Origin of the sequence: Sedimentitalea sp. XS_ASV28 (assembly GCF_041224545.1) — a bacterium.
Lineage (GTDB): Bacteria > Pseudomonadota > Alphaproteobacteria > Rhodobacterales > Rhodobacteraceae > Sedimentitalea.
Genome location: NZ_JBGFGP010000092.1, coordinates 1 through 55825, shown reverse-complemented (window position 1 = coordinate 55825; position 55825 = coordinate 1). Strand labels below are relative to the sequence as shown.

General features: G+C 60.3%; 54 protein-coding genes and 1 pseudogene (1 of these 55 cut by a window edge). 27 read left to right on the top strand and 28 right to left on the bottom strand.

Features of this window, described 5'->3' with window-relative positions:
• The 3 genes in view from AB9K34_RS05490 to AB9K34_RS05480 are tightly spaced (at most 9 nt apart) and all read right to left on the bottom strand, a layout consistent with a single transcriptional unit that may run on beyond the window.
• Window positions 1-103: the 5' portion of a hypothetical protein gene (locus AB9K34_RS05490; protein WP_369953430.1), read on the bottom strand. It extends 74 nt beyond the left edge of the window; 103 of the gene's 177 nt are visible here — the first part of the coding sequence; the start codon lies at window positions 101-103; its stop codon lies beyond the left edge, outside the window.
• A gap of 9 nt (window positions 104-112) precedes the next feature.
• Window positions 113-706: a helix-turn-helix domain-containing protein gene (locus AB9K34_RS05485; protein ID WP_369953429.1), complete on the bottom strand. Its 594-nt coding sequence runs from the start codon at window positions 704-706 to the stop codon at window positions 113-115.
• Window positions 707-711: 5 nt separating this feature from the next.
• On the bottom strand, window positions 712-1290 hold the full coding sequence (locus AB9K34_RS05480; protein WP_369953428.1) for a carboxymuconolactone decarboxylase family protein: 579 nt from the start codon (window positions 1288-1290) through the stop codon (window positions 712-714).
• A 235-nt stretch (window positions 1291-1525) separates the two neighbouring features.
• Here AB9K34_RS05480 and AB9K34_RS05475 point away from each other — a divergent pair, with 235 nt between their 5' ends.
• The 4 genes from AB9K34_RS05475 to AB9K34_RS05460 all read left to right on the top strand — a co-directional run bounded on the left by AB9K34_RS05475 (window position 1526) and on the right by AB9K34_RS05460 (window position 4948).
• Window positions 1526-2272 (top strand): amino acid ABC transporter ATP-binding protein, encoded by a 747-nt coding sequence (locus AB9K34_RS05475; protein ID WP_369953427.1) that lies wholly within the window; start codon window positions 1526-1528, stop codon window positions 2270-2272.
• Between the two features lie 2 nt (window positions 2273-2274).
• Window positions 2275-3117 (top strand): amino acid ABC transporter permease, encoded by an 843-nt coding sequence (locus tag AB9K34_RS05470; RefSeq protein WP_369953426.1) that lies wholly within the window; start codon window positions 2275-2277, stop codon window positions 3115-3117.
• Window positions 3118-3158: 41 nt separating this feature from the next.
• Window positions 3159-3995 (top strand): transporter substrate-binding domain-containing protein, encoded by an 837-nt coding sequence (locus tag AB9K34_RS05465; protein ID WP_369953425.1) that lies wholly within the window; start codon window positions 3159-3161, stop codon window positions 3993-3995.
• 65 nt (window positions 3996-4060) lie between these two features.
• Window positions 4061-4948 (top strand): amino acid ABC transporter permease, encoded by an 888-nt coding sequence (locus tag AB9K34_RS05460; RefSeq protein ID WP_369953424.1) that lies wholly within the window; start codon window positions 4061-4063, stop codon window positions 4946-4948.
• Window positions 4949-4963: 15 nt separating this feature from the next.
• On the opposite strand, the gene AB9K34_RS05455 is transcribed toward AB9K34_RS05460, so the two are convergent.
• From AB9K34_RS05455 to AB9K34_RS05445, 3 genes are all read right to left on the bottom strand, one after another.
• A complete protein-coding gene (locus AB9K34_RS05455; RefSeq protein WP_369953423.1) occupies window positions 4964-5278 on the bottom strand; it encodes a non-heme iron oxygenase ferredoxin subunit in 315 nt (104 codons plus the stop codon).
• Window positions 5275-6213, bottom strand: a complete 939-nt coding sequence (locus AB9K34_RS05450) for a fatty acid desaturase family protein (protein WP_369953422.1) — start codon at window positions 6211-6213, stop codon at window positions 5275-5277. The genes AB9K34_RS05455 and AB9K34_RS05450 overlap by 4 nt, the downstream gene beginning before the upstream one ends.
• 180 nt (window positions 6214-6393) lie before the next feature.
• Window positions 6394-7479, bottom strand: coding sequence for a hypothetical protein (locus AB9K34_RS05445; protein WP_369953421.1), 1086 nt, complete (start codon window positions 7477-7479; stop codon window positions 6394-6396).
• Between the two features lie 109 nt (window positions 7480-7588).
• Here AB9K34_RS05445 and AB9K34_RS05440 point away from each other — a divergent pair, with 109 nt between their 5' ends.
• From AB9K34_RS05440 to AB9K34_RS05425, 4 genes are all read left to right on the top strand, one after another.
• Window positions 7589-8530 carry a LysR substrate-binding domain-containing protein gene (locus AB9K34_RS05440; protein ID WP_369953420.1) on the top strand — a complete coding sequence of 314 codons (942 nt, stop codon included), beginning with the start codon at window positions 7589-7591 and terminating at the stop codon, window positions 8528-8530.
• An 88-nt stretch (window positions 8531-8618) separates the two neighbouring features.
• Window positions 8619-9647, top strand: coding sequence for a Rieske 2Fe-2S domain-containing protein (locus tag AB9K34_RS05435; RefSeq protein WP_369953419.1), 1029 nt, complete (start codon window positions 8619-8621; stop codon window positions 9645-9647).
• Window positions 9648-9989: 342 nt separating this feature from the next.
• Window positions 9990-11219 (top strand): putative DNA modification/repair radical SAM protein, encoded by a 1230-nt coding sequence (locus AB9K34_RS05430; RefSeq protein ID WP_369953418.1) that lies wholly within the window; start codon window positions 9990-9992, stop codon window positions 11217-11219.
• Complete coding sequence (locus AB9K34_RS05425) at window positions 11219-12679, top strand: UdgX family uracil-DNA binding protein (RefSeq protein ID WP_369953417.1); 1461 nt, start codon at window positions 11219-11221, stop codon at window positions 12677-12679. Before AB9K34_RS05430 ends, AB9K34_RS05425 begins: the two co-directional genes overlap by 1 nt.
• 137 nt (window positions 12680-12816) lie before the next feature.
• Here AB9K34_RS05425 and AB9K34_RS05420 read toward each other — a convergent pair.
• Window positions 12817-13413: pseudogene (locus tag AB9K34_RS05420) on the bottom strand (integrase core domain-containing protein).
• Between the two features lie 179 nt (window positions 13414-13592).
• Here AB9K34_RS05420 and AB9K34_RS05415 point away from each other — a divergent pair.
• A complete protein-coding gene (locus AB9K34_RS05415; protein WP_369953432.1) occupies window positions 13593-13814 on the top strand; it encodes a M48 family metallopeptidase in 222 nt (73 codons plus the stop codon).
• Between the two features lie 96 nt (window positions 13815-13910).
• On the opposite strand, the gene gyrB is transcribed toward AB9K34_RS05415, so the two are convergent.
• The 7 genes from gyrB to mutM all read right to left on the bottom strand — a co-directional run bounded on the left by gyrB (window position 13911) and on the right by mutM (window position 22981).
• Window positions 13911-16328, bottom strand: a complete 2418-nt coding sequence (gyrB, locus tag AB9K34_RS05410; protein WP_369953416.1) for a DNA topoisomerase (ATP-hydrolyzing) subunit B — start codon at window positions 16326-16328, stop codon at window positions 13911-13913.
• A gap of 113 nt (window positions 16329-16441) precedes the next feature.
• Window positions 16442-17542, bottom strand: coding sequence for a DNA replication/repair protein RecF (recF, locus tag AB9K34_RS05405; RefSeq protein WP_369953415.1), 1101 nt, complete (start codon window positions 17540-17542; stop codon window positions 16442-16444).
• A gap of 54 nt (window positions 17543-17596) precedes the next feature.
• Window positions 17597-18715 (bottom strand): DNA polymerase III subunit beta, encoded by a 1119-nt coding sequence (gene dnaN / locus AB9K34_RS05400; RefSeq protein ID WP_369953414.1) that lies wholly within the window; start codon window positions 18713-18715, stop codon window positions 17597-17599.
• A gap of 196 nt (window positions 18716-18911) precedes the next feature.
• A complete protein-coding gene (gene dnaA, locus AB9K34_RS05395; protein WP_369953413.1) occupies window positions 18912-20282 on the bottom strand; it encodes a chromosomal replication initiator protein DnaA in 1371 nt (456 codons plus the stop codon).
• Between the two features lie 561 nt (window positions 20283-20843).
• Window positions 20844-21107: a 30S ribosomal protein S20 gene (gene rpsT, locus AB9K34_RS05390; protein WP_369953412.1), complete on the bottom strand. Its 264-nt coding sequence runs from the start codon at window positions 21105-21107 to the stop codon at window positions 20844-20846.
• A gap of 181 nt (window positions 21108-21288) precedes the next feature.
• Window positions 21289-22065, bottom strand: coding sequence for an enoyl-CoA hydratase (locus AB9K34_RS05385; protein ID WP_369953411.1), 777 nt, complete (start codon window positions 22063-22065; stop codon window positions 21289-21291).
• A gap of 64 nt (window positions 22066-22129) precedes the next feature.
• Window positions 22130-22981, bottom strand: coding sequence for a bifunctional DNA-formamidopyrimidine glycosylase/DNA-(apurinic or apyrimidinic site) lyase (mutM, locus tag AB9K34_RS05380; RefSeq protein WP_369953410.1), 852 nt, complete (start codon window positions 22979-22981; stop codon window positions 22130-22132).
• Between the two features lie 86 nt (window positions 22982-23067).
• On the opposite strand from mutM, the gene ubiE reads away from it, so the two are divergent.
• The 5 genes from ubiE (at window position 23068) to AB9K34_RS05355 (ending at window position 28317) form a co-directional block, all read left to right on the top strand.
• Window positions 23068-23820, top strand: coding sequence for a bifunctional demethylmenaquinone methyltransferase/2-methoxy-6-polyprenyl-1,4-benzoquinol methylase UbiE (gene ubiE / locus AB9K34_RS05375; protein ID WP_369953409.1), 753 nt, complete (start codon window positions 23068-23070; stop codon window positions 23818-23820).
• A 1-nt stretch (window position 23821) separates the two neighbouring features.
• The gene (gene ubiB / locus AB9K34_RS05370; RefSeq protein WP_369953408.1) at window positions 23822-25354 is read left to right on the top strand and encodes a 2-polyprenylphenol 6-hydroxylase; all 1533 of its coding nucleotides are present in this window, start codon (window positions 23822-23824) and stop codon (window positions 25352-25354) included.
• 268 nt (window positions 25355-25622) lie between these two features.
• Complete coding sequence (locus AB9K34_RS05365) at window positions 25623-26813, top strand: low temperature requirement protein A (protein ID WP_369953407.1); 1191 nt, start codon at window positions 25623-25625, stop codon at window positions 26811-26813.
• A complete protein-coding gene (locus tag AB9K34_RS05360; RefSeq protein ID WP_369953406.1) occupies window positions 26810-27781 on the top strand; it encodes an ion transporter in 972 nt (323 codons plus the stop codon). Before AB9K34_RS05365 ends, AB9K34_RS05360 begins: the two co-directional genes overlap by 4 nt.
• Complete coding sequence (locus AB9K34_RS05355; protein WP_369953405.1) at window positions 27778-28317, top strand: NADPH-dependent FMN reductase; 540 nt, start codon at window positions 27778-27780, stop codon at window positions 28315-28317. Before AB9K34_RS05360 ends, AB9K34_RS05355 begins: the two co-directional genes overlap by 4 nt.
• On the opposite strand, the gene AB9K34_RS05350 is transcribed toward AB9K34_RS05355, so the two are convergent.
• The 5 genes from AB9K34_RS05350 to AB9K34_RS05330 all read right to left on the bottom strand — a co-directional run bounded on the left by AB9K34_RS05350 (window position 28312) and on the right by AB9K34_RS05330 (window position 31929).
• Complete coding sequence (locus tag AB9K34_RS05350; protein ID WP_369953404.1) at window positions 28312-28596, bottom strand: putative quinol monooxygenase; 285 nt, start codon at window positions 28594-28596, stop codon at window positions 28312-28314. The genes AB9K34_RS05355 and AB9K34_RS05350 overlap by 6 nt on opposite strands.
• Window positions 28578-29351, bottom strand: coding sequence for an SDR family oxidoreductase (locus tag AB9K34_RS05345; RefSeq protein ID WP_369953403.1), 774 nt, complete (start codon window positions 29349-29351; stop codon window positions 28578-28580). The genes AB9K34_RS05350 and AB9K34_RS05345 overlap by 19 nt, the downstream gene beginning before the upstream one ends.
• A gap of 65 nt (window positions 29352-29416) precedes the next feature.
• On the bottom strand, window positions 29417-30064 hold the full coding sequence (locus AB9K34_RS05340; protein WP_369953402.1) for a hydrolase: 648 nt from the start codon (window positions 30062-30064) through the stop codon (window positions 29417-29419).
• Window positions 30065-30076: 12 nt separating this feature from the next.
• Window positions 30077-30391 carry a GNAT family N-acetyltransferase gene (locus tag AB9K34_RS05335; protein ID WP_369953401.1) on the bottom strand — a complete coding sequence of 105 codons (315 nt, stop codon included), beginning with the start codon at window positions 30389-30391 and terminating at the stop codon, window positions 30077-30079.
• Window positions 30388-31929, bottom strand: a complete 1542-nt coding sequence (locus AB9K34_RS05330; RefSeq protein ID WP_369953400.1) for a VOC family protein — start codon at window positions 31927-31929, stop codon at window positions 30388-30390. The genes AB9K34_RS05335 and AB9K34_RS05330 overlap by 4 nt, the downstream gene beginning before the upstream one ends.
• A gap of 167 nt (window positions 31930-32096) precedes the next feature.
• Here AB9K34_RS05330 and AB9K34_RS05325 point away from each other — a divergent pair, with 167 nt between their 5' ends.
• A complete protein-coding gene (locus AB9K34_RS05325) occupies window positions 32097-33035 on the top strand; it encodes a pirin family protein (RefSeq protein WP_369953399.1) in 939 nt (312 codons plus the stop codon).
• Between the two features lie 392 nt (window positions 33036-33427).
• Here AB9K34_RS05325 and AB9K34_RS05320 read toward each other — a convergent pair whose 3' ends face one another.
• The 6 genes from AB9K34_RS05320 to AB9K34_RS05295 form a co-directional block, all read right to left on the bottom strand.
• Window positions 33428-34381: a LysR family transcriptional regulator gene (locus AB9K34_RS05320; RefSeq protein WP_369953398.1), complete on the bottom strand. Its 954-nt coding sequence runs from the start codon at window positions 34379-34381 to the stop codon at window positions 33428-33430.
• Window positions 34378-35337, bottom strand: a complete 960-nt coding sequence (locus tag AB9K34_RS05315) for an ABC transporter ATP-binding protein (RefSeq protein WP_369953397.1) — start codon at window positions 35335-35337, stop codon at window positions 34378-34380. The genes AB9K34_RS05320 and AB9K34_RS05315 overlap by 4 nt, the downstream gene beginning before the upstream one ends.
• Complete coding sequence (locus tag AB9K34_RS05310) at window positions 35330-36346, bottom strand: ABC transporter ATP-binding protein (RefSeq protein ID WP_369953396.1); 1017 nt, start codon at window positions 36344-36346, stop codon at window positions 35330-35332. Before AB9K34_RS05310 ends, AB9K34_RS05315 begins: the two co-directional genes overlap by 8 nt.
• A gap of 4 nt (window positions 36347-36350) precedes the next feature.
• Complete coding sequence (locus tag AB9K34_RS05305; RefSeq protein ID WP_369953395.1) at window positions 36351-37262, bottom strand: ABC transporter permease; 912 nt, start codon at window positions 37260-37262, stop codon at window positions 36351-36353.
• A 10-nt stretch (window positions 37263-37272) separates the two neighbouring features.
• Entirely contained in the window at window positions 37273-38283 is a 1011-nt protein-coding gene (locus AB9K34_RS05300; protein WP_369953394.1) for an ABC transporter permease, read from the bottom strand.
• An 81-nt stretch (window positions 38284-38364) separates the two neighbouring features.
• Window positions 38365-39948 carry an ABC transporter substrate-binding protein gene (locus AB9K34_RS05295; protein ID WP_369953393.1) on the bottom strand — a complete coding sequence of 528 codons (1584 nt, stop codon included), beginning with the start codon at window positions 39946-39948 and terminating at the stop codon, window positions 38365-38367.
• A gap of 398 nt (window positions 39949-40346) precedes the next feature.
• Between AB9K34_RS05295 and AB9K34_RS05290 the strand changes: the two genes are divergently transcribed.
• Genes AB9K34_RS05290 through AB9K34_RS05280 form a run of 3 tightly spaced genes read left to right on the top strand, consistent with a single transcriptional unit; the run spans window position 40347 to window position 43701 of the window.
• Window positions 40347-41468, top strand: coding sequence for a DUF917 domain-containing protein (locus AB9K34_RS05290; protein ID WP_369953431.1), 1122 nt, complete (start codon window positions 40347-40349; stop codon window positions 41466-41468).
• Entirely contained in the window at window positions 41465-43027 is a 1563-nt protein-coding gene (locus tag AB9K34_RS05285; RefSeq protein WP_369953392.1) for a hydantoinase/oxoprolinase N-terminal domain-containing protein, read from the top strand. The genes AB9K34_RS05290 and AB9K34_RS05285 overlap by 4 nt, the downstream gene beginning before the upstream one ends.
• Window positions 43024-43701, top strand: coding sequence for an AroM family protein (locus AB9K34_RS05280; protein WP_369953391.1), 678 nt, complete (start codon window positions 43024-43026; stop codon window positions 43699-43701). The genes AB9K34_RS05285 and AB9K34_RS05280 overlap by 4 nt, the downstream gene beginning before the upstream one ends.
• A gap of 48 nt (window positions 43702-43749) precedes the next feature.
• Here the strand turns inward: AB9K34_RS05280 and AB9K34_RS05275 are convergent, their stop codons facing one another.
• Both AB9K34_RS05275 and uxuA read right to left on the bottom strand, forming a co-directional pair.
• On the bottom strand, window positions 43750-45216 hold the full coding sequence (locus AB9K34_RS05275; RefSeq protein WP_369953390.1) for a mannitol dehydrogenase family protein: 1467 nt from the start codon (window positions 45214-45216) through the stop codon (window positions 43750-43752).
• Window positions 45213-46424 carry a mannonate dehydratase gene (gene uxuA / locus AB9K34_RS05270; protein ID WP_369953389.1) on the bottom strand — a complete coding sequence of 404 codons (1212 nt, stop codon included), beginning with the start codon at window positions 46422-46424 and terminating at the stop codon, window positions 45213-45215. The genes AB9K34_RS05275 and uxuA overlap by 4 nt, the downstream gene beginning before the upstream one ends.
• Before the next feature lie 98 nt (window positions 46425-46522).
• On the opposite strand from uxuA, the gene AB9K34_RS05265 reads away from it, so the two are divergent.
• The 5 genes from AB9K34_RS05265 (at window position 46523) to AB9K34_RS05245 (ending at window position 51155) form a co-directional block, all read left to right on the top strand.
• Entirely contained in the window at window positions 46523-47269 is a 747-nt protein-coding gene (locus AB9K34_RS05265) for a GntR family transcriptional regulator (protein WP_369953388.1), read from the top strand.
• On the top strand, window positions 47266-48237 hold the full coding sequence (locus AB9K34_RS05260; protein ID WP_369953387.1) for a TRAP transporter substrate-binding protein: 972 nt from the start codon (window positions 47266-47268) through the stop codon (window positions 48235-48237). The genes AB9K34_RS05265 and AB9K34_RS05260 overlap by 4 nt, the downstream gene beginning before the upstream one ends.
• Before the next feature lie 95 nt (window positions 48238-48332).
• Complete coding sequence (locus AB9K34_RS05255) at window positions 48333-48818, top strand: TRAP transporter small permease (RefSeq protein ID WP_369953386.1); 486 nt, start codon at window positions 48333-48335, stop codon at window positions 48816-48818.
• 4 nt (window positions 48819-48822) lie between these two features.
• Entirely contained in the window at window positions 48823-50100 is a 1278-nt protein-coding gene (locus tag AB9K34_RS05250) for a TRAP transporter large permease (protein ID WP_369953385.1), read from the top strand.
• Window positions 50101-50108: 8 nt separating this feature from the next.
• Window positions 50109-51155, top strand: a complete 1047-nt coding sequence (locus AB9K34_RS05245; protein ID WP_369953384.1) for an L-idonate 5-dehydrogenase — start codon at window positions 50109-50111, stop codon at window positions 51153-51155.
• A 216-nt stretch (window positions 51156-51371) separates the two neighbouring features.
• Here AB9K34_RS05245 and AB9K34_RS05240 read toward each other — a convergent pair whose 3' ends face one another.
• Complete coding sequence (locus AB9K34_RS05240; RefSeq protein ID WP_369953383.1) at window positions 51372-51983, bottom strand: helix-turn-helix domain-containing protein; 612 nt, start codon at window positions 51981-51983, stop codon at window positions 51372-51374.
• 242 nt (window positions 51984-52225) lie between these two features.
• On the opposite strand from AB9K34_RS05240, the gene AB9K34_RS05235 reads away from it, so the two are divergent.
• From AB9K34_RS05235 to AB9K34_RS05220, 4 genes are all read left to right on the top strand, one after another.
• Window positions 52226-52963, top strand: a complete 738-nt coding sequence (locus AB9K34_RS05235; RefSeq protein WP_369953382.1) for an ABC transporter substrate-binding protein — start codon at window positions 52226-52228, stop codon at window positions 52961-52963.
• Between the two features lie 67 nt (window positions 52964-53030).
• Complete coding sequence (locus AB9K34_RS05230) at window positions 53031-53687, top strand: amino acid ABC transporter permease (protein ID WP_369953381.1); 657 nt, start codon at window positions 53031-53033, stop codon at window positions 53685-53687.
• Window positions 53684-54415 (top strand): amino acid ABC transporter ATP-binding protein, encoded by a 732-nt coding sequence (locus AB9K34_RS05225; protein WP_369953380.1) that lies wholly within the window; start codon window positions 53684-53686, stop codon window positions 54413-54415. Before AB9K34_RS05230 ends, AB9K34_RS05225 begins: the two co-directional genes overlap by 4 nt.
• Window positions 54416-54427: 12 nt before the next feature.
• Window positions 54428-55684: an NAD(P)/FAD-dependent oxidoreductase gene (locus AB9K34_RS05220; protein ID WP_369953379.1), complete on the top strand. Its 1257-nt coding sequence runs from the start codon at window positions 54428-54430 to the stop codon at window positions 55682-55684.
• Window positions 55685-55825: the final 141 nt, after the last annotated feature.

The window sequence follows — 55825 nt, the reverse complement described above, 5'->3', positions numbered from 1 at the left end:
AGAGCGTATTGAACAGCATCTCCAGCGCCCAGGGAATGGCCAGCATGCGGAAATGGCCGGCCATCGATCCTTTCGTCAGGTCCGCGTCAATCGGGCGTGCCACGCTGCCCCCTCATGGGTGCTCTGCCTGTACGGTGAGGAACACGAATTCCGGAGTCAGAATCTCGATGAAACCGTGATTCAGCTCGGCATCGACACTGATGCTGTCACCTGCGCCCAGGGTCATTTCCTGCTGGCCATAGCGATAGATGGCCTCCCCCTCCATCACTCGTATGAAAACCACCCCATGGCCCACATAGGTCGGTGGTTTCCCGCTATCCCGCAGCAATGTCACCTGCCTTGCCTGAAATCGCAAATCCTTGCGCGCATGCATGGCGAGGTTGATATATTCGTGCCGGTGCTGGTCGGTGATCCGTGTCGATTTCAATCCCTCGCCATGGCGCACGAGCGTAAAATCGGTGTGATCCGTTCGCGCTTCGCGAAATAGCGATATGATCGGCACTTCAAGCGCGTCGGCCAGCGCGGCGAGCGTTCCGATGGAGGGCGAGACCAACCCGTTCTCGATTCGGCTGACCATCGCGGCGGAAACCCCGGATTGTGCCGCAAGCGAGCGGGCGGAATGGCCCCGCTGAACCCTCAGGTCCTTGAGCGAGGCACCGATGGCCTTGTCAATGCGTTTGCCGGGCTGTTCGACGGGGCGTGTCACCGGGGTCAGTCTTTCGCGTAATAACCCACCACGTCGCCGTCGGTGGTCACGCCAAGACCGTTGAGCAACCGGTTGGCATAGTTGAAATAGCCAACGATCTGGTTGATTTCGAGTATCTCGCCATCGTCCCAGCCCGCGATGCGCAGCGCCTCGACATCGGCGGCGGTGATCTTGCCCGGATGCAGCGTCAGCTTCTCGGCATAGTGCAGGGCCGCCAATTCGGCACCGTCAAACGCCTCCTCGGGCTGCCGCGCCTGTATCGCGGCCTCGACCGCATCGGCGCGTGCCGTTTCGCCGATCAGATGGCGGGCGTTGGCCCAGTGATTGGCATAGGAATAGGAACAGGTGTTCAGCGTCGAGACATAGGAGCTGATCACCTCCTGAAACCACATCGGAACCGTGTTCGCGCTGTCGTGCAGACAGGCACGATACAGGGTGACGTGGCCATCCATGGTACTGGGCCGCAGAGAATGTACGCGCATGACATTGTCAACCGTGCCATGAGGGGTGCGGGCACGGTCCAGTGCCGCCTTCAGCACCTCATTCGCCTCGTCATCTGACAGCATGCGGATCCATGCAGACATGATCGCTCCTTCGGGTTTTCTCGGCGGGGCCGGTTCCAGTGCGGGAATACGCGACCGTCACATCTTTTTCATTGACGAATAATTGCATCTTACGCAACCATATTCAACAATACGCAACACTTCTTGAGGGAGCAAACATGGCATATCGGCCTCGCGTCGCGCGACCGCTCTTGACAAGCCCCAGGCAAATCGGCTCCCCTCCACACCTTGCCTGCGCCAGTTCCGGACCCGTGCGATGAGCCAGCCTGCCACCATTATCGAGGTCACGAATCTCGACAAGTTCTATGGCGACTTTCACGCGCTCAAGGATATCAACCTGACCGTCCATCAAGGCGAGAAAATGGTGATCTGTGGTCCCTCGGGATCGGGGAAATCGACGCTGATCCGCTGTTTCAATGGTCTCGAATGGCACAATTCCGGCACTCTGGTCGTCGACGGGACCGAGGTGCATGAAGGTGCCAAAGAGATGGGTCGTCTGCGGCAGGAAGTCGGGATGGTGTTCCAGCAGTTCAACCTGTTTCCGCATCTCACAGTGCTTGAGAACCTGACAATCGGGCCGATGAAAGTGCGCAAGCAATCGGCCAAACAGGCGGAAGAGACGGCGCGTAATTATCTTGAGCGGGTCCATATTCCCGATCAGGCAGACAAATACCCGTCACAGCTTTCGGGCGGTCAGCAACAAAGGGTCGCCATCGCGCGCTCGCTTTGCATGGAAAGCCGAGTCCTGCTGTTTGACGAACCGACCTCGGCGCTTGATCCCGAAATGATAAACGAGGTTCTCGATGTGATGGTCGAACTCGCACGCTCGGGGATGACCATGGTCGTTGTCACCCACGAGATGGGGTTTGCCCGCAAGGTAGCCGATACGATGGTATTCATGGAAGCCGGCGAGATCGTCGAGATCTCTCCGCCTGAACAGTTCTTCACCAATCCCTCCAGTGAACGCTGCCGCATGTTCCTGGACCAGATCCTGGAGCATTGATCATGGCTGGACCCGATCTTTCGGGCCTGCAAGGCAAGCCTCTGCCGCAAAGGCCGGCGCTGCGCCGGATTCTGGGTTCGGTCCCGGCCTCGGTGATAATGTATCTGATCATCATGGGCCTGATCATCTACGGCGCCTATATCGGGGCGCAGAACATGGGGTATAACTGGCAGTGGCATCGGGTTCCGCAATATTTGTACAGCCTGACCGATGACGGGTTTCAGCCTGGAGAATTGCTTCAGGGACTCGCCGCCACGGTTCAACTGTCGGTGACTGCCTTTGCACTGGCACTGGTCCTTGGGTTGCTGATCGCGCTGCTTCGCCTGTCGGGCCTGGCCATCGGCACACCCGTTGCCATCGGATTTCTGGAACTGGTCCGCAATATCCCGCTGCTGGTGCTGCTGTATCTCTTCTATTACGTGCTCGGCCCGATTTTTCACATGAACCGTTACTGGGCCTCGATCCTGACGCTTGCAGTGTTTCACTCGGCCCTGATCTCAGAAATTTTCCGGGCCGGCATCAACGCAGTGCCCAAGGGCCAGTGGGAGGCCGCGAAATCCGTTGGCATGTCCACCGCGCAGACCTACCGCTATATCGTCTTGCCCCAATCCATCCGTTTCATGCTGCCACCGATGACAGGCGAAGCCGTGCATCTCATCAAGAGTTCAGCCATCGTCAGCGTGATCGCCGTGGTCGAACTGACCACCATCGGGCGCAATATCATTTCGGAAACATTCATGAGCTTCGAGATCTGGTTCACCGTGGCCGCAATCTACATGGCCGTCACGCTGATCCTGTCCGTGGGCGTTTCGTATCTGGAACGCAGATACACCGTCGACCAATAAAAACAACATCGAGGCCTTTCGACCCAACAAGGAGACAAGACATGACCAGTATCACTCGCAGAATGCTCGGTGCCGCGCTTGGCGCGACATTGGCGGCGGGCCTCGCCCTGCCCGCTGCGGCTCAGACTGCGGCCCAGACGCTGACATCGGAAAGCGTGATCACCCAAATCCAGGAAGAGGGTGTCATCCGCATCGGGCTGTCGCTGTTCGTGCCCTGGTCGATGCGCGATGTGAACGGCGATCTGATCGGGTTCGAGCTGGATGTGGGCCGCAAGCTGGCCGAGGATATGGGCGTCGAGGTCGAGTTCGTACCCACCGCCTGGGACGGCATCATTCCGGCGCTGTTGGGTGGCAATTTCGACGTGATCATCTCGGGTATGTCCTGGACCGCGCAGCGCAACCTGACGGTCAATTTTACCGATCCCTATGCCTTTACCGGCCTGGGCATTCTGACCAACACAAATATGACCGAAGGCATGTCTCTTGAGGATCTGAACTCGCCCGAGATCATTTTCGCCGCCCGCCGTGGCGCCACACCAGCCGTGGTCATCGCCGAGCGCTTTCCCGAAGCGCAGCTTCTGCTGTTTGACGAGGACGGTGCCGCGACCCAGGAGGTGCTGAACGGAAACGCACATGCCACCATGTCGTCGCAGCCTACCCCGAACCGCGAGGCGGGGCGCAATCCGGATGTCCTCTCCGTGCCATTCGACACCCTGTTCAACCCGACCGGCGAAGGCTTTGCCGTGCGCCGTGGCGACCCGGATGCGTTGAACTATTTCAACAACTGGATCGCGCAGCAATGGCGGTCCGGCTGGCTGAAAGAGCGTCACGATTACTGGTTCGCGACCGAGGATTGGGCCGACCAGGTGGCGCAATAACCCTCACTTGAAACACGGGGGCAGCGCGACCGCCCTCGTCAGACACCTGCAGGAGCGAGGTCAAGGTGAGCCGGTTCTTTCGGAAACTCAAATGGCCCGATTATGTCATCGCGCTCGTTCTGTTCGGGTTCTTTGCCTATGTCTGGCTCACGATAGAAGGCACGCTGAACTATAAATGGCGCTGGAACCTGATCCCTGGCTATATCGTGGGCTGGCATTCCGGGCGCGAGGAATATTTCGCAAATCTCCTGTTGCAAGGCGTTATCGCCACGATCCGCATCTCGATCTATGCCTCGATCCTGGCGCTAATCCTCGGGACGGTGCTGGGTGTCGCGCGCTGTTCGGCCAACCTGACCATCCGAATGCTGGCGCGCACCTATCTGGAATTGCTGCGCAATATCCCACCCGTGGTGGTGGTCTTCATCTTCTATTTCTTCCTGTCGCAACAATTTATCGACGCGCTCAACCTCGAACGCTGGGCACGCGGGATCGCGCGGCAGGACGACAACGGTGTTTGGGAATTTTTCTTTGGCGAGATGCGCCGCTTCCCGTCGATGATCTCCGGAGTGATCGTGCTGGCGCTCTTTGAAAGCGCCTTCGTCGGCGAAATCGTCCGCGCCGGCATCCAGTCGATCCCCAAGGGTCAATGGGAGGCCGCCCGCTCGATTGGCATGAGCCGGTTCCAGCAAATGCGCTATGTGGTCATGCCGCAGGCGCTGAAGAAAGTGACGCCGCCGTTGGCCAACCAGTTCATTTCGCTGATCAAGGACAGTTCGATCATCTCGCTGATCTCGGTACAGGAACTGACCTATAAGACCGTCGAGCTTGTGGCCTCGACGCGGATGATCTTCGAGGCGTGGATCACCACCGCCTGCTTCTATTTCGTGATCTGCTTTTCGCTATCACGGCTGTTTAGCCGACTGGAAAAGCGCGCCGGTAAAAACGAGCGCTGATGCGCGACGGGTGTATCAGAACCGCACCTGAACCATATCGTCCCTGACACGCAACTCCAGCACCCGCATCGGCTTGGTTGCAGGTGCTGCCACCGGCTTGCCGTCGCGTACGTCGAACGCTCCCTGATGCAGAGGACATTCGATGACATGGCCATCGAAATAGCCGTCGCACAGGTCGGCGCCGCCGTGGTTGCACAATGCCAGCGACGCATAAAGCCCGCTTGGCGTGTCATAAACCGCAACCGGGCGCCGGCCTACCGTCACCCGCGTCACCCAGCCCGATTCCAGATCGGCAACAGGGATCGCATCCTGCCAGGGCTTATCGCTCATGCCCGGGCCTCGCGGATCTGCTTCAGGATATCCAGATGCGCCCCCAGATAGCCGCGCGGCTCCACATGGATGTGATCGCGCAGCTTTTCATGCAGGCGCGGCAGCGCGTGATAGGGCACCGAGGCGACATAGTGATGCTCGGCATGATAGTTCATGTTCCAGCACAGGAACCGCCATGGCGCCGAGACCAGATTGGTCCGGGTGTTGTCACTCATCTGCGCCACGGCGGGACGGCCCACATGCTCGGTCATGCGCACGAAGCGCATCACCGGCTCGCCCAGAAGCAGCGGAATGATCCAGTACCAGACCAGCCCCCACCAGCCGGTGACCGCCATGCCGGTAAAGACCAGCGCATAGGCGCCCAGCATCATGCGCGCGTCGCGATAAACGGCAGCATGTTCTTCCTTCGGGATAAAGCGCTTTTCCGTTTCGGACAGCCGCCCCGAGGCGTGGCGCGCGACCTCGGTGAACTTGGTTTTCCAATAGGGCAGCGCCGATAGGTACAGCAGATATTCTCCATAGGTTTTCGGCATCGGGATCTGCTCGGGGTCCTTGCCGGTCAATTGAGTATAGGTGTGGTGGTCGCAGTGCTCATAGCGGAAAAACCGATGCGGCAGCATGATGATGGCACCGCAAATCTGCCCAACGACATCGTTCAGCTTTCGGGTTCGGAACACCGTGTAATGCACACATTCATGCTGCAACGAGAAATGATGCACCAGCAGAATTCCCTGCAACAACATCGCCGGCCAGATCAGCCAGCTGTCCCAAGCCAGAGTAACCAGCGTGGTTGTTACGACCAGCGCCAGGACCCAAAGACAGAGCTTGCGCAGCGCCGGCCCGTCGGATCGCCTCATAAAGGATTTCAACTCGTCACGGGTCAGCTTGCCTTCTGCAAGCGCCTGAGTCAGAGGCGTGACAATACCTTGTGTCATCGGAATTTCCATAGATCTGCCGGGCACGGAGGCGGGTTTCGTCCACCATCTTCGTCATCGCCGGCGCCGGAGACGGAAGTGCTCCGCACCATAGGGCCGCGTCCTTTCGACCCTATTGCCACAAGAATTAAAAGCGATGCGCGATTCGATCAAGTGTCGCCGCGCGGCCGCAGAGGTCATTCAACCGGCCTCGCGCAGCCCGATATCGGTGTCAGGTTGCTGGAAAAGAGCCTCTGCACAGGGGTATTGTGCCAGAATTTCCGGACCGCCGGGCAGCCGTCGGGCCATGAACGCGCCCCTGTCCCACAGGATCAGACCATCAACCTCGATAGTCGGGTCGATTACATTCCAGCTGATCTCGCCGGGGGCATAGGCGCCGCAGGTATGAAAATGCAGGATCCGGGGATTACCAAAAGCGGCGCCTCCCCAGCGTTCCCAATTCCGACGCATGTCCCAGGGAAAACCGCATCCCGGATGAATACCCGCGTGCCAGGAATGAACGAAATCGCGATCGATCCCGAACCGGGCGGCGACCCGGTCATATTGCGCATTGGCGCGCGCCACGTCCCGCGCCTGCCCTTCGAATCCGGTCAGCCGTCCTTGATCAAGCCGTGCAAATACCGGCGCATCGAACTCGGTCGAGTAGCCATCGTAATAGCGCGATCCCGTCCCGGTCAGGAAACCAAGCGCCACGCGCCCCGAAAAGCTGTGCGCGGGCACGGGTGTGAAAACCGACATCGGAAACCGCCGCACGCTGGTATCGCCCGCGGACGTCATGTTCATCTGCGGCCGGCCAGTGATCTCGGTGCCCCGCGGGCAGGTGATACGCACCCGTCCGGCCCCATGGAAAACCCGGTTGACCGCATCTTTCAGCGCCAGGAACGCGGCGTGGTGACCATTGGCAAAGCCCGAGCCGAACTGATGTTCGGACAGCGCGAAACTGACCACGACACGTTTGCCCGCCGGCATTTCGCTGAAGCGCAGCTGATCCCCGAGCCGTGCCAGGAAAACCACGATATCAGCGGTGTTGAACCGTTCCCGCAAGGCGGGCGACAGTTGTGGCGTGTCCGGGTCGAACCCGACATCGAGCGTATCCACCTTCAGTCCGATTGACTGCGCCGCCCGAGTTACCACGCCGACCGAAGCCGCGTCGAAATACCCATATTCGGGCGCCTCATAAGCGATTAGCAACCGCTCGCCGGGCCGCGCATCCGCACAGTTGCGAAGCAGGTTGATCGCTCCGTTTTCCGGCGACATGTTCTGCATCCGCACTGTCCTTTTCACTCATTCGGAACCAGCGCGATCTTAGCCTTCGCATCAGCCCGCCATCTATTTGATTTCAATAATGTATGGCATTAGGTTGGCTAATATGATCATGAACCTGCCCTTTTCTTCGTTGCGCGCTTTCGAAGCGGTGGTCCGCCATTCGGGCTTTTCCGCAGCGGCCCAGGAACTGGGCGTCAGTCAGAGCGCGATCAGCCAGCATGTGAAGGCTCTGGAGGAGTGGCTTGGCCATGAATTGCTGATCCGGGGCGCCCGCAGATCGCGCCCCACGCGCGAGGGCGAACAACTGGCGCGGGCGATCTCGGACGGGCTCGGTCGGATATCGGATGTCTGTGCCCAGTTGCGCGACCGTACCCGGTCGGAAAATACCATCGTAATCAGTTGCCTGCCCGGTTTTGCCTTTACCTGGCTGTTTCCCCGGCTTTACAATTTCGATGTGACCCACCCGCATCTCGCGGTTTCGATTGCGACCGATACCGGACAACACCCGTTTTCGGCCGCCGATGCCGATATCGGGATCCGATATGGATTGGGCGATTACCCCGGTTTTCAGGTCGAGCTTCTAATGCAGGAAAGCCTGACCCCGGTTTGCGCGCCATCGCTGCTGGACGGTGGGAAGGGTTTGAAAACAATCGACGATCTGGCCCATCACACGATGCTGCATGACGACAATGAGAGCTTTGGCAATGCCGCCCCGACTTGGGAGTTCTGGGCGCGCAATTGCGGCCTGACCCTGCCCAAGCCGCTGAAATCCCGACGTTTCGGGCAATCGAACATGGTGGTACAAGCGGCGATTCAGGGGCTTGGCGTCGCCCTTGGTCGCACACCGCTGGTGGTGGACGCGCTGTGCGACGGGCGGCTGGTTCGTCCCTTCACGGCAGCGACACAATCGCCCCTGTCCTACTGGCTTGTCTACCGGCACGATCCCGGTCAGAGCGCCAAGGTGCGCGACTTTACCTCGTGGATCCGGAACGAGGTGGCCGCCAACCCCGGACTGCCTGATGCTATCCCGCAGAACGATAAGCCAGCCTAATCTCCATATTAATCCTGCGTGATAGCGCCGCGCACCCGATTGATGCAAGATGCCGCTGCCAATCGGCCAAGCGGGAAAGGGTTCGGGGATGTATCTTAGAAATTGCTGGTATGTGGCGGGCTGGAGCGAGGAAATAGGACGCAACCTCAGGCCCGAGACCTTTCTGGACGAGAATATTGTGCTCTACCGCAAGGAAGACGGCACCCCTGTGGCGCTGGAGGATGCCTGCCCGCACCGGAAACTGCCGCTCTCGCACGGGAACCTGAAGGGCGATCATGTGGAATGCGGCTATCACGGGCTGACATTCGACTGCGCCGGAACATGCGTCGCCGCACCCACCCAGACCAACGCCATTCCCCGGCGCGCTGTGGTCAAATCCTATCCAGTCGCCGATCGCTATCGTCTGTTGTGGATCTGGATGGGCGATCCGGACCTCGCCGATCCGGATTTGATCTTTCCTATCGAGAATTTCGACAATTCCGCCTGGGGCATGACCGATGGCGGCGCGATGGATATCGACTGCAACTATCTGTGGATATGCGACAATCTTCTCGATCCCAGCCATGTGGCCTGGGTGCATGTCTCGTCTTTTGCCGGGGCCGGCACTGATGGCGAGCCGCTGAACCTGGAACGCCACGACACCGGTGTCGTGGTTTCACGCTGGATCAGCGATCAGCCGCCCTCGCCCTATTACGAAAGGCTGCTGCGGTTCGGCGGGAATTGCGACCGCCTGCAGCATTACGAGATGTGTCTGCCCGGCATCGGCCTGAACAAGTCGGTCTATACACCTGTCGGCACCGGCGGCTATGATTCCAATCCCGTGCAGGATACGTTCATCAACATTTCCTACAATTTCATGACCCCGCTGGACGCTGACCGCACCCGATATTTCTGGTTCCAGCACCGCAACGACCATGCCGATGACCGCGAGGTGTCCGAATATATGAACAAGGGCGCCCGCATGGCCTTTGAAGAGGATCGCGCGATCCTAGAAGAAGTGCATCGCGGCATGAAACACGCCAGAACCCCGCATATCGACCTTGGCCTCGATGCGGGCGCGAAGAGCTTCCGCGCCATGCTGTCCCGTGCGATTTCAGCCGAAACCGGGGCGGACTGAATTGGTCCCGTGGGTCCTGATGATGTGACGGCATCCCTGTGCAAAGGTGGGTCTGCAACGGTCCACAAATGAGAGCGGTCATTTGGGAGATCATCACAGTCGGGCTCGATCTGGCGACGAATGTGTTTCCACCGTTTTCCTGAACATTGCGGTGGGCAACATCGGTGGGGAAGACCAGCGATCTGAATGGCACCAGTCGGGCCGTCAACTCAATAACATATGCTTTTCGAAGATCGGAAGCATCGGATCATGTGGGCGCCGGCGAGGATGGAGCCAGGTGGATTCAATTCACGCCGGTCATCACACACTTGCAGATCATGCGTTTTGTTCTATCTTTGTTCTATGCGAAGAACGCTCCAAGAAAAACTGGCCATTCTCGCCGATGCCGCGAAATATGATGCATCTTGCGCTTCGTCCGGCACGACGCGTCGCGACTCTCGCGACGGCGGGTTGGGAAGCGCCGGGGGCAGCGGGATCTGTCATGCCTATACGCCAGACGGGCGGTGTATCAGCCTGCTCAAGATCCTGATGACCAACTTCTGCATCTATGATTGCGCCTATTGCATCAACCGCGTGAGCAGCGGAGTTGAGCGCGCCCGCTTTTCACCCGAAGAGGTGGTGACGCTTACGCTTGAATTCTATCGGCGCAATTACATCGAGGGGCTGTTCCTGAGTTCGGGGATCATTCGCAGCCCGGACGACACGATGGAGGATATGGTCCGCATTGCGCGCACGCTTCGACGCGACCACGGGTTCAAAGGGTATATCCACCTCAAGGCCATCCCCGAAGCGAGCCAAGACATGATTGACGCGGCGGGCCTGTATGCCGACCGTCTTTCGGTCAACATCGAACTGCCGCGCGATTCCAGCACCCGCGCGCTTGCCCCCCAGAAAAAGCCCGAAACGATCCGCGCGGCGATGGCCGCTGTCCGCTTGAAACGTCAGGAAAGCCGAGAAAAAAGTCATACAGGCAAGCGCGCCGCGCGGTTCGCGCCCGCCGGGCAATCGACCCAGATGATTGTCGGTGCCGACTCCGCGAACGATCGGGATATTCTGACCACCGCAACCCGGCTCTATACCGGATACAAGCTGAAGCGTGTATATTATTCTGCTTTCTCACCCATCCCCGACGCTTCCGTCGCTCTTCCGCTCGTCAAACCGCCATTGATGCGGGAACACAGACTATATCAGGCGGACTGGCTTTTGCGCTTCTACGGTTTCGACGTGGAAGAGATCACGAGTACCGCGCCTTCGGGCGATCTCGATCTGGACGTTGACCCCAAGCTGGCATGGGCGATTGCGAACCGGGGCTTATTTCCGGTCGACATCAATCGCGCCGGCCGCAACACGCTGTTGCGGGTGCCGGGCTTTGGAACACGGACGGTGAGCCGTATTCTGACCGCCCGGCGGTCAGGTGCCCTGCGCTATGGCGATCTGATCCGCATCGGCGCACGGATGGGCGTCGCCAAATCTTTTGTGACGATGCCGGACTGGTCACCGGGGGCTCTGACCGACCGTGACGACCTGCGCGCGCGGTTCGCCACACCGCCAAAGCAACTGAGCCTGTTTTGATGTACCATGTGTCGCTGCCCCAGCGGGGGTTCTTTGACGTCTGGCGCGACAACGCCCGCCGCTTCCTCGTGAACCATGTGCCACCGGACAAAATCGTTTGGGACCGCAGTGGGGATGAAGGGCTTTTCACAGGCACTGCGGCTCCCGGCATGGACGGACCGACAGATGTGACAGTGACCAGGAGCTTCCTGAAAGCGGCAGCATCGGTGCTTTGCCACACGCAGGCGAACGCCCCTGCCCTGCTTTATGAGGCGCTTTATCGTCATCAGACCGACCGGCGCGCCCTGACGAACCCCGCTGATCCATTGTCACGCAAGCTGGCGCGTTTGCAGAAAGCGGTCGGACGTGATGTTCACAAGATGCATGCGTTTGTCCGATTTCGCGAATTGCCGTCCGACGGGCCCCGCCGTCGCTTTGGTGCATGGTTCGAACCGGATCACCTGATCCTCGAAATCGCAACGCCGTTCTTCGCCCGCCGGTTTGCCGATATGGACTGGGCAATCGCGACTCCAACTGGCGTGGCTCGCTTCGAGGAGGGTATTCTGAGCTTCCATCCGCCTGCGGAGCGGCCCGACCTGCCGGAAGATACGTCAGAGGCTCTCTGGGGCACTTATTTCAGCAATATTTTCAATCCGGCGCGCCTGCATCTTCAGGCCATGCGCTCGGAGATGCCGCTGAAGTACTGGAAAAACCTTCCTGAAACCAGGCTCATACCGGACATGCTGGCGGACGCCGAGAGCCGCGTCGCCGCGATGCACGCCGCCATGCCGACCCGGGCACCTGCACGCGCCGAGCGTATTCTGAACCGATTGTCTGTTCCCGAAATCTCCGCGCTGCCCCAGACGATGGACGACGCCCGGGATGCCGCATCCCGGTGCCGTCGCTGCGACCTTTGCGAAGCCGCGACGCAAACCGTCTGGGGTGAGGGCGATCCTTCCGCACCGCTGATGATCGTGGGCGAACAACCCGGCGACAACGAGGACATCGCAGGTCGCCCCTTCATCGGTCCGGCGGGACAATTGCTCACCCAGCTCATCAGGGATGCTGGCATTGGCCCGGTCTGGAAAACCAACGCGGTGAAACACTTCAAGTTCCGGCCGCGCGGCAAACGACGCATCCACCAGTCACCCGACCGCAATGAAATCGAACACTGTCGCTGGTGGCTCGATCTGGAACGGCGGCTGGTCAAGCCGAAACTGGCGTTGGCGCTTGGCGCAACTGCCGCTTATGCTTTGACCGGCACCGACTTGCCGCTGCGCGCCCGGCGTGGCGAAATAGAAACGGCACTTGACGGTGGCGCGGTCATGGTGAGTTGGCACCCGAGCCATATCCTGCGATTGAGTGGCAACGCAGCCTCGCGGGCCCGATCCGAGTTGCTGACCGATCTGCACGCGGCAGGCGCGATAGCGGGAAAGGCAGAGCCTTCGAGCGCGCTAACCCAACGCATAAACAGCGACTGAATATTTGAGAAACCCACTGTTACTATCGTACATGAGTGACCTGCCTCTGCCGGTCGCTTGTTCACAACAAAAGTCTGCAGGTTGGTGATGTGCTACCCGACGCGATCTCGGCCGTTGTCAGAGTTTACGCCCTCCAATCAGGTGCACTGGCTGGTGTCGTGTGGAGAGTTCATCAGGTCCGCCGGAACCTTGTGCCCGATTGCACTGTGCGACCGTTCTTCATTGTAGTCTCTAAATCAAGCCTCCAACTTTTCGGCCGCGTCTTCAAGGCTCATGAATCAGTGGCTGTTCAGGCATTCCGCCCGGAACCTGCCGTTGAAGGCATCGATGAAGACGTTGTCCATCGGTTTGCCCGGTCGCGAGAAGTCGAGCGTGACACTGCGTTGATAGGTCCATGTCGCGCGAGATGGCTCGCCGCCCTGGCCGACCCGGATCGTGACAGGATAGCCGATCCGCCGGCACAGCCGGTCGAGCGTCGCGACGACATCTTCACCTCGATAACCGAACCGCGCATCGGGCACTGGCACATAGCGAGAGAAGGTGTCCACCACCGTCAAAACCCTGATCTTTTGCCCCGTTGCCAGTTGACCGTGCGCGAAGTCCATGAACCGTCCTCCGCCTGCCTGATGATGAACGCCTTCTGCGCGTCCGTGAATTTCGGTACTTTCATGCGTTTCCGTTCCTCTCTCAGCCAGAGATTCGATGCGAAAAACTCTAACCAAAATCGGGGGCATTTCCGGAGATCACATCACAGCGCCAAGAAGGAACGAAAGCTCCGCCGTAGTTTGGAACCAGCCTTCGACGACATTGCGAAAAGGGAGCTGATCTTCAAGATCTTGAAAATCGTCTTCTTGATTGGGCACCTCCAGGGTTCGACACCTGGATTGCAGGTCTGGGACGTGCATCCGGATTGGTGGGGCAGCTACAATGTCGAAAAACGGATCATCTGGTAGAACTCTTCGCTCGTGAAAAGCCAGAGGCCATGATCGTCTATGTGATTTTGCACGAGCTAACCCACCTTATTTCACCTCGGCACGATCAGAGGTTCACTGCTGTTCTCGATCGGGAAGTGCCACGATGGCGCAATATGCGCAAATGGCTTAACACTCTCCCCTTGGAGGCATGGATCGACTGAAATGTGTGACGCTCCGCGCAGTCGCCGCGCAAACCTTTGGGCAAATCGCGCAAACTTATGGGGATCGCGCATGACTACACGCGATCTTACAACACATCAGAAATCGAGGTTCTCGACACTCAGCGCGTTTTTTTGGATGAACTCCCTTCGTGGTTCGACCACGTCGCCCATCAGTTTGGTAAAGAGATCATCGGCTTCGGCCATATCTTCTATCTTGACCTGCAGTAATGTCCGGGCGTCGGGGTCGAGCGTCGTTTCCCAGAGCTGATCCGGATTCATTTCGCCAAGGCCCTTGTAGCGTTGCAGCGTCAGTCCTTTTGCGCCCTCATCGAGGATCGCATCCAAGAGGCCGATCGGACCATAGATGGTTTGCGTCCGGTCGCGCCGTACAAGCGTGATGGGCGTCGCATAGATCTCTTGCAGGCTTTGCGTGAAACTGCCGGTCTTGCGCGCTTCTCCGGAGCGCAGCATCGGTCCATCGAGAGTGCGGACTTCTTCGACTCCGCGCAGGATTCGCGCGAGCCGAATGCCGTGATCCTGCGTGATGCGGCCTTGCCAGCCGCGTTCGTATTCCAGTGCGATCAGGTCGAGCCGGGTTGCCACCTTGTCGGCGACGCCCTGCAGGTCGGCATCCACAGCGCCCGGGACAAACGCGCCTGCGACGGCGGCCTGTTCCAGAATGTGGCGCGGATAATGCGTTGGGAAAGCATCAAGCACACGGCGCAGTTGCCGCGCTTCGTCGACAACCCTCGCGAGATCCTGACCCAAGAGTTCTTCGCCGGAGGCCAGGCGCAGGATCGCGCCATCGACACCCTGCTGGATCAGGTATTCGTCAAAGGCGGCCTGGTCCTTGAGGTAAACCTCGGACTTGCCGCGTGAAACCTTGTAGAGCGGCGGCTGAGCGATATAGAGATAACCGCCCTCGATCAGCTCGGGCATCTGTCGATAGAAGAACGTCAACAGCAGCGTGCGGATATGCGCGCCGTCGACGTCGGCGTCGGTCATGATGACGATCTTGTGGTAACGCAGTTTGTCGATGTTGAATTCGTCCCGGCCGATCCCGGTGCCGAGCGCCATGACAAGATTGCCGATCTCCTGGCTCGACAGCATCCGGTCGAACCGTGCGCGTTCCACATTGAGGATCTTGCCGCGCAGAGGCAGCACCGCCTGCGTTCGCCGGTCACGCCCGGTCTGCGCCGAGCCGCCGGCACTGTCGCCCTCGACGAGGAAAAGCTCGGTCTTGGCGGGGTCTTTTTCCGAACAGTCCTTGAGCTTGCCGGCAAGGAAGTTCACGTCCATCGCGGTCTTGCGCCGTGTCAGTTCGCGGGCCTTGCGCGCCGCCTCCCGCGCCAGCGCCGCCTCGATGATCTTGCCCACGATCGTCTTGGCCTGGGTCGGGTTTTCCTCGAACCACTCGGCGAGCTTTTCATTCACGAGCCCTTCGACCGCCGGCCGCACCTCGGAACTGACCAGCTTGTCCTTGGTCTGGGACGAAAACTTGGGATCGGGCACCTTGACCGAAAGCACACAGGTCAGTCCCTCGCGCGCATCGTCACCGGTAAAGTTTACCTTTTCCTTTTTGGCGATGCCGCTGGACTGGGCATAGTTGTTGATCGTCCGGGTCAGCGCGCCGCGGAAGCCGGCCAAATGTGTACCGCCATCCCGCTGCGGAATATTGTTGGTAAAGGGCAACACCGTCTCATGGTAGCTGTCATTCCACCACATGGCCACTTCGACACCGATATCGTCGCGATCGCCGGTGATGAAGATCGGCTCGTCCATCACCGAGGTCTTGTGCCGGTCGAGATATTTGACGAATTCCTTGACCCCGCCCTCGTAATACAACTCGCTGCGCAGGGGTTCGGCGGGGCGCTCGTCAATCAGGATGATACGCACGCCGGAATTGAGAAAGGCCAGTTCGCGCAAGCGCCGTTCGAGCACCTCAAAGGAATAATCCAGGTTGGAAAAGGTCTCGGTCGAGGCGAGGAAGCGCACCTCGGTGCCGCTTTTGCCGGCCGCGTCGCCCACCACCCGCAGATGTTCGGTGGTCTCGCCGTGCTCAAAACGCGCGTAATGTTCCTTGCCGTCGCGCCAGATGCGCAGTTCCAGCCAGACCGACAGCGCATTGACGACGGAAACCCCCACGCCGTGCAGGCCGCCGGAGACCTTGTACGAATTGCTGTCGAATTTGCCGCCGGCATGCAACTGGGTCATGATGACCTCGGCGGCAGACACGCCTTCCTCCTCGTGAATACCCACGGGAATGCCGCGGCCATTGTCACTGACCGAAACGCTGCTGTCGGCGTGGATCTTGACGGTTACCGCATCCGCATGGCCGGCCAGCGCTTCGTCGATACCGTTATCGACGACCTCGTAAACCATGTGATGCAGACCGGATCCATCATCGGTATCGCCGATATACATGCCAGGGCGTTTTCTGACGGCCTCCAAGCCCTTGAGAACCTTGATGGAATCTGCGCCATACTCTTCCGGCAGCTTCGCGTTTTCGGACATCCGAAATATCCCTTTTCTTTTTTGCATCTTATACGAATTATGGGGGGGATTGTCACGCGGTTGCGCTATATTTTGTGGTGCGATGACGTGCAGGCCGATCCGCGCGAGCGCGGTCAGGGCGTGGCGATCCGCGAGATGCCGTCTGCCTCGGTGACTTCCAGCTTTTGTGCACGTTCGCCAAGCTCTTCGAACAATTCAGGGCCGGTGCCCGTCATCCATGCCTGCGCGCCCAACGCGCAGATCTCGTCATATAGTGCGGCGCGCCGGTCGGCATCCAGATGGGCCGAAACCTCATCCAGCAGCAGCAATGGCGGTGTGCCGATCTGCTCGGCCAGCGCCCGGGCATTGGCGAGGATCAGCGACACCAGCAAGGCCTTTTGCTCGCCCGTCGAGCAATCGCGAGCCGGCACCGATTTGGCGGCATATACCCCCAGGAGATCGGCCCGGTGCGGCCCGACCAGCGTGCGGCCTGCCGCCAGATCGCGAAAGCGGCTTTCTGCCAGAGCTTCGCGCAGATCGGCCTCGTCATCGGGCATCACGCCCTCTGTCTGAACCAGGTCGAGGTCGGCGACCGGAAACGCGGTCTCGGATCGTTGTTGCGCGGCGGACAGCAATGCCAGCGCGCGCAGGCGATTCTGATGGATGCGATGACCGGCCTCGGCCAATTGCGCCTCGAGCGCAGCATACCAATGGGCGTCGCGCACCTGATCCTTGAGCAACCGATTGCGTTCGCGCATCGCCTTTTCGTAGGTCAGCGACAGTTCTGCGTGTTCGGGCATGAAACTGAGCGTCATCCGGTCCAGAAACCGCCGGCGGCCATCTGCACCCTCGATCCAGAGCCTGTCCATGCTGGGAATGAGCCAGAGGACGCGCGCAATTCGTCCAAGCGCAATCTGGCTTGTCGGTTTCCCATCGATCCGCACCTGTCGGGCGGCGCCGTTCTCGGACCAGGTCTCGATTTCATGTAGCGTGTCTTGCGCGCGCAATACCGCGGTCAGTTTCCAGCCAAGCGCTTCTGGACGGCGGGTCATCTCTTCGGCGCTGGAGCGGCGCAATCCGCGACCCGGTGACAACAGCGATACGGCTTCGAGGATGTTGGTCTTACCTGCGCCATTGGGGCCGTAAACCGCAACCGGGCGCGCATCAAGCGCGATCCGCCCGAGTTTATGCGAGCGGAAATGCGACAGGGTGAGTTCGGTCAGGGACAGGGACATGCCTGTCACGCCGGTGCCCGGTGCAGCGATGCGCGACGTTCAGGCCGGCGCGGATCAGACACGCATCGGCATGACCACGTAAACCGCACTCTGGTCATTGCCTTCCCGCATCAATGTGGGATCACCGGCGGAATTGAACATGAACACCGCATTTTCGCGATCGACCTGGCTGGCGATTTCCAGCAGATACTTGGCGTTGAACCCGATTTCGAGCCGTTCGTCCCCATACGCCACCGCGAGCTCCTCTTCAGCCGCACCGCTATCGGGCGCATTCACCGATAGGACCAACCGGTCTTCTTCCAGCTGCAACTTTACCGCTCGCGACCGCTCGGACGACACCGTGGCCACCCGATCGACCGCTTGCGCAAACTCGGCAGCGTCGACCTCGAGACGGCGCGAGTTGCCCTGCGGGATAACGCGCGAATAATCCGGGAAGGTGCCGTCGATCACCTTGGAAGTCAGCGTGATATCGGGCGTGGCAAAACGGATCTTGGTTTCGCTGACCGAGACCGCAATCGCCATTTCGTCATCGTCCAGAAGCTTGCGCAATTCGCCAACCGTCTTGCGTGGGACGATCACGCCGGGCATGTCTCCTGCGCCTTCGGGCAGATCCGCATCGATCCGGGCGAGCCGGTGGCCATCGGTGGCCACGCAACGCAGCACCTTGCCACCATCGGCATCGGCGACATGCATGAACACACCATTGAGATAATAGCGGGTCTCTTCGGTCGAGATCGCAAATTTCGACTTGTCGAACAAGCGCCGCAATACCCCGGCAGGCGCGGAAAAGTTGGTGTCGTAATCCGAACTCGCCATCACCGGGAAATCTTCGCGCGGCAGGGTGGCAAGTGAAAAGTTCGATCGTCCGGCTTCGACCGTCAACCGGCCCGCGGCGGCATCTGCGGTCAGCGTCACCAACGCCCCATCGGGAAGTTTTCGCACGATTTCATGAAGCGTCGTCGCCGCGACCGTCGTCGCACCTGCGCGTTCAACCTGTGCCGGAGCCTTGTCGACAACCTCGATATCGAGATCGGTGGCGCGGAACATAACCTGATCGCCTTCCGCTTCAATCAGGACGTTGGCAAGGATCGGGATCGTATTGCGGCGTTCGACAACCGACTGCGCCTGAGACACGGCCTTGAGCAGCGTGCCGCGTTCGATGCTGATTTTCATGTCCTTCGATCCTCTGCATGGGCCGGGATGGGCAACCTAGCGGTTTACCCGGCCAGCACAAGTTTTTTGTGAATTTGTCCGCTGGAATGATTCATGCGTCAAGAGGCGACAGGCAGGCAGATCGCTTGTATTGCATCCGGGCAATGGTGTGACACGGGGTACAGCGGCACCCCATGTCGCTTTGCGGTTATATCGGTCAGGCTTCGAGCGCGCGGCGCAGGATTTCCACATCTTCCGCGATCTGCCCGTCGATCACCTTGAGTTCCTCGATGCGCTTGACACCGTGCATCACGGTCGTGTGGTCGCGTCCGCCAAACCGGCGGCCGATCTCGGGCAGGCTGCGGCTCGTCAGTTGCTTGGCAAGATACATCGCGACCTGACGGGGCCGGGCATAAGACCGCAGCCGCTTTGGGCCGATGATATCGCTCAGCCGGATATTGTAGTAATCCGAGACCTTGCGTTGAATCTCCTCGACGGTGATCTTGCGTTCGGACGCGCGCAACACATCGGCGAGACAATCCTGCGTCAGTTCCATGTCGATCTCGCGCCCGACCAGCGACGCAAAGGCAAAGAGACGGGTCAGCGCCCCTTCGAGAACGCGCACATTGGTCGAGATGCGCTGTGCCAGAAATTCCAGCACGCCATTGGCGATTTCCAGGCCGGGATATGTGTCGCGATGCTGTTGTACCTTGGCTTGCAGAATACCAAGCCGCAACTCGTAGTCGGTGGGATGCAGATCAACCACCAGACCACATTGCAGACGGGATTTGACGCGCTCCTCCAGATCCTTGATTTCGCCCGGCGCGCGGTCGGCGGAAATGATGATCTGCTTGTTCTGGTCAACCAGCGCGTTGAAGGTGTGAAAGAATTCTTCCTGCGTACTGTCCTTGCCGGCGATGAACTGAACGTCGTCGACCATCAGAACATCGACCGAACGGAACAGAACCTTGAAATCCATCATCTTGCGTTCGCGCAGCGCCTGCACAAAGCGGTACATGAACTGTTCCGCCGACAGGTACAGCACGTTGAGTTCGGGCTGGCGCTTGCGCAACTCCCACGCGATCGCGTGCATGAGGTGGGTCTTGCCAAGCCCGACGCCGCCATAGAGCACAAGCGGATTGAACGTGACGGGCCCGCCTTCGCTGACGCGGCGCGCCGCGGCATGGGCAAGCTCATTCGGCTTGCCGACGACAAAGGTGTCAAAGGTGAAACGCGTGTCCAGCGGCGCAGCGGGAAGCTCTTCGCCCGTTGAAACGGTGGATTCGACACTTGCGACGGCCTTTGGCGCTTCGGATACCAGCCGAGGCGACGGTTTCGCCGTGCTGTTCGCCGACACGCGAAATGTGACTCTCTGAACCTTCTCGCCTGCGGTGTTCAGTTCGTAGAGTATGACATCGGCAAAGTTCTGGCTGACATAATTTCCCATGAAATTGGTGGGCACATTGAACACGGCGACGCCGTCCTGCAACTGCTCGAATTCCAGCGGTTCAATCCAGGTCGTATAGTTGCTCTGTCCGACCGTCTTGAGCAGCCCAAGTTTCAGTTGACCCCATTTTTCTTGTGTCATGCAGCGCCTCACGCATCCCGTGCTTATCGGCCTTTTGGCCTTTTCCATTGTTTGACCGGGGCAGAACCCGGTTTGGATTCACGCCGCACGAGGCCATGCACCGGCCGCAGGACCGATGCTGCGCGCGCCGGTTCCATCGGCGCTGCAGTCAAGGTAACAGGGTCAAAGTTCGCTATTCGTATCGAATACGCAGGCTGACAAGGCACTGTTACACAGACATGTTATGACAGGGCTGCGAAAACCGGTGTGGAACCGGAATTTCGTTGCAAGCAAAAGTGGTCGGTATGGCAGCCGTACCACCCAGCATGGAACCCGTTTCATGGCTGATGCAGTTCAGTCATGCAACGTGCACCGCCTGTCCCCCCAAGCAAGTGAATCGCTGGAACAGTGGTAGCAATTTCGGGTGCGGAGCGGCAATGAAACTCTGTTGTTGACTCACGATTCCAGCGCAAAGAATCTCTGGTTTGCGCGGCAGGTGTTGCACGGATGCATGCAACAAAAAAAGGCGCTGCACTGCAACGCCTTTGTATTACTTAACTTTTGTCCTATCCGGACCGGAGGTCAGCCCAGAGCTTTGACGCGGGCAGAAAGACGCGACATCTTGCGGGATGCGGTGTTCTTATGGAAGACGCCCTTGGAGACCCCGCGCATCAGCTCCGGCTGAGCGGCGCGCAAGGCTGCGGTCGCGGCTTCCTTGTCACCAGATGCGATGGCTTCTTCGACAGAGCGCAGGAATGTGCGGATCCGCGAACGGCGGGCTTTGTTGACGGCAAAACGTGCCTGGTTCTGGCGGGCGCGTTTCTTGGATTGCGGCGAATTTGCCATGGTGTTCAGACCTTTGTTCGGTTTCGGTTCATTTCAATTGCGCAACGCAAACCCAAACCGGTTCCTGATCCACCAGTGTGATTCTAGCCTGAGCGGGCCGCACGCGCATGTATGGCAGCGGTCATTATCCAGTTTCGGCGCATTTGCCAACCCGCAATTTGTGCAGTTGCCGCTGGCGGCCCTACCTGTCGCGGAATTGCGGTTGCCGCTTTTCCAGGAAGGCGGCCATGCCTTCTTTCTGATCTTCGGTCGCGAACATCGAATGGAACACGCGGCGCTCGAACAACAGCCCTTCCGAGAGCGTCGTCTCATAACTGCGATTTACCGCTTCCTTGGCCGCAAGAATGGTCATCATCGACTTTTCAGCGATCTTCTGAGCAGCATTCGTGGCCTCTTCGATCAGCTTTTTCGCCGGGACCACACGGCTGACCAGACCGGCGCGCTCGGCTTCTTCCGCCGGCATGAAACGTCCGCTCAGGTTCATGTCCATCGCTTTGGATTTGCCGACAAAACGGGTCAGTCGCTGCGTACCACCCAGCCCCGCGATGACACCGAGGTTGATTTCCGGCTGACCGAACTTGGCAGTGTCCGCGGCAATGATGAAATCGCAGGCCATCGCCAGTTCGCACCCGCCACCCAGGGCATAGCCCGCGACTGCGGCGATGATCGGCTTGCGGATCCGCCCGATCCGGTCCGTGGCGTCGGCAAACAGGTTGATGTTGAACACATCGCCAAAACCCAGTTCGGACATTTCCTTGATGTCCGCACCGGCGGCAAACGCCTTTTCCGACCCGGTCAGAACGATACACCGCACCTTTTCGTTGGCATCCGCCTCTTCCAGCGCCTGGCACAATTCCTGCAACAACTGCGTGTTCAACGCATTCAGCGCATCCGGCCGGTTCAACCGGATCAGTGCAACGTGATCATCGACATCAACATTGATTGTCTCATAGGCCATGGATTTCGCTTTCGGTTGTTCCGATCAGACTCGAAGCCTTACCACGCAGATTTCGCGTTTCAAGCTATCTTTGGCATTGCGCGCAATAGAAGGATGACCGGCCGGATTGCGTGATTCGCCTGATCCGCGCGGTACAACCCGGCGTGCGGCACGGTTGCCCCTCGCGGCCGTAGACGTCGAAATTGTGCTGAAAATATCCCAACTCTCCATCCGCTTGCCGGAAATCCCTCAGCGACGATCCGCCCGCGTCGATCGCCTCTGACAACACCTGCCGGATGATCGGAACCAGCATCGCAACGCGGGCGGCGGCGATGTTGCCCGCCTTGCGCCGCGGCGACAAGGAGGCACGGAACAACGCTTCGCAAACATAGATGTTGCCCAGACCCGCAACCACTTTCTGATCGAGCAGAACGGATTTGACCGGGCTCTGCCGCCCGCGAAACGCGTCGATCAGCCGGGTTTCGTTGAAGTCGTTGCCAAGCGGTTCGGGGCCAAGCCCTGCAAGCAATTTGTGTTGCTCGGCGGTCTGCGTGTCCAGCAGGTCCATCGCGCCAAAGCGGCGCGGATCATTGAAGGTGATACGCGCACCGTTGCCCATATGCAGTACAACGTGATCGTGTTTCTGCGCCGCCGGGTGGTTCCTTACAAACTGGCCCAGCGGATCCCCGGACACGGTCATCCGCCCCGACATGCCGAGATGAATCAACAGGCTCTCGTCGCTATCAAGGTCGGCGAGGATGTATTTGGAGCGGCGGCGCAACCGCAGGACACGACGCCCCGTCAGACGATCCGCCATCCGCTCGGGAAATGGCCAGCGCAGATCCGGCCGGTTCACGTCGGCACGGGTGATGATCTGGCCATCCATGGCCGGCGACAAACCGCGACGCACTGTCTCGACCTCTGGCAATTCGGGCATTTGACGTCTTTCTGTTCAAGGGGCCGCATTGTGCCTGCCCCACAGCGCCCTATAACAAGGGCGAAACGGCGAGGCGGCAAGACCCGATGACAGAGAACAACGACAAAACCACCCATTTCGGTCGCGAGACCATTCCCGAGAACGAAAAGGCCGGCCGGGTGCAGGGCGTTTTCAACTCGGTCGCATCGAAATACGACATCATGAACGATGTGATGAGCGTTGGCATCCACCGGCTGTGGAAAGATGCGATGATGGACTGGCTCGCGCCGCGCCCGGGCCAGCGCCTGCTTGACGTGGCCGGTGGCACCGGTGACATTTCGTTCCGCTTTCTGGACCGCGCGGGCCACGGTCACGCAACCGTTCTTGATCTGACCGAACCGATGCTGATCGAGGGCCGCAAACGCGCCGAAGCCGCCAATCTGGCCGACAGCCTGAACTGGGTCGTGGGGGATGCCATGGCGCTGCCGTTCCCCGACAACAGTTTTGATGTCTATACCATCAGCTTTGGCATACGTAACGTGACCCGCCCGCAACAGGCGCTGACCGAGGCCTATCGCGTGCTGCGCCCCGGCGGTCGGCTGATGGTCCTCGAATTCAGCCAGCTGCCCAACGAAGGGCTGCAAAAACTGTATGATCTTTACAGCTTCAACATCATCCCCCGCATGGGCCAGATGATTGCCGGTGACCGAGACAGTTACCAGTATCTCGTCGAATCGATCCGCAACTTCCCCGATCAGGACAGCTTTCTCGCGATGGTGCGTCAGGCCGGTTTCGAAAATGCCAAGTACCGCAACCTGAGCATGGGCATCGCCGCGCTGCATTCGGGATGGAAAATCTGACATGCGTGGCCCTCACAATATCGTCCGGTTGATCCGCACCGGCGCAACGCTCGAACGGACCGGGGCGATGAACGTGGTTCTGGACGCGTTCGAGGCTCCGCGCGCCCTGCGCTTTTTGGCGCATGCGCTTGGCAAACCCTTCATGTGGCTGGGCTACAAGGGCGATCCCGAAATGCCCCCGGCCACCCGCGCCTTGACGGCGCTCGGCCCCGCCTACATCAAGTTCGGACAGGTCCTGTCGACACGGCCCGATGTGGTCGGCGATGAACTCGCCGCACAACTGCGCGTTCTTCAGGACAAGCTGCCGCCGTTCTCCATCGACACCGCCAGGGCCGCGGTCGAGCGAGAACTCGGCCGGCCGGTCTCCGAACTCTTTTCGGAATTCAGCGAACCCATCGCGGCTGCGTCGATTGCGCAGGTTCACAAGGCACGGCTGATCGACACGAACGAGTATGTCGCGGTCAAGGTGCTGCGCCCGGGCATCGAACGCGCCTTTCGCAAGGATATCGACGCCTTCTATTTCGCCGCGCGCATCGTCGATCTGTTCGCGCCAGGTGCCCGCCGACTCCGCCCGATGGAGGTGATCGAGCATTTCGACGGGGTGGTTCGGGGAGAGCTCGACCTGCGACTGGAAAGCGCCGCCGCCTCGGAATTCGAAGCCAATACCCGGAACGACGAGGGCTTCTGCCTCCCTCCCATCATCTGGTCGCTGTCGGCGCGGCGGGTGATGACGCTGGGATGGGCCGACGGGGTTTCGCTGGGCGACAACCCCGCGCTGGACGCTGCCGGACATAACCGCACGGACTTGTCAGAGCGCGTCCTGCGGCTGTTTCTGCTGCACGCCCTGCGCGACGGCTATTTTCACGCCGACATGCACCAGGGCAACCTCAAGGTCGCATCGAACGGCGACATCATCGCCTATGATTTCGGCATCATGGGCCATATCGACGAATACACCCGACGCGTCTATGCAGAGATCTTGTTCGGGTTCATCCGCCGCGACTACAAGCGTGTCGCAGAAGTACATTTCGAAGCAGGATATGTGCCCGCCGACAAGGATGTCGACGAATTCGCCCGCGCCCTGCGCGCGGTGGGCGAGCCGATCTTCGGCATGGACGCAACCCAGATTTCGATGGGCCGTCTGCTCAGTTATCTGTTCGAGGTGACCGAACGTTTCGGGATGGAAACCCGAACCGAACTGATCCTGCTGCAACGCACGATGGTCGTGGTCGAAGGCGTTGCCCGGTCACTGAACCCGCACACCAATATCTGGGAAGTCGCGCGACCGGTGGTCGAGGATTACATCAAGCAATCAATAGGTCCCACCGCACTGCTCTCCGATCTGGGCAAGACCGCACGTGTCCTCGCCCGCTTTGGACCGCGCCTGCCCGGACTGGTCGAAGCCGCGCTGATACGTCAGGCTTCTGACAGCGAACCCGCCCGCAAATCGACATGGCGTCCCCGTCTCGTTGCCGGTCTCATCGGTCTTGTCTCCGGCGCCGGCATCGTCCTGTTTCTCGAAGCCCTCTCCTGATCGCGGGTCAGGAACCGGGCGAGTTCTCGACAGGCACAGTGGTTCTGGCAGGGCCGCCGGGACCTTCTTGGATTCCATACGTGCAGAATTGATCCGACACGCGCCGTGAAGTCGCATCGACCGTCTTCTAACGCGTAATCGGTGTCAGACATCCGCGCCGAAGACGCCCGGCACGGGCTGCAAAAGCCCCTTGGCCTTCGAAGCTCAGACTGCATAAATGTGAACTTGGAGCGGAACAAAATGCGACAGTTTCAATAGAGGTGTAGCGATGAAAGAGTTTCCAATCTGGCGAAAGCCGCAGCATCATATGGATGTTGAGAACGCGTCTGACCACGTGCACTGGGTCGAGCTGTTCTTCGATCTTGTCCATGTGGTCACGATATTCCTGTTGGGAAATTATCTCTCGCACCATCTCGACTGGTCGGGTTTCCTGGTTTTCACCGGGCTTTTCATCGCGTTCTTTTTCGCCTGGGCTGACAGTTCGGTTTACAATTCGCTCTATATCTCGACCGACATTCCGCACCGCTTCATCATGTCCGCGCAAATCGTGACGGTGATGTTCTTTGCCGCGTCGCTCAACAGCGTGACAGGCCAGGGGTGGGTCTTTTTCGCGCTGGCTTTTGCGGCCAACAGGGCGCTGACGGGATTGCTATACTGGCGCGCACGTCGAAATGAGCAAGCGCGCTGCGGTCTGGCCTATGAGCAGGGCCGGAACTTCTTTATTCTCGCCATCCTGTTCGCGGTCACCGCGTTCCTGCCGCGCCCGCTGGCCTATTGGGTTTTTGGTGCGGGGATCGTCGCGATCCAGTTGCAGTACATGGCGCCCAAGATTGGCACGCTGCGCTTGGAGCGTTTCGTGCCCCGGCTTGGCCATATTGCCGAACGCTTCGGGCTGATCATGCTGATCCTTTTGGGGGAAGGGTTCTTCAAACTGGTGGTCACCCTGTCGGAAAAGGGCATTTACAAGCCCGGTGCCGGGGCGTTGATCAACATGGCCATCGGAGGTTTTTCGCTGTTCGCGATGGCCTGGGTCTATTTCGACAGCGTCGGCAATGCGAAACCGAAGTCGCGCGACGTCGGAACGCTGCTTGGCTATTGGTTCGGCCATATCGTTCTCATGTGGTCCACCGTCATGATCGGCGTGGCGCTCGCAGGCGAGATCTATGTCGGCTTCCTTGCGCCCTATCCCTATGATTACGGAATCATCGGCACGGCGGGGCTGGGCATTTTTCTGGCCTCCATCTGGGTATTGCAGCATCTTGTCGAAGGGCGCGACATCACCCGGCGCCACGTACATGGCGGCGTTCGTCTCTTTGGCATCGCGGTGACACTCGTTTTGCTGCTGGTGCTGCCCTATGTGCCAGCCATCATCGGAAACCTATTGTGGGTGACCGCCCTCTATTCTCAGATTCTATGGCCACTCAAAACCGCTCTGCGTGAACTGCGGACAGAGGGATGAGCGCCACGGCCCATCCAGTGAGAAGGCGGGTCTATCAGGTACTCGAACATCCCAGCAGCGCGGACAGGGTGTCGCGCGTCGTAGAGGCTGCGCTTATTGCCCTGATCCTGCTGAGCGTCGCGGCGGTCGCTTTGGAGACCGTTCCGGCGCTTTTCCTGCGATATCGCGCCGAATTCCGCAGTTTCGACCTTTTCGTCACCCTGATCTTCACGCTCGAATATGTCGCGCGTGTCTGGGTGGCGGCCGAAGATCGACCGCATCTGCCAGCCTGGCAGGCGCGGCTGCGCTATATGTGTTCACCTATGGCGATTATCGACCTGATCGCGATCCTGCCCTTCTATCTCACGCTTTTGATGCCGCTGGATTTCCAGCTTCTGCGGGTGCTGAGATTGCTGCGCATTTACAAGCTGACACGTTATTCGCCGGCATTGTCTGTCCTGATGGCGGTGATCAAGGAGGAAGCGGCCACCCTGTTCGCTGCCTTTTCCATCCTGACGATCCTTCTCATCTTCGCCGCCGCCGGGGCCTATCTCGTCGAACACGAGGCGCAACCCGAGGCTTTCGGCTCTGTTCCCGCCGCGATGTGGTGGTCGATGGTGACGCTAACGACCGTGGGGTATGGCGATGTCACGCCGATCACGCCGCTGGGGCGTGTGTTTGGCGGCGCGATCACCATCCTCGGTGTCGGCATGGCCGCGCTGCCCGCCGGGATCATCGCCAGCGGCCTGGCCGATCATTTGCATCGCCGCCGGGATCTGCTACGCGAGGAATTCCGCTGTGCGCTGGAAGACGGGCAAATCGATCTCGGAGAAGGGCGCAAGATCGAAAAGTTGCGACGCGAACTCGGCATCAGTCGCCAGATCGCCCGCAGCATCCACCAAGACGTGCGGCGCAAGCAGTTTCAACGGGCACAATGCACCTGCCCACGATGTGGCTATGAATTTCAACAGACGGAAGATGACGAATGAAAACGATACTCGGACTTTCAGGCAGCCTGCGCAAGGCGTCGTTCAACACGGGCCTGTTGCGTGCCGCGTCAGAACTGGCGCCGGATGACACGACCATTCAGATCGGATCGATTGTCGACGTGCCGCTTTACAACGCCGATCTCGAATCGTCCGAAGGGCTGCCGCCGGCAGTGCAGGCGTTGCAGACGCAACTTGGATCGGCGGACGGTCTGCTGCTGGTCACGCCGGAGTACAACAACGGGATCCCCGGTGTTTTCAAGAACGTGATCGACTGGATGTCGCGTGGAGACGGGTTGAAGATGTTTGAAGGCAAGCCGGTGGCCGTGATCGGCGCCTCGCCCGGCGGATTCGGCACGATCATGGCGCAGAACCACTGGCTGCCGGTCTTGCGAACCCTGAAATGCGATCTCTGGACAGAGGGCCGCCTGATGGTGTCGCGCGCCGGTGATGTTTATGACAAAACGGGCAATCTGACCGACGACAAGACGCGCGCGATGCTGGGCGATTTTGTCCGGGATTTTTCAGACCGGCTATAGCCGTTGCCAGCGGGTCACGGCAGGAGAGCCGTCGATCAGCGGCAGGATCGCCTTCAGGCTGTCCCTGAGGAAGGCCGTGTCATTATGCGTGGCCTCCGCTTTGGCGTCGGACCAATGCTCGATCGAGGTGAATTCGTCCCCGCTGCGGTAATAGTCATAGGCGAGGCATCCCGGCTCTGACCGGCTGTGATCGGCCAGAGCCTGCAACAGCGGGACCAGGGCATCGGCATCGCGGGCGCGAAAGCGGGCCGTGACGGTGATCACAGCTTCCTTTCCCATTCCTCGGCCTGTTCCCTGCGCGCCATATCCTCCGCAGCTTTCGGCAGCACGGTACGATACCGGGGATTTTCCTGAGTAATGACCCGTATCATGGCCTCGACCATCTCGGCCGGGTCCGCCTGTTTTGTCAGTTCGCGAACCGGCCAGTGGTCCATGACCCTTTCGCCCTGGCCCCACCACTGGTCCTGCGCCTCCATCCCGGTGTCGTTGAATCCGGTGCGGAAGGCACCGGGATTGACCGTGCAGACCTCGACGCCGTAGGGGGCCAGTTCCTCTCGCATCGCGAGGCAAAAGCCTTCGACCGCGAATTTGCTGGCGGAATAGGCCCCGTCCCACGGCACCTTGACCAGTCCGGCCACCGAAGATGTCCAGACGATCCGCCCCGCGCCCCTTGCGATGAACCTGCGCGCGGCCCCCTGCGCCAGTTCCAGTGCGGCAAAGACGTTGGTGTCAAAGATGCGCCGGACGATTTCCGGCGGAAGTTCGGCGACGGGGCCGGATTCCATGATGCCCGCATTGTTGAACAGCACATCGAAATCGAAGGCCAGCGCATGGTTGCGGTCGATCTCCGACAGCACGTCCAGCTTGATCACCTTCATGTCAAGGCCGAGGCGCGCCGCCTCGGCCCTAAGATCGCTGACCTGCGGCCATATCTGGCAGGAGGCGATGACCTTGTGACCCAGCCGGGCCAGTCCAAGGGCAACGTCGCGGCCAAACCCGGACCCGGCCCCGGTGATGAGTACGGATTTTGTCATGCAACCCCCATGATCGCGCCTCTGCGCTGTTGTGACGGATCAGAGTATGCACTCTGAACCGGACGTCAACCGATCTTGCCGTCTTTCATCAGGCCGAAGCGTTTCGGAAAGTACCATTGCAGCACCTTGCGGAACTTGTCCGAACTCTCGCGCGCCCAGTTGCGCATCAACTCCGAGCCAAACTGGATCGCGGTGATCGGTGTGGCACCCGCCTGCCGCATCCGGTCCAGTGCCTGGTCGTGGGCAACCGGGGATACCCCACCCACGGCATCGGCGACCGGATAGACATGATAGCCTTCGGCCTGCATGTCCAGCGTCGGGAAGGTCAGGCAGACCTCTGTCCACAACCCCGCCATGACGATATTCTTGCGACCCGTCGCTTCGATCGCCTTGCGGAACTCTTCGTCCTCCCAGGCATTGACGCCAGTCCGGTCGATCTCTGAAACCCCGGGCAGTTCTGCCAGAATCTCCTCGGCGGTGCCGGTGTTCACGCCCATGTCGACGCCGACGGTCGAGACGATCACCGGCACGTCATAGGCCAGCGCGAGCTTGCACAGGGCAATCACGTTCAGGTCGATTTCCTCGCGGGTCGATGAGGTGATGGTGCGATATTGCTCGGGCTGATAATCGATCAGCACCAACGCGCAGTTCTCCGGCGTCAGCAGGTGGTCCGTCTTCGGGTCGCGAATGGGTTCTGGTTGTGTCTTGGCCATGCAAGTTTCTCCTTACGGGTCTTCGCCGGGTTTCGTGGTGAACAGGTCCGACCATTCGGGATGCTTGGCGTATTGGCCGCGCACGAAAGGGCAGATCGGTATGATGCGGAATCCGGATTGCCGGGCATCTTCCAGCATGAAGTCCAGCAGCGCCTTGGCCACGCCATTCCCGCCCATCGCGTCAGGGACACCCGTATGATCGGCGCTGATGACGTCCGCGCCGTGATGGCGATAGGTAATTTCGCCTTCCGCGTCGATGCCGTCGAGGCGTGCGATGTATCGCCCGCGCCGTTCGCCATCTTCCTTGGAAAGATGAAGTTTGCTCATGTCGGCTCTCCTTCCTCAATATGCGCCAGCCACATGGCGGCGATCCGTTGATCTTCGTCCGAAATCTCATGGCCCGCATCGATGCTTCGCGCGTCCAGTGTCGCACCGCCCGCCGTCAGCGAAGCCTCAAGTGCGGGGGTCATGCCGGCGAAAGGATCTTTCGCGCCGGTCAACAGCAGCACGTCCGCACCGGACAGATCCGCCTTTGGGGCATTCTCCAACGTCTCGACCGCACGCATCAGGATCGCGCGACGCAACAGGCCGGGATGCAGCCGCAGGATCGCAGCCAACAGGTTGGCCCCGTTGGAATAGCCGAGAAAGGCCATCCGGTCAGGATCAAGCGCATAGCCCGCGATCGCACCCTCGACGAAAGCGGCAAATGCGCGTGCCTCGGCGCGGATATCCTCCTGGTCATAGGCCACGAAGTTGAGTCGCCGGAACCAGCGTGCGGTTCCTTCTTCGGTGGATCGTCCGCGAACACCCAGAAGGGTGGCGCGCGGGTTCAGCCTTGCGGCGAACGGCATCAGGTCCGCCTCGTCCCCGCCGGTTCCATGCAGCAGAACGAGGACCGATCCGTCGGGATCGTCCGGCGTATAGAACCGGTGAATGAACGGCAGATCCCTTCTGGGTCTCCTCTCTTCGCCCGGCAGGGCGAATTGCGGCAGTTGCACGCGCAAATCCGCTGCACGCGCGGCATCCGTCGCCGGAATCATCAGGGTCTCGCCCAGATGATCGGCATCTTCGTCGACGGTGAAACCGGGCGCATCGGTGGCATATTCGATCAGCGCCCCCATCGGTTCCCGCACATAAAGCGACAGAAAATACTTCCGGTCATGCACCTTGGTCACGCTGTCGTTGTCGCGCAGTTCCAGCCGCATCTGCCGCACCGCTTCGGCATCGGGGGCGCGAAACGCCACATGATCGAACATGCCGCTACCGGGTACCGCGGGAACAAACCCCGCCGAGGCACGTACATCGACGACATCACGATCCGAGCGGAGCCGGATGAACGGACCGTCTCTCGTGTCCTCTTCATAGCCGAAGCGCGACACGAATTCCGCCGTTGCCTGTGCGTCTTCCGATAGAATGGTCACACCGTGAATACGCGTCGGCGCGATCGGGTCGCCCACCGGCGGATCGGTCCGGGCATCGATACCGACGAGCTTGACCACGATCCCGTCCGGATCGCGCAACCGCAGTGTGCTTTCACCCAGCTCGCGCGAAGGCCCTGTGACCGGTATACCCGCCGTCATCGCGCGGGTAAGCCACTCGCCAAGACTCGTCAGGGGAACGGAAAAGGCGATTTCCGACAGCGCCCCGAGCCCGACACGCCCCGCTGCGCCGTCCTGCCAGACAAGGAAGGTGATCAGGGAACCCGGAGTGCCCGTGGCATCGCCGTAGAACAGGTGCAACTGTTCCGCATCTTCGTAGCCGCCGGTCTGCTTCACCAGCTTGAGCCCAAGAAAACCCACATAGAAATCCACGTTTTTCTGCACGTCGCGGGTGATCGCGGTAACGTGATGAATGCCCGTCGTCATGGCCGCTCCCCAGATTGCGAAAAACGAAGATTTGTCAGTCAGATGGGGGCGTCGCGATGGTCGCTCAACACTGATCGGACAAAACCCCGCGTTCCATGATACGGAACAACATTCACTTTTCAAAGATGTGTCGCTGCAGGTAACCTGAACTTTGAAAGGAATTTGCCATGAGCTGGAACCCATCACTTGAACCTGGCTGTCCCGACGAGATCGGGGTTGATGCCATCGAGACACTGATCATTCCGCGCGCCCGTGATCTGGGCGGCTTTGAGGTTCGGCGTGCCCTGCCTGCGCCAAAGCGCCAGATGGTCGGTCCGTTCATCTTCTTCGATCAGGCCGGACCTGCCGAGTTCCTGACCGGACAGGGTGTCGACGTGCGGCCGCACCCCCATATCGGTTTGGGCACCGTCACATATCTCTATCGCGGCGATTTCCACCATCGCGACAGTATCGGCAGCGATCAGATCATCGAACCCGGTGCGCTGAACTGGATGGTGGCGGGCAAGGGTGTGACCCATTCGGAACGAACCAGCAGTACGGCGCGACAGGGGCCGCATAGCCTTTTTGGCATACAGACATGGATGGCCCTGCCCGAGGATCGCGAGGACATGGAGCCGCTTTTCGAACATCACGGAAAGGATCTGTTGCCGGAAATTGAATCGGACGGTGTCAACGCCCGACTGATCCTTGGGACTGCCTACGGTGAAAAAGCGCCGGCGACTCTGTATTCCGAGACCTTCTATCTGGATGTGACGCTTGACGCGGGCGCGCGTTTTCCGTTGCCGGACGACCACGAAGACCGGGGCCTTTATATCACGCAAGGCTCGGTTCACATCGCGGGCCAGGAATTCGAGGCCGGCAAGATGATGGTATTCCGCCCCGGTGACAAGATCACTGTTCAGGCTGGGGAGACAGGTGCCAGGCTGATGGCGCTTGGCGGAGCCACGATGAACGGTCCGCGCCATGTCTGGTGGAACTTCGTCTCCTCCAGCAAAGACAAGATCGAAGCCGCAAAGGAAGAATGGCGCGCTGCCAACTGGGGCGAAGGTATATTCGATCTGCCGCAGGATGACAGATCCGAGTTTATCCCGCTGCCGGAAAAGTAGCAGACATATCTGCGCATCGCAGATCAGGTCCCTACAGTGGTTCTACAATAACCACACCATAAGGGAGACCGGCTATGACCGATGTCAGTACACGCGGAGATCCTTCTGTATCTCCGATTTGCTATTCTGACCCCATCAGCGCCCTTGGCCGAGGTCTTTGACGGGACGGTGCGTGGCAGCTGAACCTTGCGGCCTGACCACGTTCGCTAGCGCGCAAGCACCGCTTTCGCGCGTATCTCAGGTGAATAGTGGTTCGCTCTGTTCTCCTATTCCATGGCCCCGATCCTTCCTCGCCTTGGAGCTTCCAGAAAATCCGGAGCGGTTCACAGCACGATGGCCGGTCTTCGTGGGCCAAGGTTCAAAAATAGCTTCGCAATTCCATTAACGGGGTATCAGACGTTGGATCTCGGACGGGGCATGCGTGCCAGTCCTTCCGCTTCCAGGGTTTCCAAAAGGGCAACCTCGACCGGTGTCATCAGGCGTTCACCGTCAACGAGCGAAAATACTTCGACCACTGGCGGCGGGACGTCGAGAGGGATCTGCCAAAGCTTGTAGCCATAGCGCGCGGCGTGTCCGCGGGACATGCAGCCAATGGCCGTGCCACTCTCGACCAATTCCACGAGATCCACGATCCCGGTCGCAGCCGCGATCAATCGACCACCGATCCGATTGTCCAGACGAAAGCGCGCCACAGCGGACAGGGCGCCAGCCATCTGGTCTTCTTCGAAGCCTACGACATCGGAGTTCGCCAAAGCGGCGGTATCCACGTTCTGTTGGCGGTAGAGAGGATGGTCCGGGCCGCAATAGACTCCGAACTCCTGAGGGGTGAGAGGCATCGACTTTAGGCGCTGAATGGTTGGATCGACCCGTGTACAGATACCAACGGATGACACACGGTGCAGGAGTGCCTGGGTCACCTCCGCGCAGGGAACGGATCGGAGGGAAAACGTGACCCGCGGATGCTGGCGGCGAAACTCGGCCAATACTGTCATGATCCGGTCCATTTCCAGATGGCTCGAGCGGTGGATCACAACATTCCCGGAAAGTGAAAGCCCGTCGCTGGCATCGATATTGTTTAGCCGGACAACGCCACCATAGATCTCGAGAGCTTCCCGATAGACGGCCTCGCCCGCGCGGGTCACGACAAAGGTCTGCCCCGAACCGCGCTCGACCAGCCGCATGTCAAGTCGTTCCTCCAGACGGCGGAGTGCCGCGGAAACAGAAGGTTGGGTGACATTGAGCCTTGCCGCCGCGCCGGTAATCGATCTTTCCTGCACAATCACCATGAAGGTACGCAGGAGGTTCCAGTCGAGTTGTACGGCTAGGCGGTCAAGTCGTAGGCTCATTCAGGCGCGGACCCCAAGGCGAAGTGACAGCGGACCGACCGACCGTCTTCCAATTCGATCTGCGGCGGTTCCTGAACATTGCATACATCTTTTTTCGCGATCGGGCACCTCGTGTGGAAGGCGCAACCTGTCGGAAGGGCTGTAGGGCTGGGAATGTCGCCCTGTAAACGAATTCGGTCTGGTCGTCGTGTAGCTTCCGGTACAGGGACGGCGGAAAGCAACGCTTTCGTGTAAGGATGGCTGGGCGCGTCGAACACCCGGTCCACCGGGCCCATTTCGACGATCCTTCCCAGATACATAACGGCAACGCTCTGGCAAAGAAAACGGACCACCGCGAGGTTGTGCGAGATGAAGAGTTGCGTCAATTCCGGGCGCGCCTCGTGCAGGCTGCGCAGGACGCGCAGGATCTGCGCCTGAACAGAGACATCGAGCGCCGAGGTTGGCTCGTCCAGAACCAGCAGTTCGGGATCGAGAGCGAGCGCGCGTGCGATGCAGACACGCTGCTTCTGGCCACCGGACAGTTCGTGCGGGAACCGGTCGTGGAACTGCGCCGGCAGGCCCATCGCTTCCAGCATTTCGGCAACTTTGTCTCGCAGAGCTTTTCCACGCAAGGACGTGTTCAGGATCAGCCCTTCCGCGACCGCCCGGCGTATCGTCATGCGCGGATTGAGCGAGGAATGGGGATCCTGGAATACCATTTGCGCCCGCGAGCGCAGTTTGCGCATCTGGCGCCCGCGGGCCTTGGTAACGTCCAGATCACCGATACGGATCGCGCCGGAAGTAGCATCGACAAGACGAAGCGCGGCCTTGCCGACCGTTGATTTTCCGGACCCGCTTTCACCGACCAAGCCCATTGTCTCGCCTGGGGCAAGCTTTAGGGTCAGGCCGTCGACAGCTCGGACGGTCTGACCGGAGGGCAGCGGAAAATGCACCTTCAGGTTTTCGATCTCAAGCATGGTTCAGATCCTTCATCGCAGAGTCGGTCGCTGCGGCTTCGCCGGGACGCAGCACGCACGCGACCGAATGGCCCGGCTCAACATGTTCCAACGATATCGGGACAGCACATTCCGGCCGACGATAAGTGCAGCGGCCGGCAAACCGACATCCAGAAGGCGGGTCGAGCAGGTCAGGCAAATTGCCGGGGATGCTCTCGAGATCGTCCGCCGGGCGAAACGGATGCGGCAAGGCGCCGAGGAGCCCCTGAGTATAAGGATGCAACGGTGAGTCAAATATGTCGCGGATCGGGGCATCTTCCACGATTTTCCCTGCGTACATCACCGCAACCCGCGAACAAACCTGTGCAACAACGCCGAGATCATGGGAAATCATGATCATCGACAGGTTCATGTCGTCCACGAGTTCCGCCATCAGGTCGAGAATCTGCGCCTGGATGGTGACGTCAAGTGCCGTGGTCGGTTCATCCGCGATGAGAAGTTTGGGCCGGGCGGCGAGCGCCATGGCGATGAGAATACGCTGGCGCATGCCGCCAGACAACTCGTGCGGGTAGGACTCAAACTGCCGTGACGGATTGGGAAGGTGCACCTTTTCGAGCATGTCCAGCGCAATTTCGCGCGCCGCCTTTCGGTCGATGGCGCCGCCGTGTTGCGCACGGATCGCATCTACGAGTTGGGTACCCACCTTGAACACCGGGTTCAGATACGTCATTGGATCCTGAAAGATCATAGCCACTTGCCGCCCGCGCACCTGGCGCAGCGCACGATCCGACAGGCCAAGCAATTCCATACCGTCCAGTTTCACAGACCCTTGCGTGATCCGGGCCGGCGGGCTTGGCACGAGCCCGAAGGCGGCGCGCGTCAGCACGGACTTGCCGCATCCCGTCTCGCCCACGAGGCCGAGCGCTTCGCCAGGTTTGAGGCTGAGGCTTACGTCGTCGATGGCATGATATGTGCCATCGAAGGTGTCGAAGACGAGCGAGAGGTTTTGAATGTCGAGCAGCGGGTCCATGTCGTCACCTCTGGCGCGGGTCGAGCACGTCGCGAAGACCGTCCCCGAGCAAGTTGAAACCGAGCACCGTCAGGTAGATGGCGATACCGGGAAAGAACGAGCACCACCACCAGTCGGGCAGATAGGCGCGCCCGGTGGAAATCATCGCCCCCCATTCCGGATATGGCGGCTGGGCACCAAGGCCGAGGAAGCCGAGCGAGGCGGCGCCGAGTATCGCCATGCCCATGTCCATCGAGGCCTTGACGACGATGGGTGACAGACAGTTCGGAAGGACGTGAACAAAGAGAACCCGGAACGGTCCGGCGCCCAGAGCACGTGCGGCGTCCACGTAGGTTTCGTTGCGCAGGCTCAGCGTCTTGGCCTGCACGAGGCGCACATAGCCGGGCCACCAGACGAGGGAAAGGGCCAGCATTGCATTCAGGATGCCGGGTCCGAGCGCGCCCACGATGGCGATGGCAAGGATCAGTCCGGGAATCGAAAGGAAGATATCGGTGATCCGCATGATCGTCTCGGCGACCCATCCACCGACCATTCCAGCGATCAGGCCCAGGGGCACCCCGATCAGGATGGCGATACCGGTCACCGTCAGGCCGATCTGCAATGTGGTTCGGGCCCCTATCAACACACGCGAGAGGATGTCGGACCCGACCTGATCGGTCCCGAACCAGTGCTCCGCCGACGGCGGTTGCAACTTGATATCGAAATTCACGGCCCCGTAGGCATCCTCCGGGAAGGGCGCGAGCCATGGGCCAAACACCGCGACGAAGAGGAACAGTGTAACCAGCGCGAGGCCAAGCATCGAGGAGAATGAGCGCGAATAGGTTCGGATCATTCGCCGCGTTTCACGGAAACTCTTGCGCGGCGCCGGAACTGCGGCACCCGGAACGCTGGCGGGGGTGATATCGGTATCTGTCATCTTGGCCGCCTCAGATCTGGTTGCGAACGCGCGGATCGAGCACCGCATACAGCAGGTCGATCACGAGGTTGATGAGCATGAAGGCTGCGCCGAGTGTCAGCGTGACCGCCATGATTGGCTCGAAATCCGACGAGATCGCCGCCTTGGCGGCATAGAGCCCGAGACCGGGAAAATCGAATACGCCCTCCACCAGCACCGTGCCGCCGAGCATCCAGCCAAAGCGCAGGCCGATCATCGCAAGCGTTGGAAGGATCGCATTCTTGAGCGAGTAGACCGCGATGATACGCCAGGGTCCGATGCCTTGCGCGCGCGCATTGGTGACATAGTCGCGCCCGAGCACTTCCAGCATTTCGGCGCGGTTGACGCGGATGATCGCTGCGAGCGCTGGAAAACTCAGCGCAGTTGCCGGCAGGATCATGTGCCAGAGTGCCTCTCCGGCGACGGCGAACTGGCCGCGCAGCACCGCGTCGAGACTGATCATTCCGGTGATGGGCTCGGGAACATCGGAGAAAATTCCGAGACGACCCCCGAGCGGAAACAGGTCAAGATTGAGTGCGAGATACCACTGGAGCATGAGACCGAGCCAGAACATCGGCAGCGCGACACCAGACACGGAAAGCAAACGGATTGCATGGTCGATGGGCCTGTTCTGTCTGACGGCGGCGATGACGCCGAGTGGCACACCGAGAATAATCGCGATAGAAATCGAGAAAAGGACGAGTTCGACCGTCGCTGGCAGAAACTGCGCGATGTCCTTGGCAACCGGCCGTCCGGTATAGACTGACGTGCCAAAATCGCCATTCAGCAATTGTTCTATGTAGAGCACGAAGCGTACCGGCAGCGGACGGTCAAAACCGCGCTCCACCCGGATTTGCTCGACCATTTCCTGGTTGGCGTCGGGACCCGCGGCCAGTCGTGCCGGATCACCAGGGGCGATGTTTGCGACGGTGAACGTGATAACGGCAAGGCCGAGCAGCATCACCACCATCAAGCCCATACGTTTGGCGATCAGTTTCAGCATTGGGTCGAATTCCTCGTGAAACCCCTGAACGGGGCGTCGACCGCGGCTTTGACGGCCGCGGTCCTTCTCAAGCAGGGAGCGTTATTTCGGCTGAATGTAGATAGGATAGAGATCCACTTCGCTCGTCATGCGGATCGGGCTGTCGGAATAACCCTGGACGTAGTCGCGATAGGCGAACATACGCTGGCGCATCATGCCGAAGATCTCGGGCTGCAACTCGACGATCCTTTTCTGGATGTCGGCGTAGATCGGTGCGCGCTCGTCCCACTCCGACAGGCTGCGGGCCTTTTCGATCATCGCGTTGAGCTCGGCGTCATCAAGGTAATGCGAGCTGTAGTATTTGCCGTGGCTGCTCGGGTGATACTGGATCGCCACAGCGTCGGGGTCGGTTGAAACCGGCGTCGCAAAGATCGCCATCAGGTCCGGACTCTGTTCCACATCCGCAGCGCGAGCGACCATGTTCGGCCAGGTCAATGGCACCATTTCCAGGCCGATATTCAGTTCCTTCAGGCTGTTGAGGAGCGACAGGCCCATCTGGCGCTGCTGCTCCAGACCCTGAACGTAGACGTATTCAAGCGTGATCCCACCGTCGGGATATTTCGACTGAGCGAGATATTCCTTGGCCTTTTCAATATCCTGCCGGGGCATTTCGACATCTACCTTGCCCTGTACGGCGTCAGCGAAGGCCGATGTCTGCAACTTCGCATTGCCGTTATAGACCTGTACGAAGGTGTCATAGTCGAATGCATAGGCCACGGCCTTGCGCAGGTTGATGTCCGACATATGCTCGCCTTGGGTGTTCATCTTCAGACCGAACGCGGTCAAAGCAGGCGTGGACGTTATCTCGATGTCGGGACGATTCCCGACGGTCTCGATCTCCTCCGGGGTCAGGTCGGTCACCAGGTCGGCCTCGGCAGACATCAGCGCCGCCCGCTGCGAAGAAGACTCGCGGATCAGGCGATAGATGATGCCCCCCATGTCCTCGTTCTCGTAAGGAAAGCCCTTCCAGTAATCGGCATTCCGTTTGAGCCAGTAGGACGTGCCCTGGTCAAATCGCTCAAGCATGTACGGGCCGGAGCCGGCATCGTTCTCCGCGAGCCAGGCCTTGCCGAAATCGCCATCAACCACATTGGCCTCGACCTGCGCAGGGTTCACGACGAACCACCAAGGCAGGAAACTCAGGAACGGCGCATAGGGACGGTCGAGCACGAATTGAACCGTAGTGTCGTCAACCGCCGTGATGTTCTCTGGCTTGACAACATCGGAGAGCATCCATGCAACGCCTTCGTTCATCTCCAGCGTGCGGCGATAGGAGTAGACTACGGCGTCTGCCGTTACAGCATCGCCGTTGTGAAATGTCGCCCCCTCGGCAAGTTTGAAGGTCCAGGTCAGGCCATCGTCCGACGTCTCCCAGCTTGTCGCAAGCCAGGGTTCAACGGTCGGCGGGTTGCCGGTGTATTTGACCAGACCGTCATAAAGCGCCTGCGTCATCATCCGGATCGCGTAATCGTAGGACTGGCCCGGGTCGATGTGGGAAACCGGTTGACGCCCGCCGATCACCATCCAGAACTTGTCGTCCTTCTTTTCGACTGCCTCGGCTGGAATCGCCAGCGCAAGCGCGACTGCGGCGACAGTCAGCGCTGATGAAAATCGTTTGAATTTCATGGTTCGGCTCCGTGTTGGCGGCCCGCAGGACGGGCATGAGAGATCGAAGCGTCCGGATGTCCGGGCTTCTGTATGGCGCCAATGAAGGCAGAACCGGGGCGAGAGGGAAATAAATGAATATCGATAGGTCACATGCATCAAATTTATGACATGCCCTATTTTGCCGGAAAATCATGCATCACCGCCTCGGTTTTGCTCAATAATTAGTCAACTATTCTCCAGAACGCCCTCAAACGGCTTTCGGCATAACCGCCAGCAATCTGCTTCATAGACTATTACTATTTGCGATGTTGCCGGCACGCGGTGAATTTCGACGCAGACAGCAACCACTCTCGGGCCGAACATGAACCATGTTCAGAATGTGAGCCAGCGCGGACGCTACAAAGGATCTTTGCGTGATGAACACCCTTGCCAATAGGAATCCCAGCCAGACCCACCGCACCCTGTCTGCGGACGATATCGAGGCTCTTGCCGTTGGTGCATGGATCCTTGGAACAGGCGGTGGGGGCGATCCCTACCACAAGCTCCTCAACATGCGGATTCTCTACGAAAAGGGTCACGAAGTCACCCTTGTGGATCCGATGTCTCTGGCCGACGACGCGCTGGTCGCCGTGTTGTCGAACATGGGAGCGCCGCTGGTGGGGCAGGAACGCCTTGCCGATCCGGAGTTTGCCATCAAGCCGCTGCGCATGATGGAAGAGCACCTGGGTCGCAAGTTCGATGCTGTCATGGCGCTGGAGATCGGCGGCGGCAACGGGATGCATCCGATGCAGGTCGCTGCTATTGGCGGGTATCCGGTGGTGGATGCTGACACCATGGGCCGCGCCTATCCAGAGGCCCAGATGACCTCCGTCGCCGTTGCCGGCCTGAGGTGCTATCCGCTCACGATGGCGGACATTCGCGACAACGAGATCATCTTTCCCCGCGCTGCGTCGTGGCGCTGGATGGAACGTATCAGCCGCAAGGCCTGTACCGAAATCGGATCGGTCGCCGCGACCTGCAAGGCGCCACGATCCGGTGCGGAGGTCAAGCAGCATGGCATCCTCTATTCTGTCTCCAAGGCGATCGACCTGGGCGCGCAGGTTCTCGCCGCCCGCGCCGCCCATGACGACCCAATCAAGGCGGTTCTGAGCGCCGAGCAGGGGCAGTTGCTTTTTACCGGCAAGGTCGTCGATGTCGAACGCCGCGCCACCGAAGGTTTCCTTCGGGGACAAGCACGCATCGAAGGTTTGAACGAGAATGTTGGCCAGAACCTCGTTGTCCATTTCCAGAACGAATATTCGGTCGCGTTTCTCGACGGTGCGCCGATCGTCATGACGCCGGACCTGATCTGTGTTCTCGATACGGTTTCCGGTGACGGTATCGGTACGGATGTCCTCCGCTTTGGCCAGCGTGTGAGCGTTCTCGCACTTCCGGCTCCGGAAGTCTTCCTGACTGAAGCCGGGCTGTCGGCTGTCGGTCCCCGAGCATTCGGTTTCGACCTGGAATTCAACTCCGTATTCAAGGGAGAGCAAGCATGAAGCGCATCGGCATCGACGTCGGCGGAACCAATACCGACGCCGCACTGCTCGACAACGACAAAGTTGTCGCCGCCGTCAAGACCTTCACTACCTCGGATGTCACATCCGGTGTCCGTACGGCACTCAAGGACCTGCTGGCAAAGGCCGGCGACGCGGCTGAGGATGTTGCGGCCGTCATGATAGGCACGACGCATTACACAAATGCCGTGGTCGAGCGGCGCAATCTCGGACGGGCGGCGGCGATCCGCGTGTCGCTTCCGGCGTCCGCAAGCCTGGTTCCCTTCTGTGACTGGCCAAGGGATCTAGCGGCGAAGGTCAACGGTGGTATCTATCTTGTCGAAGGCGGGCACGAATATGACGGCCGCCCCATCGTACCGATGGACGAGAAAGCCGTGGCCGACGCCGCGCGAAAGATCCGTGCCGATGGCGTCGAAGCCGTCGCGATCAGCGCCACCTTCTCTCCGCTGACTGCCGAATGCGAAGAGCGCGCAGCGCAGATCGTGCGGAATGAGGCGCCCGACGTCCACGTGACGCTTTCGTCGACGCTTGGCCGCATCGGACTTCTGGAACGTGAAAACGTGGCCCTGATGAATGCATCGCTGATCGGGCTGGCGCGGGAAACCACGCAGGCCTTCGTGGATGCCGTGGCATCATCCGGGCTGAACGCGCAGCTTTACATCACCCAGAACGATGGCACGGTGGCGCTTGCGGAGGCGGCGCGGGAATACCCGGTCTTCTCCTTCGCTTCCGGCCCGACCAATTCCATGCGTGGCGCGGCGCTGCTCGCCGGAATCGAGAACGCGATGGTCTGCGACGTGGGCGGAACGACCGCCGATATCGGCTGTCTGGTAAGGGGCTTCCCACGAGAGGCGAACAATGTTGTCGAGGTTGGCGGAGTACGCACGCTCTTCCGGATGCCCGACCTTCTGTCCATTGCCGTGGGTGGAGGCACCATCATCGGACGCGACCCGCTGGCGGTCGGTCCGCAGTCGGTGGGCTACCGCCTTGGACAGGACGCGCTCGTGTTCGGCGGTGAGACAATCACGGCAACCGACATCGCGGTGGCAAGCGGTTTGATCGAACTGGGAGACAAATCCCGTGTCGCGGGCCTCTCCGCCGATATCGTCAATGGAGCGCTGTCCATGATGCACGCGGCGATCTCTGAGAACGTCGACCGGATGAAGACGGATGCCACCGAAGTGCCGCTGCTTGCGGTCGGGGGCGGCGCAATGTTGATACCTGAGAAGGTGCCCGGCATTTCGGAGGTGATCCACGTACCCTATCACGAAGTCGCCAATGCCGTCGGTGCCGCCATGGCACAGATCAGTGGGGAAACCGACCGGATCTATCGAGACATGGACCGCGAGGACGCCATCGCGGCCGCTCGCGACGCCGCCATTGCTTCGGCGGTCGACGCCGGCGCCGATGCGGCCACCATCAAGGTCATCGACGTCGAAGACCTCCCCCTCAGCTACCTTCCGGGTCGGGCAATTCGCACGCGTGTTCGCGTCGTCGGCGAGGCCCGCGTGATGCATCCGGACACCGAGGCCGTTGCATGACAGGGAAGCCGGTCATCGGGCTTCTGGTGATCGGCCAGGCACCGCGCCCCGCGTTGTACGCCGAATTCGAACGTGTCTTGGGGGATGCGGTCGAGTTGAAGATGCGCGGAGCGCTTGACCATCTCGACGATGAAGGGCTGGCCGCGGCGTTACCGACCGGGGCGACCGACACGCTATACACCACGCTACCGAGCGGCCGGTCGATTCTGATCAGCAAGAAGGTGGTGACCGAAGGCATGGCCGCACGACTGGCGGAACTCGAAGATCTGGGAGCGCGCGCGGCTTGTGTCTGCTGCACCGGGAAGTTTGCGACACTGGAGGCCCCTGGAATCCACTTTGCCTCGGATCTCCTTGCGGGTGCCGTAAGCGGGTGTCTTCCCAAAGGACGGCTTGGAATCTTCATTCCTACTCCGTCTCAGACCGAAAACGCGCAAAATCGCTGGGGCGACATGGGCTATGAGGTCGAAGTGCTGGCCGTCCAGCCTGACGCGGAGGAGAACGACATTCGCGAGGCCGCGAGACGGATGTCCGATGCGGCGCCGGATCTCGTCGTCTTTGACTGCATCAGCTATTCGAGCAAATTCCGGCGGGTTGCTGCCGAGGTTTGCCCCACGCCCGCGCTGCTTGCTGCATCCGTTACAGCGCGATTCGCGGCAGAACTGGTCGGCGTATGATCCGGAACCGGCGCGACGGCGGCGTCATCCCCGGCCCGGTTCCGGAGTTCAACCAGCCGCAGCGTTATCAATTGCCGTGCGCATGCCCCGCGTCAGCATAATGTCGAGGTTTCTGGCAAGTGCTGCCTGCCATGCGGTGCTGTCTTTCAGCGCGTCAGGTCCGAGCCCGGTGATTGAATTAAGGTGGCTGATGATCCCGTCCGCTGACTTTGGCACAGGTCTGACCTGCAGGGCGATCTGCATGGGATCGCGCAGCTCGTATGTGCTCCCGTCGTCCTTCTGGCCGAGCGTATAGCGCATCCAGGCGGCGGCGGCGAAGGCGAAAGCCTCGATAGACTGACCGCGCTTCAGCGCATCAAGTGCGGGAGCGAAGATGCGTTGAGGCATCTTTTCGGATCCGTCCATGGCAATCTGATAGGTTTCATGTCCGAGGTGCGGATTGGCGAAACGCCGGGCCAGATCCTCGGCATAAGTTCCCAGATCGACGCCCGACAGCGGGGCGAGCGTCGCCGCTGCGGCGGCAAGATGGCGCCTGACCAGGTGCGCCAGCGCAGGATCGGCCATGACATCGCGCACATAGGTGTGCCCGGCCAGGAAGCCGGAATAGGCCAGCATGGAATGTGTGCCGTTGAGCATTCGCAGCTTCATCTCTTCAAAGGGCCGCACATCCTCGACGAACAAGGCGCCGCCAGCAGACCAATCGGGCCGGCCCTGCGGAAAGTTGTCTTCGATGACCCATTGCCGGAACGCCTCGCATTCGATGGCGGCAGCGTCTCGTAGTCCGGTCATGTCTTCGGCCAGCTTCAGGGTCTCGGTGCCGCGTGCCGGGGTGATACGGTCGACCATCGTCGCGGGAAAGGCCACCTCTGATTCGATATGCGCGACCAGATCCGGTGCTGCCCTACGGGCAAAGTCGATCAGAAACGAACGCACCAGCGGCCCATTTTCCGGCAGGTTGTCACAGCAGAGCACGGTAAACGGCTCGGTACCAGCCGCGCGTCGTGCCTTCAGCGCCCAGACCAGCAGCCCGGCAACGCCCTGCGGGGTGTCCGGATCGGCCAGATCGGCGGCAATCGCGGGGTGGTCCGGATTGACGCCGCCGGTGGTTCGGTCAATGCCATAGCCCTTTTCGGTGACTGTCAGACTGACAATCCGAGTTGCAGGTGAACATAATGCGTGAAGAACGGCCGGGCGATCCGCTTGCAGGCTCAGCGCGGCCGTCAGCGCACCGATCACACGGGCCCGGCTGCCTTGCGTGTCGCGTTCGATGATCGTGTATAGCCCGTTCTGCGGCGTCAGCTCCTCAGCCGCAGTGGTACTGCGCAGGCTGACCCCAATGATGCGCCAGTCACCACCCGACACAGCCAGAGCGTCATCGGTATAGACCGCCTGATGCGCCTTGTGAAAGGCGCCCAGCCCGATGTGAACGATGCCTGCACCGTGATCTTCCCGACGATAGGCGGGACGGAGAACGTTGTCGGAAAGCGTGGCGGCAGACGTCAATCTGTGGGTCATTCTGCTGCAACCCTTGGCTCCAAGGCTGCGATGACGCCACGCAGTTCGGCCAGCCCCTTCAACCGCCCGATCGAAGGATAACCGGGCTGGGCGCGACGTCCGAGATCATCGAGGATGTCCTGCCCGTGATCGGGCCGGAACGGGATCGACCAATCGGCACGACCGGCGGCCTTGCGGCGCTTTTCTTCCTGCAAAGCGGCTTGGACAAGCGCCACCATGTCGGTGTCTCCGCCCAGGTGTTCGGCCTCATGGAAGGATCCGCGCACATCGCCGGTTTCACGTTTCACGTTGCGCAAGTGCAGGAAATGTACCCGTTCCCCAAGCCGCTCCATCATGCCCGGCAGGTCATTGTCGGGGCGTGCGCCGAGCGAACCGGAACATAACGTGATGCCGTTGGCGGGCAGATCAACGGCGTCCATCACCGCCGTGTAATGCGCCTCGGTCGACATGATACGCGGCAGGCCAAGAAGCGGAAAGGGCGGATCATCGGGGTGGCAGCACAGCCGCAATCCCAGATCCTGGGCGACAGGGGCCACCTCGGACAGAAAATCCACGAGATGTTGCCGGAGCGTTTCTTCCGGCATCGCGGCATATTCGCCAAGATGCGCGCGTACATCCTCGAGGCTGAAATTTTCGGCGGCACCGGGCAGGCCGAAGACCACGTTGCCAGCCAATTGTTCCGCCTCTGCCGCAGACATTGCGGCATGACGACGGGCGGCGGCCTCTTGCAGGGCGGTATCGTAGTCGGCTTCGGAACCGGGGCGCTTCAGGATATAAAGGTCAAAGGCAGCAAAATCCGTCAGGTCGAAACGCATGCAGGTGGCACCGCTCGGCAGCCGCCAGGCCAGGTCGGTCCGGGTCCAATCGAGCACCGGCATGAAATTGTAACAGATCACCTCGATTCCCGATGCCGCGATGTTCGTGAGACTCTGCTTGTAGTTTTCTATATGTTCGCGCCAATCGCCTTGCTGTTTCTTGATGTCTTCGGAAACCGGAAGGCTTTCCACCACATCCCAACTCAGCCCGGATGGCGCACCATCGCGCAGCAGTGCAATTTCATCCTGACGTTTGCGGATTTCTTCGGGCGACCAGACATCGCCGGTCGGCACGTGGTGCAGTGCCGAAACGATCCCTTCGGCCCCCGCCTGTGCCACATCGTCGGTGGAAACGAGGTCCTGCGGACCAAACCAGCGCCACGTCTGTTTCATCTTGCCCTCCCGAGTCGCGTTGGCGGATCCAATATCACCTCTCGTGATTGCTGACTAGTATGGAAGTATGGTAAGTTGCGTGCGGAGGATGGCGAATCATGCAGATTGAATCTCTTGCGAACTCGCGACTTGACCCTGTCACGCCTATCGTGCCGCAAATATCGCGCATCCTGCGCGAGCGGATCATTCGCGCCGATCTCAAGCCCGGCGACCGCCTGACCGAATCCGAGGTCGCGCGCAGTTATGGCGTGAGTCGTCAGCCGGTTCGCGAGTCGTTCATCCGCCTCGCCGATCAGGGCCTGGTCAAGGTTCTGCCCCAGCGGGGAACGCTGGTCAGTTGCATCAGCTATGTGTCTGTTCTGGATTCCCGCTTTCTGCGCGAGGCCATAGAAGCGGATATCGTCAAGATCCTGGCGCAATCGCCCGATCCGGCGGTGGTTGCGGATCTGCGGGCACAGTTGCAGGAACAGGAAGAGATCGGCTCCAGCCAGCCCGGCACCTTCATACAACTTGACGATCAGTTTCACCGCACATTGGCCGAGGCCGCCGGCAAAGCCGGGGCGTGGAAACAGATCGAAGGCCTGAAGTCCCAGATGGACAGGGTCCGCTTTCTTTCGTTGGGTGAGTTTCCTGCTAAGAACCTGATCGGCCAGCACCGTGAGATCGTCGACCAGATCGAGCGCGGAGATATTGCCGGGGGCAATTCCGCGATCCGCCACCACTTGCGCGAAGTCTTGTCGGACCTGCCGCAAATCGTGGCGGCCAACACCAGTTTTTTCGAGTTGCCGGACGGGGATGTGCCCTCTCCGGTCAACGCGCCCATCCAAGGAGGAGTTAACGGATGAATTCGACCTTCAAATTCGCGGCATGTGCCGCGGCAATGGCGGCTTTCCTCGCCGGGCCGCTGGCCGCACAGGAGATGACCCTGAAGCTGGGGCATCTGGCGAACGAGGACAACCCCTGGCATCTGGCGTCGGTGAAATTTGGCGAAGAGCTGTCCGCGCTGACCGATGGCCGTATCGCTGTCGAGGTTTTCCCGAATGAATCGCTCGGCAAGGAAATCGACCTCATCAACGGCATGCAATTGGGCACGGTCGATATGACGATCACCGGCGAAAGCCTCCAGAACTGGGCTCCGAAGGCGGCGCTTCTGGCGGTTCCTTATGCGTTCAAGACCATCGAGGATATGGACGCCTTTGCATCAGGGTCGGTCGGCGACGAGATTGAGGCGCAGATTGTCGCCAACGTACAGATCCGCCCCATTGCCTATTTCGCCCGTGGCGCACGCGATCTGACGTCGAACCGACCGATTGCGCACCCGGATGACCTCAACGGGCTGAAAATGCGCGTCCCGAACGTGCCGCTTTTTGTCGATGTCTGGTCCGCGCTTGGTGCGAACCCTGGCCCGATGGCCTTTTCCGAGGTGTTTACCTCGCTTCAGAACGGCACCATCGAAGCCCAGGAAAACCCGCTGGCTCTGATCCGTTCGGCCAGCTTCTATGAGGTGCAGAGCCACGTGAATCTGACCGATCACGTGCGGTCCTGGATTTACCTGACGATCGCTCAATCTACCTGGAACAAGCTCAGCGAAGACGACCAAGCGGCGGTGATGGAGGCCGCGTCACGCGCGCAGGCCTATGAACGCGAGTTGTTTGAAAAGAGCCTCGCGGATGATCGCGCGTTCCTCGAAGAAAAAGGCATGACTTTTGTAGAAGTTGATGCCGCGGCCTTTCAGGCGGCTGCCAAGGATGCAGTCCTCGCCAATGTGAACGATGAGATCAAACCCATTGTCGAAGGTTTGTTCTCGAACTGATGACATTGCTGCTCCGGCGTCACGCATATGTTGGCGCCGGGGTGCCCGTTTTCGAAGAAATCCCGAGGTCCGATGTGCGACGCGCTGATAAGTTCATGCACCTGATCACCCGGCTTGCCCAATGGGGGGCGGGGCTCTCTTTTGCGCTGTTGATCGTCACCGTGCTGATCCAGGTTACCGGGCGGCTGACCGGTTTCGCTCCGGTCTGGACGGAAGAGTTGACCCGATATGCCCTGTTGTTCACGGTCGCTTTCGGCGCAGGGCTGGCCTTTCGGTCCGGCGATCTCGTCAATGTCGACGTGGTCTGTGAATACCTTCCGGGGCGCATGCCCTGGGTTTTGCGACTGGTCGCGGCGCTGTCGACGGGCGGTTTGGCGCTTTACCTGCTGCCTCATGCCTGGCGCTTTGTCACCATCGGCAGGATGCAAACCTCGCCCGCGCTTGGAGTACGGATGGATTTCATACATCTCACAGTCTGGTTGTTGCTCGCGTTTCTGGCGCTTTTCGCAGCGCTCAGGGTACTGGGCATGCTGACCGGCGTCGACGACGGCAAACCCGTCAAACCCGAAGAGGACCTCTGATCCAATGGAAGTCGCTGTTCTGTTCTCTGTCTTCGTCGGGGGGCTGGTTCTCGGTATTCCGGTGGCGATTACCCTGGGACTGTCATCGCTGGCCTATCTTCTTCTGACCGGAACGCCGCCCGTCGTGATGCCACAGAAGATGTATGCGGGCATGGATGTCTTCGTGCTGCTGTCCATTCCCGGTTTCATCCTTGCCGGCAACCTCATGAACCAGGGTGGTATCACCGGTCGGATCATTCGCTTTGCCAATGCGCTGGTCGGCTGGATCAAGGGCGGGCTGGGTCTGACCAACATCGCAGCCTCGATGCTGTTTGGCGGCATTACAGGCACCGCAGTTGCCGATGCCGCCTCGATCGGCGGGGTAATGATTCCGGGCATGAAGAAGGCGGGCTATCCGGCAGATTTCTCGGCGGCCGTGACGGCGGCGTCGTCAACCGTCGGACCGATCATTCCGCCGTCGGTGCCGATGATCATCGTCGGCGCGCTGTCCGGTATCTCGGTGGGCCAGATGTTTCTTGCCGGGGCCGTGCCCGGCATCCTGATGGGCGTCGCGATGATGGTGACGGCCTATGTGATCTCGGCCCGTCGCGACTTTCCCCGCCAGGAATGGCAAGGCGTGGGCGAGGTCGGCCGCTCTTTTGCCGGAGCGTTCTGGGCGTTGGCCATGACCTTTCTGATTATCTACGGACTGTTGTCGGGGCTCGCCACGCCAACCGAAACCGCCGTCGTCGCCTCGGTCTATGCCTTCTTCGTTGGCGGCTTCATCTATCGCGAATTGCCGATTTCCAAGGTCCCGGCGATTCTGGTCGAAAGCGCAACCTCGGCCGCCGGGATTCTGGCCCTGGTGGGCTTTGCCAACGTCTTTGGCTGGATTCTCGTGTCCGAACGCATTCCCCAGGCCATCGCTAACGGTGTTCTTGGCATCACGGACAACAAGTTCCTGGTGATCCTGCTGATCAATCTGCTGCTGCTGTTTGTCGGCATGTTCATGGAAACCATCGCGGCGCTGATCATCCTGTTTGTGCCGCTGCTGTCGCTGGCCCAGGCCGTCGGGATCGAGCCTTTGCATTTTGCAACCTTCGCGGTGCTGAACCTGATGATCGGACTGACCACCCCGCCGGTAGGTGTCTGCCTGTTCGTTTGCGCCGGGATCGCGCGTTTGCCGCTGATGCCGGTGGTGGTTGCCATCCTGCCCTTCCTTCTGAGCAACATCCTCGTGCTGCTGGCGGTGTCATATGTCCCGGCGCTTGCCACGTGGCTGCCGTCGCTCCTGACCAATTGAGGTAATCCATGAAAACCCGAGTCTGCCGGTTATACGGACAAAACGACTTGCGAATTGAAACTGACGACGTTGCGGAACCCGCTGCGGGAGAGGTGCAATTGGCTCTTGCCGCAGGCGGAATCTGCGGGTCTGACATGCATTACCTGTCTGACGGTGGCATCGGTACGATCCGCGTGCGCGAACCGATCATTCTCGGCCATGAAGCCTCGGGCCGGGTGATCGCGGTCGGCGAAAACGTTGACGGGCTGAATGCCGGCGACAAGGTGGCGATCAATCCGTCGCGCCCCTGCGGAAATTGCGCGTATTGCGCCGAGGGCTTGCCAATGCACTGCCTCAACATGCGCTTCAATGGCTCAGCCATCCGGCTGCCGCATGAACAGGGCCTGTTTCGCGACCGGATTACCGTGAAGGCGGAACAATGTATCAGGCTGCCCCAAGATGCGGACCTGGGTGCCGTGGCCTGTGCCGAGCCGCTGGCCGTCTGTCTGCACGCGGCCAAAATGGCGGGCGAGATCGCGGGCAAACGCGTGCTGGTGACCGGCGCAGGCCCGATCGGCCTGCTTTGTGCGGCCGTCGCGTCAGAAGCTGGAGCCGCAGAGGTGGTCGTGACGGACCTTCATGATGCCGTACTTGAAGTGGCCGGCAAAATGGGGGCGACGCGTGTCATCAACGTGCATCGCGACGGGGCCGAGATGGATCGCTATACCGCCGACAAGGGGTACTTCGACCTCGTTTTCGAATGTTCTGCGGCCGCGCCCGCGATCAAGAGCGCCATCTCGGCCCTGCGACCGAGAGGCGTGCTGGTTCAGGTGGGGGTCGTGGGCGATACGCCCATGCCGATCAACGCGATGGTCGCCAAGGAACTTTGCGTACAGGGCACCCACCGTTTTCACGAGGAGTTCGCCGATGCCGTTGAAGCCATTGTTGCGGGCCGCATTGACGTGCGCCCCATCGTGACGCGGCGATATCCTCTGGAAGACGCGGCGGAAGCGTTTCGTGCCGCTGCCGACCGAAGCCGGTCGGTCAAGGTTCATCTGACCTTCGCGGAGTCGTGACGGGGTAAGGGGGAATGCTGACGCAGAGCCTCCGATCTCCGGGTGGGTTGAGACGCTTCATGTCAATCTCAACCCGCCATCGCGCGGCCACACCATCCGCCAGGATCGCATGGATGCATTCGTGGTGTCGAATGATGCCGCAAAGGTCGGTTGACATACGGTCGGCCGGAGAATGCGAATGTTCCACGGGTTGACGTGACAGCACTGTCGGGCGCTCTACCAGACGGGCGGCGTCGTCACCCATAGCACCCGGCTCTGCTCTTTGCCGAGATTTCGGAAGCGATGCGGTCTGCGGCTTTCAAAGTGAAAGGCATCGCCTTCGTTCAGCACGAACCGGTCATCCTCGACCCACAATTCGAGCTTTCCGCACAGCACCACACCACATTCCTCGCCTTCGTGGGCATAGGCCTCGTCCCCGGAGTTGCCGCCAGGATCGAGGACGATCTCCATGACCTGCAAAGCGCCATCGTCATGTGCGGTCAGAAAGGACTTCACCATGCCCTTGTCGCCGAAGTCGACGGTACGCCGACGCCCTTCACGGACGATGATCCCGGTCTCGCGATCAGTGCGGTCGGTGTCGGCAAAAAGCGACAGGAAAGGAATACCGATCACTTCGCAGATTGCCCTGAGGTTGCGAATCGATGGCGAGGAGATGCCGCGCTCGATCTGGCTCAGCAACCCGGTCGAGATGCCGACACCCTCCGCGACGGTTTGCAACGACAGTCCGCGCCCTTTGCGCGCCTGCCGCACAGCCTCCCCCAACGATGTGTCATCCGTATCGCTCATCGGGTCGGAAAACAGCTTGGCTTCATTTTCGGCTGCGGTCATCGGCGATTCTTCATCTCTGTAAACGCGGGTGGGCGACATTTTCCCTCCGTCTCTTCCTGCTTACCCGTAATCTGAAGAAAAGACGATTGGAAACCGGGTTCAACCAAATATCTTCACTTAAATGAAGATATTCACCAATTCTTGTTGCATCCAGCCATTTCTTCAATATCGTGAAGGGTAGATTTGAACCGCGTCACCCGCTTCGGCGTCAAGCGTGACGCATGACACAGGGAAGATTGCCGATGAAACTCCGTTCACTTGCCATTGCCGGGGCGCTCGTGCTTTGCGCCGCTCAGTCCCAGGCCGAGGACCTGACCGTTGGCGTCACCACCACCGGCGTGCCGTTCACCTTCATCGACACCGGCACGCAAAAACCGACAGGCGCCCTGGTCGACCTGGCCGCTGCCATCGCGGAAGATCTGAATATGACGCCGGATTTTGCGGTCACACAGTTTTCCGCGCTGATTCCTGCACTCCAGACCGGCAAGATCGACATCATCTCGGCGGGCATGTTCGCCACCGACAAGCGCAAGGAGGTCGTGAATTTTTCAACTCCCGTCTACAGTTACGGAGATGCGGCCTTCGTCAAGGCGGATGACGAGGGCACTTATCAGATTGACGATTTCGCCGGCGAGGTCGTTGGGGCGCAGATCGGCACCACCTTCGCGGACCAGCTCCAGGCCAGAGGAATCTTCAGCGAAGTGAAGCTTTACGACAGCCTGGTCGACATCATGCGTGACGTGCAGCTCGGTCGGATCAAGGCAGGTTTCGGCGACAGACCAATCATAGCCTACCAGATCGCTCAGAATCCGAATTTCGGGGTGAAGCTGGTCGAGGGCTACACCGCGACGGGCGTGGGCGAGGTCGCGTTGGCCGTGTCAAAGGAGAACCCGGAACTTCTGGACAAGGTGAACGCATCCATCGCCGAGATGGAGAAGAGCGGAGAACTGGCCGAGATTTTTGGTAAGTACGGCCTCTGATTCCCTCGCGGCACCTATCGGGTCCGGACATCATTCCGGGCCCATGATTTTCTGACAGGAGACGCCCATGTCGCCCCTTTCCGAGCGTATCCAGGATTACTTGCCGCTGCTTTTGACCGGGCTCTGGCAGACCGTTGCCGTGACCCTGCTCTCGCTTGTTCTCGCCTCGGCGCTGGGGCTGGTCTGGGCGCTGATGCGCAGTTCCGGCAGCCGCTGGCTGAGCCTGCCTGCGCGCTATATCGTCGAATTCCTTCGCGGCATCCCGATCCTCGTCGTGCTTTTTTACATCTATTTCGTCATGCCCGAGCTCGGTCTGGACCTGACCGCCTTTCAGGCCGGAGTCGTGGGGCTGGCGCTGACTTATTCTTGCTATATCGGCGAAACTTTCCGTGGCGGGATCGAGGCAGTGGACCGTGGACAGGTCGAAGCGGCAAAATCCATCGGCATGAAACACGGCAAGATGATGCGGCGCATCGTGCTGCCCCAGGCCTTCCGCATCGCCCTGCCGCCTTACGGCAACAACATGGTGATGTTGCTCAAGGACAGTAGCCAGGTATCCGTGATTTCGGTTGCCGAGCTGACCATGCAGGGCAAGATGCTGGCCTCCTCGACATTCGACAACATGACCGTCTTTACGATGGTCGCGGCGCTTTACCTGTGCCTGACGATCCCGCTGAATATTTTGATGCGCCGTGTCGAACTCAAGCTGGAAACCGCGACATGATCCGTTTCGAAAATGTACACAAGTCCTTTGGCAAACACGAAGTTCTCAAAGGCATAGATGCCGAGGTCGACAAGGGGCAGGTCATGTGCCTGATCGGGGCCTCGGGTTCGGGCAAGTCGACCATGTTGCGTTGTGTCAACGGGCTGGAGGAATATCAGTCCGGCCGGATCAGCATCGACGGCACCACTGTCGACGCCCGCGCCGCCTCGATACATGCAATCCGGGCGCGGGTTTCCATGGTTTTCCAGCGATTCAACCTGTTCCCGCACATGACCGCGCTACAGAATGTCATGGAGGGGCCTCTGCACGTGCTGGGACAGAACCGTGACGACGTGCGCGCCCGTGCGGAACAGCACCTGAGCCGCGTCGGGCTGGCCGATAAAATGGATTTCTACCCGTCGGCCCTGTCCGGCGGGCAGCAGCAGCGCGTCGCGATCGCCCGCGCATTGGCCATGCAACCTGACGCCATACTGCTCGACGAGCCGACATCGGCGCTTGACCCCGAGATGGTCGGCGAGGTGCTGTCGGTTCTGCGAGACCTGGCGCAAGAGCACATGACCATGCTGATTGTCACACATGAAATCCAGTTCGCGCGTGAGGTCGCCGATGGTGTGATCTTCCTCGATCAGGGGCGCATCGCCGAACATGGCAGTGCCGAAGAGGTACTGTCGAAGCCAAAGCATCCGCGTACGCAGGATTTTCTGCGACGCGTCACTCACCCCGTCTGAGCGGAGTCCGAAATGGCGTTCCAATCCATATGGGCCGACACCGCCCCCGCGGCACCGACCTCGACACCGCTCAAGGAAAGCCTGCGCTGCGATGTACTTGTGATCGGCGGTGGTTTTCAGGGGCTTTCGGCGGCGCTGCACCTGGCCGAGGCCGGCACGGATGTCGTGCTGCTCGAAGCACAGGAGCCGGGTTTCGGTGCGTCGGGGCGAAACGGGGGGCAGGTGATCCCCGGATTGAAGGATGACCCCGACACGCTTGACCGGCTCTGGGGACCCGAGGCAACCGCCTTTGCCGGTGAAACCGCAGACACGCTCTTTGCCCTGGTGGCGCGGCTGGGAATCGCGTGCGACGCGGTGCAGAGCGGCTGGATTCAGGCAGGAAACCGCCAGGTGCATCTGCCTGTCCTGCAGGCCCGCATGCGACAATGGCAAGCGCGTGGCGTCGCCGCCGACTGGCTCGACGCTGAAGCAATGGCGCGTGTGACCGGAGCACGTGGATTCCTCGGCGGCTGGCGCGATCCGCGTGCCGGACGAATTCACCCGATAAAGCTTGCGCGCGGTCTGGCGCAGGCCGCCGAAGCGGCGGGCGCGCGGATCTTTGGCCAAACGCCCGTCGCTCGGCTGGTCCCGAGCGGCGGCTACTGGCAGGCGCGGCTTCCTGGCGGCGCGCAGGTCACAGCAGAGCGGGCGATACTTGCCAGCAATGTCTACACGCCTGCCTCTCTCGAACCAAGGCTTGCGCGGGCGACGGTGCAAGCCAACAGCTTCCAGGTCGCAACCGCACCGCTCAGCGCCGAGCAACTGGCACGCATACTCCCCGGCGGCGAGGTGGTCTCCGAAGCACGCCGGGTCGGCACGTATTTCCGCATCGGTCCGCAGAATCGCCTGATGCTGGGTGGGCGTGGCAGCTTTGCCGACCCCCGGGATGCGGACGCCTTCGCCCGGATCGAGGCCGAGCTCGCGAAACTTTTCGAAGCGCGTTTCGAGATCACGCAACGCTGGTTCGGGCGGGTGGGCATGACCCCCGATCACCGCATCCGCCTTTGCATCCCGGCAGCAGGGCTGCTGGCGGCGACCGGCTTCAACGGTCGCGGCGTCGCGTTGTCGGTATCGCTCGGCAAGGTGATGGCAGCCCACTTTACAAAGGGCACGCCCCTTCCCATCCCGCCGAGCCCGACCATTCCGACCCTACCCTTCCATGCGCTGCAGCGACTCTACGGCGGTCTGGGTATCCAATACTACCGCCTGCGCGATGCGCTCGACCGTTGATCCTGACCTGCCCCCCTTCGGTCCCTCGTTCATAACGAGAGTCTGCGGGTTTGATCTTGATAATCATGGGTTTCGGTTTGGGCAAGCGCGCCGGGCGCGGAGCCCTCAAATTGCTCAAGCGCTCGGCGCGCTTGCAGTGGC

Coding starts and splice junctions, on each gene's coding strand:
- AB9K34_RS05480 (WP_369953428.1), bottom strand. CDS start 1,290: ATGTCTGCATGGATCCGCATGCTGTCAGATGACGAGGCGAATGAGGTG.
- AB9K34_RS05475 (WP_369953427.1), top strand. CDS start 1,526: ATGAGCCAGCCTGCCACCATTATCGAGGTCACGAATCTCGACAAGTTC.
- AB9K34_RS05470 (WP_369953426.1), top strand. CDS start 2,275: ATGGCTGGACCCGATCTTTCGGGCCTGCAAGGCAAGCCTCTGCCGCAA.
- AB9K34_RS05465 (WP_369953425.1), top strand. CDS start 3,159: ATGACCAGTATCACTCGCAGAATGCTCGGTGCCGCGCTTGGCGCGACA.
- AB9K34_RS05455 (WP_369953423.1), bottom strand. CDS start 5,278: ATGAGCGATAAGCCCTGGCAGGATGCGATCCCTGTTGCCGATCTGGAA.
- AB9K34_RS05450 (WP_369953422.1), bottom strand. CDS start 6,213: ATGACACAAGGTATTGTCACGCCTCTGACTCAGGCGCTTGCAGAAGGC.
- AB9K34_RS05445 (WP_369953421.1), bottom strand. CDS start 7,479: ATGCAGAACATGTCGCCGGAAAACGGAGCGATCAACCTGCTTCGCAAC.
- AB9K34_RS05440 (WP_369953420.1), top strand. CDS start 7,589: ATGAACCTGCCCTTTTCTTCGTTGCGCGCTTTCGAAGCGGTGGTCCGC.
- AB9K34_RS05435 (WP_369953419.1), top strand. CDS start 8,619: ATGTATCTTAGAAATTGCTGGTATGTGGCGGGCTGGAGCGAGGAAATA.
- AB9K34_RS05430 (WP_369953418.1), top strand. CDS start 9,990: ATGCGAAGAACGCTCCAAGAAAAACTGGCCATTCTCGCCGATGCCGCG.
- AB9K34_RS05425 (WP_369953417.1), top strand. CDS start 11,219: ATGTACCATGTGTCGCTGCCCCAGCGGGGGTTCTTTGACGTCTGGCGC.
- gyrB (WP_369953416.1), bottom strand. CDS start 16,328: ATGTCCGAAAACGCGAAGCTGCCGGAAGAGTATGGCGCAGATTCCATC.
- recF (WP_369953415.1), bottom strand. CDS start 17,542: ATGTCCCTGTCCCTGACCGAACTCACCCTGTCGCATTTCCGCTCGCAT.
- dnaN (WP_369953414.1), bottom strand. CDS start 18,715: ATGAAAATCAGCATCGAACGCGGCACGCTGCTCAAGGCCGTGTCTCAG.
- dnaA (WP_369953413.1), bottom strand. CDS start 20,282: ATGACACAAGAAAAATGGGGTCAACTGAAACTTGGGCTGCTCAAGACG.
- rpsT (WP_369953412.1), bottom strand. CDS start 21,107: ATGGCAAATTCGCCGCAATCCAAGAAACGCGCCCGCCAGAACCAGGCA.
- AB9K34_RS05385 (WP_369953411.1), bottom strand. CDS start 22,065: ATGGCCTATGAGACAATCAATGTTGATGTCGATGATCACGTTGCACTG.
- mutM (WP_369953410.1), bottom strand. CDS start 22,981: ATGCCCGAATTGCCAGAGGTCGAGACAGTGCGTCGCGGTTTGTCGCCG.
- ubiE (WP_369953409.1), top strand. CDS start 23,068: ATGACAGAGAACAACGACAAAACCACCCATTTCGGTCGCGAGACCATT.
- ubiB (WP_369953408.1), top strand. CDS start 23,822: ATGCGTGGCCCTCACAATATCGTCCGGTTGATCCGCACCGGCGCAACG.
- AB9K34_RS05365 (WP_369953407.1), top strand. CDS start 25,623: ATGAAAGAGTTTCCAATCTGGCGAAAGCCGCAGCATCATATGGATGTT.
- AB9K34_RS05360 (WP_369953406.1), top strand. CDS start 26,810: ATGAGCGCCACGGCCCATCCAGTGAGAAGGCGGGTCTATCAGGTACTC.
- AB9K34_RS05355 (WP_369953405.1), top strand. CDS start 27,778: ATGAAAACGATACTCGGACTTTCAGGCAGCCTGCGCAAGGCGTCGTTC.
- AB9K34_RS05350 (WP_369953404.1), bottom strand. CDS start 28,596: ATGGGAAAGGAAGCTGTGATCACCGTCACGGCCCGCTTTCGCGCCCGC.
- AB9K34_RS05345 (WP_369953403.1), bottom strand. CDS start 29,351: ATGACAAAATCCGTACTCATCACCGGGGCCGGGTCCGGGTTTGGCCGC.
- AB9K34_RS05340 (WP_369953402.1), bottom strand. CDS start 30,064: ATGGCCAAGACACAACCAGAACCCATTCGCGACCCGAAGACGGACCAC.
- AB9K34_RS05335 (WP_369953401.1), bottom strand. CDS start 30,391: ATGAGCAAACTTCATCTTTCCAAGGAAGATGGCGAACGGCGCGGGCGA.
- AB9K34_RS05330 (WP_369953400.1), bottom strand. CDS start 31,929: ATGACGACGGGCATTCATCACGTTACCGCGATCACCCGCGACGTGCAG.
- AB9K34_RS05325 (WP_369953399.1), top strand. CDS start 32,097: ATGAGCTGGAACCCATCACTTGAACCTGGCTGTCCCGACGAGATCGGG.
- AB9K34_RS05320 (WP_369953398.1), bottom strand. CDS start 34,381: ATGAGCCTACGACTTGACCGCCTAGCCGTACAACTCGACTGGAACCTC.
- AB9K34_RS05315 (WP_369953397.1), bottom strand. CDS start 35,337: ATGCTTGAGATCGAAAACCTGAAGGTGCATTTTCCGCTGCCCTCCGGT.
- AB9K34_RS05310 (WP_369953396.1), bottom strand. CDS start 36,346: ATGGACCCGCTGCTCGACATTCAAAACCTCTCGCTCGTCTTCGACACC.
- AB9K34_RS05305 (WP_369953395.1), bottom strand. CDS start 37,262: ATGACAGATACCGATATCACCCCCGCCAGCGTTCCGGGTGCCGCAGTT.
- AB9K34_RS05300 (WP_369953394.1), bottom strand. CDS start 38,283: ATGCTGAAACTGATCGCCAAACGTATGGGCTTGATGGTGGTGATGCTG.
- AB9K34_RS05295 (WP_369953393.1), bottom strand. CDS start 39,948: ATGAAATTCAAACGATTTTCATCAGCGCTGACTGTCGCCGCAGTCGCG.
- AB9K34_RS05290 (WP_369953431.1), top strand. CDS start 40,347: ATGAACACCCTTGCCAATAGGAATCCCAGCCAGACCCACCGCACCCTG.
- AB9K34_RS05285 (WP_369953392.1), top strand. CDS start 41,465: ATGAAGCGCATCGGCATCGACGTCGGCGGAACCAATACCGACGCCGCA.
- AB9K34_RS05280 (WP_369953391.1), top strand. CDS start 43,024: ATGACAGGGAAGCCGGTCATCGGGCTTCTGGTGATCGGCCAGGCACCG.
- AB9K34_RS05275 (WP_369953390.1), bottom strand. CDS start 45,216: ATGACCCACAGATTGACGTCTGCCGCCACGCTTTCCGACAACGTTCTC.
- uxuA (WP_369953389.1), bottom strand. CDS start 46,424: ATGAAACAGACGTGGCGCTGGTTTGGTCCGCAGGACCTCGTTTCCACC.
- AB9K34_RS05265 (WP_369953388.1), top strand. CDS start 46,523: ATGCAGATTGAATCTCTTGCGAACTCGCGACTTGACCCTGTCACGCCT.
- AB9K34_RS05260 (WP_369953387.1), top strand. CDS start 47,266: ATGAATTCGACCTTCAAATTCGCGGCATGTGCCGCGGCAATGGCGGCT.
- AB9K34_RS05255 (WP_369953386.1), top strand. CDS start 48,333: ATGCACCTGATCACCCGGCTTGCCCAATGGGGGGCGGGGCTCTCTTTT.
- AB9K34_RS05250 (WP_369953385.1), top strand. CDS start 48,823: ATGGAAGTCGCTGTTCTGTTCTCTGTCTTCGTCGGGGGGCTGGTTCTC.
- AB9K34_RS05245 (WP_369953384.1), top strand. CDS start 50,109: ATGAAAACCCGAGTCTGCCGGTTATACGGACAAAACGACTTGCGAATT.
- AB9K34_RS05240 (WP_369953383.1), bottom strand. CDS start 51,983: ATGACCGCAGCCGAAAATGAAGCCAAGCTGTTTTCCGACCCGATGAGC.
- AB9K34_RS05235 (WP_369953382.1), top strand. CDS start 52,226: ATGAAACTCCGTTCACTTGCCATTGCCGGGGCGCTCGTGCTTTGCGCC.
- AB9K34_RS05230 (WP_369953381.1), top strand. CDS start 53,031: ATGTCGCCCCTTTCCGAGCGTATCCAGGATTACTTGCCGCTGCTTTTG.
- AB9K34_RS05225 (WP_369953380.1), top strand. CDS start 53,684: ATGATCCGTTTCGAAAATGTACACAAGTCCTTTGGCAAACACGAAGTT.
- AB9K34_RS05220 (WP_369953379.1), top strand. CDS start 54,428: ATGGCGTTCCAATCCATATGGGCCGACACCGCCCCCGCGGCACCGACC.